Origin of the sequence: Jannaschia formosa (assembly GCF_003340555.1) — a bacterium.
Classification (GTDB): Bacteria; Pseudomonadota; Alphaproteobacteria; order Rhodobacterales; family Rhodobacteraceae; genus Jannaschia; species Jannaschia formosa.
In genome coordinates, this window is sequence record NZ_QPLJ01000009.1 from 110,564 (window position 1) to 157,793 (window position 47,230).

Genomic DNA, 47,230 nt, shown 5'->3' on the forward strand with positions numbered 1-47,230 from the left:
GATGGTGGCGCGGGCGCTGCAGGCGCTGGAATGGCTGGCCTGCCGGGCCGCGGACCGGGTGGTGATGGACACGCGCGCCCATGCCGCCTACGTGGCCGAGCTGTTCCGCCTGCCGCCCGGGCGGGTCGCTGCGGTGCCGGTCGGCGCCGAGACCGACGCCTTCCCGCGCCTGCCCCCGCCCCTGCCCCATGACGGCCCGGTCCGCATCCTGTTCTACGGCCAGCTGATCCCGCTGCACGGGGTCGGCACGATACTCGAAGCCGCGCTGTCGCCGCGCGGCCGGACCCATCGCTGGCACCTCGTCGGCACCGGCCAGATGCGCGGCGCGCTGGAGGCGGCGCTGGCGGGCGGCGGCGCCCCGCATGTCGTCTGGGACGAGTGGGTCCCCTACGCCGAGCTGGTCCGCGCGATCGAGGCCGCGGATCTCTGCCTCGGCATCTTCGGCAGCTCGCGCAAGGCGGCCTCGGTCGTGCCGAACAAGGTCTACCAGGCGCTCAACGCCGGGCGGTCCGTGATCACCCGCGCCTCGCCCGCCATCGCCGAGACCTTCGCCCCGTCGCCGGCCCTGGCGCTGGTCCCGCCCGAGGATGCCGAGGCGCTGCTCGACGCCATTGAGGCGCTGGCCGATGCGGGATTCCCGCAGATGCCGGACGCCGCGCTGGCGATCGCCCGGCCCGAGCAGATAGGCGACAGGCTGCTGCGAGAGGTGCTGCGCCCGCTCGCGACCGGACAGGAGGCCGCATGACGGACGCCGCCCCGACGCCTATTCCCCGCGTGGTCCTCCATCCCGACTACGGCCCGGCCTGCCCCGAGGCCCGCTGGGTGCCCGCGCCGCGCTACCTGCTCCGGCGGAGCGTGATCCTCGACGTGCTGGGCGACCTGCCGCCGGGACGCTACCTGGAGATGGGCTGCGGCCCCGGAGGGCTCCTGCACGACCTGACCCGGATGGGGTTCGAGACGGTGGGGGTCGACCGCTCGGCCTCGGCGCGCCGCATCGGCGGCCATTTGCTGGCGGACATCCCCGGCCTGCACGTCCTGGAGAGCGCGGAAGACCTCCCGGAAGCGTCCTTCGACTATCTCGCCGCCTTCGAGGTTCTCGAGCATATCGAGGACGACGCCGCCGCGCTGGCCGACTGGACCCGCTACCTCCGGCCCGGAGGCCATGTCCTGATCTCGGTCCCCGCGCATCCGGAACGCTGGAACCCGGCCGATGTCTGGGCCGGACACTGCCGCCGCTACCGGCGCGGGGACCTGGCCGCGCTGATCGCGGGCGCGGGCATCAAGCTCGACCGCATCCTGTGCTACGGCTTTCCGCTTGCCAACGTCATGGAACTGCTGAGCGCCCCGATCTACGCCGTCCAGACCCGCCGGCGCGGCGGCGCGCGGATGCAGCAGGAGGCCCGCACCGACGAGAGCGGGTCCGACCGGTCGCTGCTCACCCGGCTCTGGCCGATCTACAGCTCGGCGCCCGCGCGCCGCGTCATGCGCGGCCTCTGGCGGATCCAGCGCCGCCATCTGACGACCGAGCGGGGCGTGGGCTTCCTCGCGATCGGCCGGAAGCCATGATCCGGATGCTGCGCTACCTGGGCGCGGCCGCGGCGCTCGGGCTCGTCGCCTTTGTGGTCTGGCGCGGCGCGCCCGAGCTTCCGCCTGTCGACCTGCGCGCCCCGGCGACCTGGGGCTGGCTGGGCACGGCGCTCGGGCTCTATGCCGCGTCGCAGGCCCTGGGCGCCATCGCCTGGCGCGCGGTGCTGTCGGCGCATGGCAGCACGCTGCCTGCGGGCCGCGCCGAGAGCCAGTTCCTGCTGTCGCAGATCGGCAAGTACGTCCCCGGCAATGTCGGCCATCTCGTCGGACGCTACGCCCTGTGCCGCCAGGACGGCGTCCCGGGCGCCCGCATCGGATCGGCCCTGACGATGGAGATCGGCGTGCTGCTGGCGACCGCGGCGCTGGTCTCGGCCGAGCTCCTCCTCGCGCTGCCGGCCTTCAGGGGCGCCCTTGCGACGGGGCTCGGAGAGGCCGTCGCCGGTCCGGTGACGGGGCTGATGCCGGTGCTGCTGATCGCGGCGCTGGCCGCGCTGCAGGTCGTCCTCTGGCGGCGCGCGGGACGGCCCAGGATCGCGCCGGGAAAGCTTGTCGCGGCGGGCGCGCTCTACGCGATCACCCTCGTCCTGATGGGGCTGTCGGTCTGGTGCCTGGCCCGGCTTTTTCCGGCTGCGGCGGGGGTCGATCTGCTGACGGCGACGGCGGTCTTCTCGGTGGCCTGGACGGCCGGCTTCGTGATGCCGGGCGCTCCGGGCGGGATCGGCATCCGCGACGGGATCGTGGCCCTGGGGCTGGGGCTCTTCATGGGCGAGGGGGCGGCGCTGGCCGTGGCGGTGGCCCACCGGCTGGTGTCCGGAATCGGCGACGGCGTCACCTTCGCCGCGGGCCTGGGCCTTCGCGCGGTCACGCGCGCGCCGGAGGGGGGCGCCGGGGCCCGCGTCGAAGGAACCCCGCCGCAGCCCCCCGCGTTTCGGGACTAACCGAATGCAACGTGGAGAATGATGCCATGGCAAGCGAAGTGAAAGCCCTCGAAACCCTGACCGATACCGCCATCGACAGCGCCAAGGGATACGAAACCGCGGCCGAGACGGCCAAGTCCACCCACCTCAAGACCGTTCTCAAGGAGCAGGCGGCCAAGCGCCGGCAGCTCGTCGCCGATCTCAACGCCGAGATCCAGCGGCTCGGGGGATCGCCCCGGACCAGCGGCAGCACCGCCGGCGCTGCCCACCGCGTCTGGACGGCGATCACCGACGCCTTCTCGAGCGGGGACGAGGAAGCCGCCGAGCGCGTCGAGGAAGGCGAGGACTACATCGAGAAGAAGTTCCGCAAGGCGCTGGACGAGATGACCTTCGACCCCCGCACCCGCGAGGTGCTGGTGCGCGCCCATGCGCAGATTGCGGAAGGCGAGCGACTGACGGACCGGCTCGAAGACCAGTACGACTGACCCGGAGAGCCGGGCGCGCCCGGCCTTTCCACCACAGGACGCCGCCGGGCGCTGTCCGGCGGCGTTCGCGTGCGCCGGGCCTGGTCGCGGCGCCCCAGGACGTCCGCCCGGTCGGTCGGAGGGGTTAATCGAGCGTCTTCCAAGACTGACTTTCGCGCCTGAACCGACGGCCTCCCGGATGCAAGGATGCCCGGCACAAGGCCGGGAACCGGAAGAAACATCCGTTCGGGGGATCGTCAGCCCGTGAACTCGATCGTCTTGCTCGTGCTGCTGTAGCCGGTCCCGCTGGTCCTGTTGATCGCCTCGTCGGGATTGCCCCGCCGGGTCTCGCGCGAACCGCCGGGACCTTCGGAAAGTCCGAACGGCTCGTTCGCCTTCACCTGGCCATGCAGGACGGCGGTTCCGGCGTTCATCATCCCGGCGAAAGCCCGGCGGCTCGCCGGGACTGCGCCGTGGACGTGTCCCCGCTCTGGGGCCGTATTCCTTGACTGCTGCCAAGTCGGGCCGTCCCGGGCGAAGACGCGGAGACATGCCGCGTTGCACCAAACGAGGGCAATCCCGCTTGATGAGTGCTGCCCTGCCGGCGAGACAAGGGAGGGCTGGCCCCGACCCCGACCCGGGATCTCCTTGAACCTCCTCCGGAAGATCGGCGAGACCCATGGCACGCGGCCTTTCGGAACGGACATCCCGATCCTGCCCGTGCTACCGGTCGGCGACACGCCGGCCGACAGGGAAGGGGCCCCATGGACTTCACGACCAGACCCGAGATCCGCGGCACCTTCGGGGTGGTCGCCTCGACCCACTGGATCGCTTCGGCCGCCGGCATGGGCATGCTGGAACGCGGCGGCAACGCCTTCGACGCCGCCGTCGCAAGCGCGCTCGTCCTGCAGGTGGTCGAGCCCCATCTCAACGGGCCTGCGGGCGACGTGCCCGTCCTCTTCCAGAAACCGGGCGAGGCGCCGGTCGTGCTCTGCGGACAGGGACCGGCCCCCTCGGGTGCCACAATCGACCATTACCGCGCGCAGGGCCTGACGCTGATCCCCGGCTCGGGCCTTCTGGCGACCGTGATCCCGGGCGCCTTCGACGGCTGGATGACGCTGCTGCGCGACCACGGCACCGTCTCCCTGCGCGAGGCGCTGGCGCCGGCCCTGGGCTATGCGCGCGACGGCCATCCGGTGCTGCCGCGGGTGGCCGACACCATCGCCGGGCTGGCCGGCTACTTCGCCGAGGAATGGCCGAGTTCCGCCGCGGTCTGGACGCCCGGCGGAGCCGCGCCGAAACCGCATGCCCTGTTCCGCAACCCCGACCTCGCCCGAACCTGGGACCGCCTGATCGAAGCCGGGGAGGCGGCAAGGGCGGACCGGGTAGCCCAGATCGACGCCGCCCGCGCTGCGTGGCGCGAGGGCTTCGTGGCCGAGACCATCGGCGCCTGGGTCGACGAGGCGGAGGTCCACGACGTCTCCGGGTCGAAGCACCGCGCGGTCCTGACCCGCGCCGACCTCGCCGGCTGGCAGGCCAGCTACGAGGCGCCGCTGTCCTACGACTACCACGGCTGGACGGTCCACAAGACGCAGGCCTGGGGCCAGGGTCCGGTCCTGCTGCAGGCGCTGGCGATCCTGAAGCATCACGAGCTCGGGGGGATGGATCCGCGGGGCGCGGAGTTCGTCCACACGGTGATCGAGGCCATGAAACTCGCCTATGCCGACCGCGAGGCCTATTACGGCGACCCCGACCATTCCGAGGTGCCGATGGAGCACCTCCTGTCGGACGCCTACAACGCGGAGCGCGCCGCGCTGATCGGGCCCGAGGCCAGCCATGACCAGCGTCCGGGCCGCGTGCCGGGCTTCGAGGCGCAGGCCGAAGCCTATGTCGCCCGCGCCGCTCGCAATTTCGGCGTCGCTCCCGCCGCCCCGCAGGAGCCGACGATGGCCCACCTGAGCGAGAAGCGCGGCGACACCGTGCATCTCGACGTGATCGACCGCTGGGGCAACATGGTCACCGCGACGCCATCGGGCGGCTGGCTGCAATCCTCCCCGGTGGTCCCGGGGCTGGGCTTTCCGCTCAACACGCGGGCGCAGATGTTCTGGCTGGAGGAGGGGCTGCCGACCTCAGTCGCCCCGGGCCGCCGTCCGCGCACGACACTGACGCCCTCCCTGGCGGAACACACGGACGGCCGCCGCCTCGTCTTCGGCACGCCGGGCGGCGACCAGCAGGACCAGTGGCAGCTGATCTGGTTCCTGCGGCTGGTCCATCACGGGCTGGACCTGCAGCAGGGGATGGACCAGCCGCTGTTCCATTCGATGCATTTCCAGGGCTCGTTCTATCCGCGCGAGGCGCGGCCGGGCGAGATGATGCTGGAACCGGCCTTCGGCATGGACGTGATCGATGCGCTGCGCGCCCGCGGCCACATCGTCCACGTGGCGGAACCGTGGTCCGTCGGGCGCCTGACGTCGGCGATGCGCGACCCGGACGGCACCCTGCGAGCCGCCGCTACGCCGCGTCTGATGCAGGCCTATGCGGTGGGCCGTTAGCCCGGCGGCGCGACGCGGGCCGGCGATCGGGTTCAGGGGAGGCGGCGCCGGGCCGCCGCAAGGCTTTCTCAGAAGACTGGACGGTATGGTCGCGGGGATGGCCGGGGCCCATGTGGGTCAGGCCAGGGCCGGTTGGGCCGCAGACTCTCTGCTGATCGAGGTGATCCGCCTCCGGGACGCCTGGACGGGCCTGGCCGCCGTCGCGCGGATCGGCCCGGCATGGATGGCCTATCCGGACGCCGTGGACCTGACCGTCCGGCTCGTGGACGAAGACGGCCGCGGCCCGGTCCGGCTCCGCCAGCCGGATCCTGCCCGACCGGTCCCGGGGGCTTGCCGATTGAGGCTTCCGCGTCGTCGGATCCCGTTCCTCTGCCCAAGAGGTGTCGAAAGGGGGCCGCCGCGCGGGGCCCCGCGGGCCAACGACCGCCCGGTCCGACCGTCGCGCGCCGACCTCGTGGCGCATCACTCCTCCGGGCGGTCACGTGTGCGGGAGGCCAGTTCCAGTTCGCGGACGCGGGTCAGGACGCGCTCGATCAGGCGGCGGTTCGTGGCGATCGTGTCGCTGAGGAAGGCGATCACGACGGTCAGGTAGCCGGCCAGCAGGAACACGCCCCCCAGCACCAGCGACTGCACCCGTCCCGTCCCGTCGCCCATCGCGAAGTAGACGAGGAACCGCAGGATCGGGATCGCACCGATCACCATCATCACCAGCCCCACCGCCAGGAACGCGTTGAGCGGGCGATACATCATGTAGCTGCGCAGGATCGTCACGATCTGCTTTCGCAGGAACGCCCCCATCGATCTGAAGAGCCGCGAGGGCCGCGCCACCGGATTGACCTCGACCGGGACCGAGACGACCTTCAGCCCGTGCTGGCCGGCATGGATCAGCGTCTCGGTCGTGTAGCTGAAGGTGGTCATGACGTTGATGGTCAGCGCCGCCTCGCGCGAATAGGCGCGGAAGCCCGAGACCGCATCCGCCACCTCGACCCCCGACAGGCGCCGCACGACCGAGCTTCCGAAGCGCTGCAGGAAGCGCTTGAGCGGCGAGAACTCGCGGTTCAGGCCGGGCTTCCGGTCGCCGACGACGATATCGGCCTCGCCGCGCAGAATGGGCGCGACCAGATCGGGGATCGAGGCGCCGCAATACTGATTGTCGCCGTCGGTGTTGACGACGATGTCGGCACCGTTGCGCAGCGCGTTGTCGATCCCGGCCTGGAAGCTGCGCGCCAGCCCCTTGTTGCCGGAGTTGACGACGACATGGGCGACGCCATGGGCCCGGGCGACATCGGCGGTCCCGTCGGAGGAGCCGTCGTCGATGACCTGGATGTCCAGTTGCCCGATCCCGGGGATCGACCGGGGGATCCCGGCCAGGACCTGAGGCAGGGTCTCGGCCTCGTTGTAGCAGGGGATCTGGACGATCAGCTTGAGCCCGCCGCGCGCGACCGCGACGATCTCTTCCGCGCTGCTGTCAGGCATTTCGCTCCCTTCGCGTCCGGCGGCCGTTCGGATGACGCGACGGAACGCTAGCACCGGCCGTGACGCCTTCCAACCCGCAACCCCCGCCCCGGAACCGCCGCTGCGGCCCCTGCGAACTGGGGTGCCATGTGGTGAAAGGTCTCTCGCCCGGCAACCGCTCGGTCAGGCGGTGGCGGGCCTGAACGACGGGCGCGGGCCGGCCCGACCATGCGGAGGCGGAGCCCAGACAAGGCTTGACGCGCTCGGCTCGCCGGCCGCTTCGACAGCGCAGTGGCTCGGTCGCCGATGCTTCTCGGGGCGGCCGATCAGGCGGCCCGCGTCACCCGCACCGGAGCGGCTCCGCCGGGCGGCCAGAGCGCCGGGCCGTTCCCCTCGAAGGGCGCCCCGGTCAGCGAGACCTCGAGCACGACGCTGCCGCGCCGCGCCGCCAGCCGCCCTTCGGGCGCGTCCTGCGGCGCCCAGGCCGGGGTCGGCTCCGGCTCCTCGCGGCGCAGGCGCAGGAGCGTCCGGGTCAGGTCGAACTTGAGCCGGTCGAACGGCGTCAGCAGGGACTCGCCGGCGGCGAGCCGCGCCAGCGCCTCCCAGTCGGGGGGGACGCGGTTGTCGGGGTCGGTCAGGCGATGGCTGCCGATCTCGGTGCCCTGGTAGATGTCGGGGATGCCGGGGGCCATCAAGTGCAGCGCGCATTGCGCCAGCGCCAGCCCTGCCGCGCGCGCGGCCAGCGTCGCGAGCGCGGGATCCTCGGACGCCTGCTCGAAGCGCGCGGCGGTGCGGACGGCCTCCTCGCGGACCGGACGCTCGACGGAATCGTCCGGGTCGGTCCAGAACGTGTCGGTCTTGGCCTCGCGCATGGCCTTTTCCAGATGGTCGGGCAGGCGCTGCGCCAGATCGCCGTCGGGCGCGGCGGCCCAGGCGCTCTGGGCGAGATACCAGCGCCAGGGATCAGGGATCGGACGCACGCGGGACAGGAGCGTCTCCCGCGCCGCGGGCTGGTGGCTGATCGCCGCGATCCGCATCCGCGCGTCGCCGGACCGCTTGGTGTCGTGGCTCGACGTCAGGGTCAGGCCGCGCGGCTGTTCCTGCTGGCGGCGGATCATTGCGGCGTGGAAGCCCGCCGCGTCCAGCGCGGGCTCGTCCGGCTCGGCGCCGACCTCGTTGGCCGACAGCAGCGGTGTCCAGCGGTAGAAGGCCGTATCCTCCTGCGCCTTGGCGATGGCCGCGCCGGTGAGCTGCTGCAGCCGGGTGCGCAACTCGAAATTCGCGGGGTCGAGCAGCAGGCCGGCCAGGTCGCCGACCGCCGGGGCCGTGGGATGCGCCGCCGCCTCGGCAGTCGCGCGGATCAGCGCGGCATCGGCCTCGGGCGTGGTCTCGCGGGTGAGATAGGTGCGATAGCGCGGGAAGGCGCGGACATAGGCGAGCAGCGCCGCGCGCCAGGCGGCGCGGCCCCATTCGCTTCCGGGGGCGGCGGCGTCGGCGAGGTCGGTCAGACGCTCCAGCTCGGCGGGAAGCTCGGTCTCGACGACCTGCGTCTTGGCGTCGTCGCGCAGGGCGTGGAAGTCGGGCCAGCCCTCGGCCAGCGCGGCGGCGCCGCCCGCATCGGTCAGCACCCGGGCGATCGCGCGGCCTGCCTCGTAGCCGGTGGTGCCCTCGACGGGCCAGCCGGGCAGGGCCTCGTCCCCGGTCAGGATCTTCTCGACCCAGATCGGCGTCTCGGGCAGGCGGTCGCGCAGCCGGTCGAGGTAGCGCGCAGGATCGGCCAACCCGTCGACATGGTCGACGCGCAGGCCCTGCACCGTGCCGCTGTCGATCAGGTCGAAGGTCAGGCGGTGCACGTCCTCGAAGACCTTCCGGTCCTCGACCCGCAGCCCGATCAGCCCGGTCACGGTGAAGAACCGGCGGTGGGCGATGGCCGCCGCCTCGGTGCGCCAGTGGCGCAGGCGCCAGGGCTGCGCCTCGTGGGTCTCGGTCACGTCGCCCGTCGCGGGCACGGCCAGCGGGACGCGCAGCTCGCCCGCCACCATCTCATCGCCCTCGACCCGGATCTCGCCGGCCTCTGCCAGTTCGGCGAAGGGGGCGGGCAGCCACGGCAGGGGCAGCGGGCCCTGCGCCCAGTCGATGTCGAAATGGCGCGCGAAGCGGCTGTCCGCTCCTTGGCGCAGCACGTCCGCAAGCCAGACATTGTGCACCGTGAAGGCCATGTGGTTGGGTACGATGTCGAGGATCAGCCCCATCCCCCGCGCCTTCAGCGCGTCCGACAGCGCCTCCAGCCCCGCGCGGCCGCCGAGCGCGGGCTCGATCTCGTCCACGTCGGCCACGTCGTAGCCATGGGTCGAGCCGGGCGCGGCGGTGAAGACCGGCGACAGATACAGGTGCGAGACGCCGAGCGCGTCGAGATACGGGACGAGATCGGCGGCGCGGGCGAAGTCCATCCCCTCGCGCAGCTGCAGGCGGTAGGTGGCGGACGGAAGGTTCATGGCCGGGGCCGCGCCTTTCGCATCAGGCCCGTCACGCGGGCGAAGGTGGGGTGGTTGGCGATGGCCTCGACCGGGGTCGGGCCGCGCGGCCGCCAGTTGGGATAGCTCTCGACCGTGCCGGGCAGGTTCGTCGGGCGCTCCGGCCCGACGAGATCGGCAAGCCGCACGCCCGCCAGCAGGCAGGGCGTCGCGGCCATGAAGCGGTGCGCGGCATCGAGCAGGGTATCGGCATCCGCGTCCTCGGGCGCGCCGATGGCGCGGGCGAGGTGCCGCCGCTCCCATTCGCGGTGGGCGCGGTGCTGGCCGCTCGCCTCGGAGGAGACGAGCCCGTGTTCCTCGCGCAGGTCGATATCCTCGCCCCTCTGCCACGCGGCCAGCGTCGGCAGGTCGTGGGTCGACAGGCACGCCATCGCGACCTGCGGGTAGTCGCGCGCGGCGGTGAAGCCCTGCTCCGACTGTTCGAAATAGACGATCCGGTAGGACAGGACATTGGCCTCGCCCATGGTCTGGCGGAAGCCCTCGGGCACCCAGCCCAGATCCTCTCCGATGACGACGGCCTCGTTGCGGTTCGATTCCTCGGCCAGCACGCGCAGCATCTCCGCGAAGGGATAGCGCAGATGGGTGCCCTCGGAGGGGTGCCCGCCCTCGGGGATGAGGAACAGCTGCCAGAGCGCCATCGCGTGGTCGATCCGCAGCGCGCCGGCATGGGCCAGCTGCGCCCGGATCATCCGGCGGAAGGGCGCGAGCTCCGCCTCGCGCAGGGCCACCGGGGACGGGGCGGCGAGGTGCCAGTTCTGCCCGTCCTGCGAGAAGACGTCGGGCGGCGCGCCGACGGTCACGCCGGGCAGCGCGCCGTCCTCGCCGGTCCAGGTGGCCGAGCCGTCGAGGGCGGTGCCGACGGCGAGGTCGAGATAGAGGCCGAGGCGCATCCCCGCCTCCTTCGCGGCCGCCTGCGCGGCGTCGAGCTGCGTAGCCGCGACCCATTGCAGCCAGAGATGGAAGCGGACGTCGTCGGCGAACTGCCCTGCGAACTCGGCGACATGAGGCGAGGCCGGGTCGCGCAGCGCCTCGGGCCAGCCGTGCCAGCCGCCGGGATGGCGGGCCGAGATCGCCTCGAACAGGGCATGACCGCGCAGCGCCGCCCCGCCGCGGGCGACATAGGCGTCGAGATCCGGGTCCGGCCCGGCGGCGTCGAAGACGGACCGCAGGGCGCGTGTCTTGGCCTGCGTGACGGCGGCGTAATCGACCAGCTCTCCGTCCGGCAGATCGTCGGGACGGGGGCAGCCCAGCAGGTCCGGCGCGATGTAGATCGGGTTCAGGAACCGGCGGGACGAGGGCGAGAAGGGCGAGGTCCGGTCCGGGTCCGAAGCGAACAGCGCGTGGACCGGGTTGATCCCGAGAAAATCCGCCCCCGCCGCCCCGCAGATGCGGGCCAGTGCGGCAAGATCGGCGAAATCGCCGATGCCCCAGTTCCTGTCGGACCTAAGCTCGTAGAGCTGGCAGAAGATACCCCAGCCGGGCGCGTCGCGCAGGCTGTCGGGCAGGTAGCAGGCCACGCCCTCGGGCACGGCCATCTCGTTCGGGGCCGGGGGCGCGGAGGGCGGACCGTCCGGATCCTGCCCCAGCCCTTTCAGCAGCAGGCGCAGCGTCGCATCGGGGACGGGCCGGTCGCCGTAGCGCAGGGTCAGGCCGTGATGGCGGGCGAGGTCGTGCAGGGTCATGCGCCCCCCTCTGCCAGCGCGAAGAGCACGGAGTTCGGCGCGCCCGGCGCCGGGCCGGTCAGATGCAGCGTCTCGCCCAGAACCGGGGCCAGCTTCTCAGGGTGGTGGGCGAAGTTGGCGCGCATCTGCAGAAGGCCGCCATTCAGGTGCCAGTCCGTCGCGATGCAGTGCTTCGGCGCATGCAGGTGGCGCCCGGCATGGCCGCCGACCCCGTCCAGAAGCGGCACGATCCGGTCGCGGCGCAGCGCGATCAGCTCGCGCGTGCGGGCCAGCGCCTCCTGGTGGTCGCCCTGCGCGAGCCTGTCCCAGACGAGGCGGGAGCGGGCGAAGGTCTGTGGGTCGATCGGGTCGGGCACCGCGTCCGTGAAGCCGACGAAGGCCGAGAACTCGCGGCGGCGGCCCTCGGTGACAGCGGTCGCAAGCTCGCCCTCGAAATCGGCGAAGAACAGGAAGGGCTCGGTCGCGTTCCATTCCTCGCCCATGAAGAGAAGCGGGATCTGCGGGGAAAGCAGCAGCATCGCCTGCAGCGCCTCGAGCCGCGCCATCGGCGTCAGCTTCGTCAGCCGCTCGCCCACGGCACGGTTGCCGATCTGGTCGTGGTTCTGGAGGAAGTTCACCATTGCAACGGGCGGCAGGTGGCCCGAGGACACCCCGCGCCCGCCCTCGCCCTGATACGCGAAGCCGGTGGCGCAGGCGCGGGCCAGCCAGCCGGTCGGGTCGTCGGCGAATTCGGCGTAGTAACCTTCGGTCTCGTCCGTGGCGACGACATGGGCGGCGTTGTGCCAGTCGTCGTTCCACTCGCCGTCCATCAGGGGCGTCGTGCCGTCCTCGCCCCGCTCGTGCAGGTAGGTGACGTTGCGGTTGTCCTCGGTCATCAGCCAGGCGCCGGGCAGGACGCGGCGGATCTCGCGTGCCATTTCGGTCAGCAGATCCGGGTCGCTGTCGTCGGCGATGTGGTCGATGGCGTCGAAGCGCAGCCCGTCGATCCGGAAATTCTCGATCCAGTAGGTCGCGTTCTCGATGGCGAAGCGGCGCACCGGGTCGCGGTCGTAGTCGATGGTCGACCCCCAGGGCGTTTCGGCCTCCTGGTCGAAGAAGGCAGGGGCAAGGGCCGGCAGGTAGTTCCCGTCGGGCCCGAAATGGTTGTAGACCACGTCGAGCATCACCATGATCCCGCGCCCATGCGCCGCGTCGACCAGCGCACGCAGGTCGTCGGGGCTGCCATAGGCATTGTGCGGCGCATAGAGCAGCACGCCGTCATAGCCCCAGCCGCGCCGGCCCGCGAACTGCGCGACGGGCAGGATGTCGATGGCGGTCACGCCCAAGTCGCGCAGATGGTCGAGTTTGTCGATGGCCGCGCGGTAGGTGCCCTCGGGCGTGAAGGTGCCGAGATGCAGCTCGTAGATCACCGCCTCGTGCCAGGGGCGCTCCGGCCGCTCGTGCTGCCAGTCGTAGGCATCGCGCCCGGTCACGACCGAGCGGCCGTGCACGTCCCCCGCCTGCAGCCGCGAGGCGGGGTCCGGGATCTCCAGGCCGTCGGGCAAGCGGTAGCCGTATTCGGTGCCGGGCGGCGCGTCGGCGGTGAGGCTCCACCACCCGTCGCCTTCGGCCTCCATCGCGCGGGGGCCGTCGGGCAGCAGAAGCTCCAGCTCGTCGTGATCGGGCGCCCAGATGCGGAAGCGGGTGCCGGTGTCGGTCGGGACGGCGCCCCAGGCGGGAAGGGTCATGGCATCTCCTCCAGCAGGACGAGGGCGCGGTCGGGCAGGGTCAGCGTTCCCTCGACGGGCTCGCCCACGCCCTCGGGCGCGACCCGGCCCTCGGCAGTGTCGATGAGGGGCCGCCAGCGTCCCTCGGGCAGGGTGACCTCGCGCGGCTCGGGCCCGGCGTTCATCGCGAGGAACAGCGTCGCGTCCTCGCGCCCGTGGAAGCTGATGGCGACGGCGCGCCGCTCGGGGTCCTGCCACTGCTCCGGCGAGATCGGCCCGCCGGACAGCCGGTGCCAGGTGACGTAGCGGCCCTCGGGGTTGTCGTCGCTGTCGTGCAGGAACCTCTCCGAGGTCAGCACGGGCCGCGACCGGCGCACCTCGATCAGGCCGCGCACGAACTCCTCGAACGGATCCTCGGCATTCCAGTCGAACCAGTTCATCTCGCCGGGCTGGCAGTAGGCGTTGTTGTTGCCGTGCTGCGTGCGCCCGTTCTCGTCGCCCATCAGGACCATGGGCGTGCCCTGGCTCAGCAGCAGGGTCGCCATCAGGTTGCGGCGCTGGCGGTCGCGGAGCGCGAGGATGTCCGGATCCTCGGTCGGGCCTTCCTCGCCGTGGTTCCACGACAGGTTGTGGGAATGGCCGTCGCGGTTGCCCTCGCCATTGGCCTCGTTGTGCTTGTCGTTGTAGCTGACGAGGTCCATCAGCGTGAACCCGTCATGGGCGGTGATGAAGTTGACGGAGGTCCAGGACCGCCGCCCCTCGTGCTCGAAGGTGCCGGCCGAGCCGAGCAGCCGGTCGGCCAGCGCGGGGGCCTGCCCCGGATCGCCCTTCCAGAAGGCGCGGACGGTGTCGCGGTAGGTGTCGTTCCACTCGGCCCAGCCCGGGGGGAAGTTGCCGACCTGATAGCCGCCCGCGCCGGTGTCCCAGGGCTCGGCGATCAGCTTGACGTGCTGCAGCACCGGGTCCTGGTGGACGGCGGTCAGGAAGGGCGCCTGCCGGTCGAAGTAGTCGCGCCGCCGCCCGAGGGTCGAGGCGAGGTCGAAGCGGAACCCGTCGACATGAAGCTCCTCCACCCAGTAGCGGAGCGAGTCCATGACCATCTGCATGACATGGGTATTCTCGAGGTTCAGGGTATTCCCCGTCCCGGTCGTGTCGAAGCAGTAGCGCGGATCGTCGCCCAGAAGGTAGTAGCTGGCGTTGTCGATGCCCCGGAAGGACAGGGTCGGGCCCATCTGGTTGCCCTCGGCGGTGTGGTTGTAGACCACGTCGAGGATCACCTCGATCCCGGCGTCATGCAGGCGCCGGACCATGACCCGCAGCTCCTGCAGGGCGGCGGGCTGCACGAGGTAGCGCGCGGCGGGCGCAAAGAAGCCCAGCGTGTTGTAGCCCCACCAGTTCACCAGCCCCTTTTCCAGGAGGTGCCGGTCGTCGCGGAAGTCATGGATCGGCAGAAGCTCCACCGCGGTCACGCCCAGCCGTTGCAGATGCGCGATGGTCGAGGGATCGGCCAGCCCCTCGAAGGTACCGCGGATCGGCTCTTCCAGGTGTTCGGCCCCGGCGGTCATTCCGCCGACATGCGCCTCGTAGATCACGGTCTTCGACCACGGCACGCGGGGCCGGATGTCGCCGCCCCATGTGGCCGAGCCCGACATGACGGCGCATTTCGGCATCAGCCTCGCGCTGTCGCGGCGGTCGAAGCTCAGATCCTCGCGCCGGTGGCCGACGCGGTAGCCGAACAGCGCGTCATGCCATTTCAGGTCGCCGACATGGGCCCGGGCGTAGGGGTCGAGCAGCAGCTTGTTGGGGTTGAAGCGGTGCCCCGCCTCGGGCGCGTAGGGCCCGTGGACGCGGTAGCCGTAAAGATCGCCGGGCCGCACCTCGGGCAGGTAGCCGTGCCACACCTGATGGGTGTGCTCGGGCAGGGGGATGCGCGCGATCTCGCGGGTGCCGTTGGCGTTGAACAGGCACAACTCGACCTTCTCGGCATGGGCCGAGAACAGCGCGAAGTTCACGCCCTTCCCGTCCCAGGTCGCGCCGAGCGGGGCGGGATCCCCGGCTTCCACCACGTAATTGGATGACATCTGGTCTCGATTCAGGTCTGAGGTGTAAGCACGATGGTCGCCAGCGGCGGCAGCGTCAGCGAGGCCGAGACCGGCTGGCCGTGCCAGCCTTCCCCGGCCGCCTCAACCGAACCCCCGTTGCCCGTTCCGGTTCCGCCGTAGTCGGTGGCGTCGCTGTTGAAGACCTCGCGCCATTCGCCGCCCGAGGGCAGGCCGACGCGGAAGTCGCTGCGCGGGACGGGCGCGAAGTTGCAGATCACCGCGACCGGCGGCGCGCCGTCGTCGCTGAGGCGCAGGAAGCTGAACACGTTGTTGTCGGCATTGCCGCCGTCGATCCAGCGGAAGCCCTCGGGCGCGCAGTCCAGACGATGAAGCGCCGGATACGCGCGGTAGAGCGCGTTGAGGTCGCGCACCAGCCGCTGCACGCCCGCATGGTTCGGATGGTCCAGCAGGTGCCAGTCGAGCGAGCGGTCGTGGGACCATTCCCGCTCCTGCCCGAACTCGCAGCCCATGAAGAGCAGCTTCTTGCCCGGATGGGTCCACATCCAGGACAGGTAGGCGCGCAGGTTGGCCATGCGCTGCCACTGGTCGCCGGGCATCTTGCCCAGCAGGCTGCCCTTGCCGTGGACCACCTCGTCATGGCTGATCGGCAGCACGAAGTTCTCGCTGAACGCGTAGTGCAGGCCGAAGGTCATCTTGTCGTGGTGCCAGCGCCGGTTGATCGGATCCTCGGCGATGTAGGACAGGGTGTCGTGCATCCAGCCCATGTTCCACTTGAAGTCGAAGCCGAGGCCGCCCTGATCGGCGGGGCGGGACACGCCGGGGAAGGCGGTCGATTCCTCGGCGATGGTGATGCCGTGGGTGCGGCTGGCGACCTGCGAATTGACGTCACGCAGGAAGTCGATGGCGTCGAGGTTCTCACGCCCGCCATAGCGGTTCGGGATCCATTCGCCCTCGTTGCGCGAGTAGTCGAGATAGAGCATCGAGGCGACCGCATCGACGCGCAGCGCGTCGACGTGAAGCTCGGACATCCAGTAGAGCGCCGAGGCCCGCAGGAAGTTCGACACCTCCGAGCGGCCGTAGTTGTAGATCAGCGTGTTCCAGTCCTTGTGGAACCCGAGGCGCGGGTCCTCGTGCTCGTAGAGGGCGGTGCCGTCGAAGCGCGCCAGCCCGTGCGAGTCCGAGGGGAAGTGGGCGGGCACCCAGTCCATGATGACGCCGATGCCGCGCCCGTGCAGGTGGTCGACCATCTCGGCGAAGTCGTCCGGCCCGCCGAAGCGCGAGGTCGGCGCGAAGAGGCCGATCGGCTGGTAGCCCCAGGAGGGGGTATAGGGATGCTCCGACAGGGGCAGGAACTCGACATGGGTGAAGCCCATCTCGTCCACGTAGTCGGCCAGCATCGGCCCGACCTCGGCATAGGACAGCACGCGGTCGCCGTCGCCGCGCCGCCAGGACCCGAGATGCACCTCGTAGATCGAGACCGGCTCTCCGCGCAGGTCGCGGCGGCCCTTCGCCATCCATTCGTCGTCGCGCCAGTCGTGGCGCTGCTGCGTCACGATCGACGCGGTGCCGGGTGCGGGCTCCATCCTCCGGGCCAGCGGGTCGGCCTTGAGCGGAAGCACCTCGCCATGCACGCCGACGATCTCGTACTTGTAGATATCGCCCTCAGTCACGTCGGGAACGAAGATCTCCCACAGGCCCCCGCCCAGGCGGCGGCGCATCGGGTGGCGGCGGCCGTCCCAGGCGTTGAAATGCCCGACGACCGAGACCCGGCGCGCATTCGGGGCCCAGACGGCGAAGGCGGTGCCCGCGATGCCCTCATGGGTCATCGGACGGCTGCCCAGCCGGGTCCAGAGCTCCTCGTGGCGGCCTTCGGCCAGCAGGTATTCGTCCATCTCGCCCAGGATCGGGCCCAGGCGGTAGGGGTCCTCCCGCTCCCAGACGTGGTCGCCCGCGCGGCAGCGCAGGCGGTAGGCGAAAGGCCCCTTCTTGCGCGGGAAGGCGGCGTGGAAGACGCCTTCGGGATGGATGCGGTCCATCTTCGCGAGGGTCTTGCCCTTGTCGTCGATCACCTCGACCTCGCCCGCGTCGGGCGCGAAGACGGTGATGGTCGGCGGCTTGCCGTGCATCCCCAGCACGGCGAACGGATCGGTGAGACGGCCACGGACGATCGCCTCCAGGATGCGGTCGTCGTGAGCCCGGTCGGTCTGGTCCAGCATCAGCTTTCCCCCATCACATGCAGAAGGCCTTTCAGCGGCACGCCGATCCAGGCGGGCCGGAAGGCGCGTTCGTATTCGATCTCGTAGGCGCATTTGCGGATGAGCCAGAGATCCAGCAGCGCGGCCTCGAACTCCGGCTCTCCGCGCAGGTCGGTGCCGACGACGGTGCGCCATTCGTCGAGGAACGCCCCGGCGGTCGAGGCGCGCCATTCATCGACCTGCGCCGCCGCCCGCTCGGGATCGGCGCCGCCCTCGATACGGCGGTCCAGCGCAGTCCAGAGCGCGTAGTCGAAGCTGCGCAGCATGCCGGCAACGTCGCGCAGCGGCGAGGATTTCGCCTGCCGCTCGGCCAGGCCGCGCGACGGCTCGCCCTCGAAGTCGATGATGGCGAGGTCGTTATGCGCGACCAGCACTTGGCCCAGGTGGTAGTCGCCATGCACGCGGGTCATCGCGCCCGACGGGGTCTTCGACCCCACCGCGTCGATGCGCGCCAGCACCGCGTCCCTGATGTCGCGCACCCGCGCCGCCGTCTCGGCCGCCTCGCCCGATAGCTTGGCGGGATCGAGCCGGTCGAGCGTCGCGCCGACCTCCTCCCGCGTCTCGGCGATCAGCGTGGCGAGCGCGTCGGCCGTGATCGGCTCGGACCCGAAGCCGTCGCCGGGCTGGGCGAGCGCGACATGCATCTCGCCGGTGCGCCGCCCGAGCAGCGTGCCGAGATCGAGCGCCCCGATGGAAAGCGGCCGTTCGTCGCCCTCGTGCCCCGCCTCGCGCGCCTCCATCTCGCGGTCGAGCCCGGCGGTGACGAAGGCCCAGGCATCGCCCTGGTTGGGAACGTAGGCGCTGGCGGCGGCCAGCACCGTCTCGGTCCCGTCCTCGGCGACCCAGGCGATGGTGCCCAGAAGGCGCGGGGTCGCGGTGAACTCGGTCTCTTCGGTCAGGAAGCGCGGCACCTCGATGTCGGGCTGCACGCCCTCGCGGATGCGGCGGTAGAGCTTCAGCACCAGCACGTCCGAGAAGGCGACCGAGGCGTTCGACTGCTCCGCCCCCATCAGGCGCGGTTCGCCCGCCTCCTCGACGCTGGGCAGGTCCTTGCCCCGGAAGACGAGCCTGCCGCCCTCGCCCGCGATCTCGCGGTTCTCGCGCATCGCCTGAAGCAGCGCATGGGCCATTTCCTCGTCCGAGGCGCCGTCGCGCAGGGCGCCGACCCGGTTGGTGCGGCGCAGCTTGGCGAGCGTGGCGGGCAGCTTCGGCGACAGGCTCAGCGCCGCCTCGTCCCAGACCGCCGAGAGCGGCAGGAAGTAGCACTGCGTCTCGCCGCGAACCTCAACCTCCATCGTGGCCAGCATGTGCCGCCCGTCGCTGAGCTCGCCCAGCTGCGTCAGCTCGACCGAGCCGGTCCGTGCGTCCTTGCCCGCGAACCAGCGCTGCATCGAGATGTATTGCGGCAGCGAGGCCTCGCGGAACTGCCTCGCCTCGCGCGATTTCAGCGCGCTGGACAGGGTCCCGTCGCGGGTCGTCAGCGTCACGAAGTCCGGCAGGACCGGCGGGATCGGCGTATGCCAGTCCGGCGCCTCCTCCTCGCTGGCCAGCACGAACCAGAAGAAACCGTAGGCCGGCAGCGTCAGCATGTAGGGCAGCTCGCCCACCGGCGGGAAGGGGGACTGGCCGACAAGCTCGACCGGGACCCGGCCCTTGTAGCGGCTCAGGTCGATCTCGACCGCCTGCGGCGCACGGCTCAGGTTCGCGACGCAGAGCACGGCGCCATCGCCCTCGGCCCCCGGCTCCACGCCCTTGGCGCGTCGGATATAGGCGAGGATCTTGCGGTTGGCCGGGTAGAGCAGGTCGATCTCGCCGCGCCCGAAGACGTCGTGCTTCTTGCGCACGGCGACCATGCGGCGGATCCAGTTGAGATAGGACGACGGCGAGGCGGTCTGCGCCTCGACGTTCACGGCGTCGTAGCCGTAGATCGCGTCCTGGATCGTCGGCAGATACAGCCGCTGCGGGTCGGCGCGGCTGAAGCCCGCATTGCGGTCGGCGGTCCACTGCATCGGGGTGCGGACCCCGTCGCGGTCGCCGAGATAGATGTTGTCGCCCATCATGATCTCGTCGCCGTAATACATGATCGGCGTGCCCGGCATCGACAGCAGCATCGAGTTCAGAAGCTCGATCTTGCGCCGGTCGTTCTGCATCAGCGGCGCCAGGCGGCGGCGGATGCCCATGTTGATCCGCGCCCGCTTGTCGGAGGCATAGGTCTCCCACAGGTAGTCGCGCTCGCGGTCCGTCACCATTTCCAGCGTCAGCTCGTCATGGTTGCGCAGGAAGATGCCCCACTGGCACTCCTCCGGGATCTCGGGCGTCTGGCGGATGATGTCGCTGATCGCGTGGCGGTCTTCCTGTGCCACGGCCATGTACATGCGCGGCATCAGCGGGAAGTGGAATCCCATGTGGCACTCGTCGCCCTCGCCGAAATAGGGGCGGGTGTCCTCGGGCCACTGGTTGGCCTCGGCCAGCAGCATCCGGCCCTTGTAATGGGCGTCCAGGTCCTTGCGGATCGCCTTCAGCACCTCATGCGTCTCTGGCAGGTTCTCGTTGTTGGTGCCGTCGCGTTCGACCAGGTAGGGGATCGCGTCGAGCCGCAGCCCGTCCACGCCCTTGTCGAGCCAGAAGTGCATGACATCCAGCACCTCCTGCATGACGGCGGGGTTGTCGAAGTTCAGGTCCGGCTGGTGGTCGAAGAAGCGGTGCCAGTAGAACTGCTCGGCGACCGGGTCCCAGGTCCAGTTGCTGTCATGGGTGTCGTTGAAGATCACCCGCGTCGTGTCCATCCATTTCGACGGATCGTCCGACCAGACGTAATAGTCCCGCTCGGGCGAGCCCTTGGGCGCGCGGCGGGCGCGCTGGAACCATTCGTGCTGGTCCGAGGTATGGTTGATGACCAGCTCGGTAATGACCTTCAGGCCGCGCCGATGGGCCTCGTCCACGAAGGCCTGGAAATCGTCCATGTCGCCGTATTGCGGGTTCACCGCCTTGAACTCGGCGATGTCGTAGCCGTCGTCGCGCAGCGGCGAGGGATAGAAGGGCAGCAGCCAGACGGCGGTCGCCCCCAGCGACTGGATGTGGTCGAGCCGCTGCATCAGGCCCTTGAAGTCCCCGATGCCGTCGGCGTTCGAATCCTGGTAGGCCTTGACGTGGCACTGGTAGATCAGGGCGTCCTTGAACCAGTCCTCCCGGTCGGTATCGGCGAGGATGGTGGCGGCGGTATCCTGGACGTTCATCGTGCGGCTCCGGGGGGGGTCAGCTTCCAGATGGCATAGGGGCGGCTTTGGGGGTCGAGCTCCAGCCGGTGCGTCATCCCGTGCCAGGTGAAGGAATTGCCGTGGATCAGGTCCTGCACCTCGACCGAGGCGTCGTCGGGCAGGCCGAACTCCCACAGGGGCACCTCGAACTCGAACTCGGCCCCGTGATGCGGGTCGAGAAGGACGTGGAACAGCACCGCGTCGCCGGTGTCGCGGTCATGGCGCAGATAGCACAGCACGCGGTCGTCGAAGGCCGGGGCGAAGCGCAGGTTCATCTGGTCGCGCAGGGCGGGCCGCTCCCGCCGCAGGCGGTTGATGAGCCGCACGTCGTCCTTGATGTTGCCCGGCGCGTCCAGGTCGCGGTGGCGCAGCTCGTACTTCTCGCTGTCGAGATACTCCTCCTTGCCGGGCATCGGCGTGCCCTCGCAGAACTCGAACCCGGAATAGAGGCCCCAGTTGCCCGCGAGCGAGGCCGCGAGGATCGCCCGCGTGCGGAAACCGGGCCGCCCGGAAGTCTGTAGCGGCACCGGGTTGATGTCCGGCGTGTTGACGAAGAAGTTGACGCGCATGTGGTCGCGGCACTCCTCGGTCGTCAGCTCCGTCAGGTATTCCGTCAGCTCGTGCTTGGTGTTGCGCCAGGTGTAGTAGCTGTAGCTCTGGTTGTAGCCCAGCTTCGCCAGCCGCTTCATCACCTTGGGCCGGGTGAAGGCCTCGGCCAGGAAGATCGCGCCGGGGTAGTCCAGCCGCATCTCGGCGATCAGCCATTCCCAGAACGGGAAGGGCTTGGTGTGCGGGTTGTCGACGCGGAAGTTCAGCACGCCATGCCTGGCCCAGAACCGGAACATGTCCAGCACGGCCTGCCAGAACGGCCAGTTCGGTTCTCCGTCGTCGAGGTAGTAGCGGAAGTTGACGATGTCCTCGTATTTCTTCGGCGGGTTCTCGGCATACTTGATCGACCCGTCGGGCCGCCACTCGAACCAATCCGGATGCTCCTTCATCCAGGGATGGTCGGGCGAGGCGTTCAGCGCGATGTCGAGCGCGATCTCCAACCCCTTGGCGCGGGCGGCGGCGACGAGATGGTCGAAATCCTCGATCGTGCCGAGCTCCGGATGGACCTCCATGTGCCCGCCCTCGGGCGAGCCGATGGCATAGGGGGAGCCGACATCACCCGGCCCGGCCTTCAGCGAGTTGTTCTTGCCCTTGCGGTTGGTCTTCCCGATCGGGTGGATCGGCGGGAAGTAGAGCACGTCGAAGCCGAGGTCGGTGACGTAGTCGAGATGCCTCTCGACATCGGCGAAGGTGCCGTGGCGGCCCGGCTCGCCCATCGAGCGGGGGAACAGCTCGTACCAGGCGGAGAAGGCGGCCTTCTCGCGATCGACCCAGACCGGCAGGGGCGGCGTCTCGGTGACGTTGGCGCGGGGGCCGATGCGGGACATGAGCTCCGAGGCCTCGGCCGACAGCAGCACGGACTGCGCCTCGGCGCCCTTGGCCGCGTCGCGCAGGCGCTTCAGCTGGTCGGCATCGGCGCCCTTTGCCCGCAGGCCCTTGAGCAGGGTGCGGGCCTCCAGGATCTCGACATCGACCGATTGTCCGGCGGCCACCTTCTTGGCCGTGTCGCGCGACCAGGTGCCCCAGAGATCGCGCCAGGCCCGCACGACATAGGAGGCGGGGCCCGGCCCCTCGAAGGTGACGCGGCCGCGCCAGCGGTCGTTGATGTCGTGGGTCATGGGCTCGGCCGGCGCCTCCACACCGGCGGAGATGGCCACGACCTCGGCGCCCAGCACCTCGTGCCCGTCCGAGAAGATGTCGGCGGCGATCTCGACCGGCCATCCGGCGACGGCCTTGGCGGCGAAGCGGCCCGCATCGACGGTGGGCGACAGGCCCTCGATGGCGATGCGCGCCATGGGTACGGCGACTGCGGCGCGGCGCTTGCCCCGACCGCGCTTGGTGGCGTCGTCCTTCATGAACATGGTCCCCCCGTTCGATTCACCTCGGTGGTTCAATAACGGAGCGGCCAGAAGGTTCCATCCGGCCTGCCCCAGCGCGGCCCAGGCGGACCGCCGCCCGGCCCTGTCGCCCCGCAAGAGGCAGCGCGCGAGGCCGCGTGAGAGCGTCCAGTCTACCCGAGGGGAGACGGAAGTCCAACCTTCCCCGGCCGCGCGGGCGCGGCGGGCACCGTCGCACCCCGCCGTTTGACGCCCATCCCGAGGAGTTGCATAGCTTTCCCTCCTGCAATGCACCTTCCGGTTGTCGCCATGTCCACCCCCGCTCCCTCCTCCGATCCGACGCCGGGCCAACCTGCCCCGGCCGATTCCGGCCAGCCGCACGCGCCCGATCCCGTCCTGCGGCGCCGGGTGATCGGCGCCGTCTGGGCGGCGTTTCTGGGGCTGGCGGTCGCGGCGCTGTGGCTGGAGCGTTACCAACTCGCCGGTGTGGCGGCACTCTCGGCGGTGCTCTCGGCGGCGCCCGTGGTGTTCGCGGCCCGGTTCCGGATCGTTCTGCCGCTGCCGATGGTGCTGGCGCTGGCGGTCTTCCTCGCCGCCTCGCTGGTCGCCGGAGAGGCGTTCGGCGCCTACGAAAAGCTCTGGTGGTGGGACCTCGCGCTCCACGGCGCCTCGGCCACTGGCTTCGCGATGGCCGGCATGCTGTTCGTGCTGATGCTGTTCGAAGGCGACCGCTTCGCGGCCCCGCCCTGGGCCCTGACCGCCATCGCGATCTGCCTCGCCATCGCCGCGGGCACGGTCTGGGAGCTGTTCGAATTCGCGATGGACCAGACCTTCGGCCTGTCGATGCAGAAGTCCGGCCTGCCCGACACGATGGGCGACCTCGCGGTCAACGCACTCGGCGCGACGCTCGGCGGGGCGTTCGGGGCGCTCTATCTCGCGGGACAGAAGCACAGCCTCGGCGCCAGGGTCATCGCCCAGTTCATGCGGCTGAACCCGCGCCATTTCCGCCGCCGATAATCGCGGCGGACGCGCTGCAGCGGGCGGCGGACGCCGTCAGGGCCAAGGGTCAGGACCCACGCAGCCGAAAGCGGCAGCAGGTCCAGCCCGACCGGCATAGCGGCCTTGGCCGGGGGGCCGATACCGCGCGACGCGGCCGCGCGCCAAGCCCGCCGAGGCGCGCGCCCCCGCCTCAGTCGGAGTGGTGATGGCCCTCGCGGCTGCCCCCGCGTGGCTCGACGGCGAAGTCGACCTCAACTTCCCCGGCCCGCTCGAAGACGAGCGTGGCGGGGATCGTCGCGCCCTCCTCGAAGCCCGCGGGAAGCTGCATGAACATGAGGTGCAGGCCGCCCTGCTCCAGCGTGACGGTCTCGCCTGCGGGGAGGGGCAAGCCGCCCTCGGTCTCGGACATGCGCATGACCTCCCCGTCCATCCGCATCTCGTGAATCTGGATCATGCCCGCGACCTCGGGGGCGGCGCGCACGGCGACCAGCCGGTCGTCGGCCGTGCCCGCGTTGGTGATCGTCAGGTAGCCGCCCGCCACCGGAGCGTTCGGCGGCGTGGCGAAGGCGAAGGGATGGCCGATGGTCAGATCGCCCAGGGTGTAGTCGTGGGCGACCGCTGCAAGGCTCGTCGCCGCGAGCAGGAGAGCGGTCAGGATCGTGGTCTTCATGTCGTGGTTCCTCGGTCGGATAGGGATACGGCGCCACCCGCGTGCTGTCTGCACGAACGGTGCGCCGGGCGGCGGGGGTTCCGTCGCGTCGCGGTCGTCTTCCGGTCGGGCTCTGCCCGGGATCACGCGCAGGGCGCGCAGCGGTCAGGCGAGGAGCGGCGGCGCACGGTCCGGAGGCGGGCCGGACCAGGGCCGCGCCCGCGGCGCGGATTGCGGGTCCGGCAGGCGCAGCTTGTAATCCGCCGCAAGCGCGCTCCAGGTCGCTGCCGGCAGGGCGAGCGGCGCGGGCGTCGCGGCGGCCAGACAGGGACCGTGGCCCTCGATCTCGACCTCGACCGGCGTGCCGTCGGGCGCGATGGTGACCGTGGCGAGATCGGCGCCCCGGCAGATCACGACGCTCTCGAACCCGGCAAGCTCCGCCAGAACCGCACCCGTGCGCGGCAGCAGCAGGCCCAGGGCCACGAGAAGGACGAGCAGCAGGCGCATCGCGCGCAACTTATGCCCTGACGCGCGCCGCGGGAACAGGCAATTGCGCCGTCGCCGCGCAGCCCTGCCCCGAGCGTCTTGACCCCTTCACTCTCGCCCCGCCTTTCGTCATGCCGCTGCCATCGGCCCAGCCAGCACGCCGAGGATCGTGCCCTCCTGCGCGCGGAAGCCCCGACTCGACGCGCAGCGCCTTGTCGGCGATCGGCACGTCGCGCATTCTGACGTGGAAGATCTCGGTGCAGTCGGCGACCAGTTGGTCAGTGACGGCCTTGACCCGTGCCGCCTCCAGCAGGGCCTCGGCGCCCGGATCGGGCAGGTCGGCGAAGGGCGTGCCAGGATCGAACTGCCGGGAGTCGCAGCCCTCGGCGGGTCGCAGGGCGCCCAGAAGATCTTGCATTCCATCATCGCGAGGGGGCTCATGCGGTCATTCGTGCCGAGAAAGCCGGGCTCGAACCCGCCGCGAGTGGCGGGCGCGGTCATCGCATCGCCTCCAGCACGTCGCGCAGGCGGGCGGCGCTGTCCTCCAGCTTCTCCGGCCCGGCCATCGCGACCTCGGGCATTTCGGTGACGTCCCAGCTGTCGGCGGCGAGGACGTCGGTCCAGGCCTCGTCTGGCAGGACGGAGCGCGGCACGCCGCCAGACCCTTCAACCCCAACAACCCCGTCAGAACCGCGCGCGGCCGAAGGCCCGGGCGCGCGGGGGTTCGATGCCCCCGCGCGCCCGTCCCCTCATCGCAGCAGGCCGATCTCGTCATAGAACCGCTCCGCCCCGGGGTGCAGGTCTATGCCGATCCCGTCCAGCGCGGTCTCGAGCCGTACCTGCGCGCCCTTCGCATGGCCTCCGTCCAGCAGGCGCCGGGTGGTCCGGTTCCACAGCGCTGCGGTGATCGCGTGGATCAGCTCCTCGGGCTGGTCGCGACGCGTCACCCACTGGGCGGTCACGCCGACGGTGGGCACATCCTTGTCCTGCCCCGGATAGGTCCCGGCGGGGATGACGTCCGGGGCGAAGAACTCGTATTCGGTCAGGATGCGGTCGGCGAGCGGCCCGGCGATGGGCACGATGCGCACCGGCATCGTCGCGGCCAAGTCAGCCACGACGCGGGCCGGGTATCCGCCGGCGAAGAAGAAGGCGTCCAGCTCGCCCGCAGCCAGGGCCGAAGCCGCGTCCGCCGCCCGCATGTAGAAGACCTCGACCCTGCTCTCGCGCAGCCCCGCCGCGCGCAGTACGAAGCGCGCCTCCACCAGCGTGCCGGAGCCCGGCTCGTCCAGCGACACGCGCTTGCCGGCGAGGTCGGCGACCGTCTCGATCCCGGCGGATGCGGCGGCGACGAGATGGATCTATTCGGGATAGAGATTGGCGATCGCCACCAGCTCCTCGACCGGCGGCCGCCCGACCCATATGCCGGTCCCGGTCGCGGCCCAGGTCGCGACGTCGGCCTGGACGAAGCCGCTGTCGAAGGTCCCGTCGGCGATGGCCTCGACATTCGCGACCGAGCCTCGCGTCGAGATCGCCGTCGCCCGCAGCCCCGGCACCCCGCAGGCGCCGCCCTCGGCGCAGGGCCGCGACCCGGGCGGCGCCGAGATCGCCGAGGCGATCAGCGAGCCGATGGGGAAATAGGTGCCCGCCGTCCCGCCCGTGGCGATGGTGAAGTCGAAGACCTCCTGCGCGCGCGCCGCGACGGGCAACGCGAGCGCGAGCGCCGCGATCAGGGCCGTGAGCCGCCTCATCCGAACGATCCCCCACTGGTGAACCGGCCGATGACACCACGGCGGCGGAGCCTCGTCCAGCGTCAGCCCGGCCCCGCCTCGGGCAGCACCGCCGACCAGCCCGCATGACCCTCCGGCGCGACCGGACGGTCCGGCATCAGATCATCCGGATGACCTTGGGGTCGAGCGCCAGCACATAGCCCTGCCGCGTGATGTTGCGGATCAGCAGGTGGGTCACGATCTGGTTGCCCAGCGAATCGCGCAGCCGCTTGATCCGCGTGGCCCCCGCCGCCTCGTCGCAATCGGCCTCGGGCTTGCCCGAGATCATGCTCTCGATCTGGGCGCCGGTCAGCATGTCGCCGTCGAGACGCGCCTCGGCCAGCACGGCCAGCGTCTCCATCGCGGCATCCGTCAGCTTCAGCTCGATGTCGTTCAGCATCACCGCGTTCTCGGCCCGTGCCAGCACCAGCGAGGTGACCTGGATGCCCGACCGCTCGATCTCCCCCATGCGGCGGTTCAGCGTGACGATGGCGACCAGCAGGACCACGCAGGCGATCAGAAGCGCCGTGGCGAAGACCAGCAGCACGAAGATCACCGTGCGGTAGCTGGCCAGCACCTCGCCGAAGGCGGTGCCCGACTGCGCCAACACCTCCAGCAGGCCGATCTCGGCCGGGCTGGTCAGGTTCGTCTCGACGAAGATGCGCTCGACCCGGGCGTTGAAGGCGTTGCCGTCGGGCAGGGTCGCGAACAGGAACACCGCCGTCGCCAGAAGGACGACGACGATGGCGGCGATGCCGGTCAGAAGGATGCGGGCGGAGGCCGCGCGGGTCTCAGTAACGGAGGAAGTAGGCGCCTGCACTGGCTCTCCTTTGATCCAGACCCTCGGGGCCGAACACGGACACGACATCGAGTAGCTGCCAGCCGTCGCGCAGTCGACCCGCGATCACCGAGGCGGCGGCATCGCGCGAACAGGCGCCCTCGGGCACCTCCATCACGCCGTAATGCAGGCGCAGCGGGTCGTCCTGCTTGGCCTTGTAGTCGGCGTAGCAGGCTGCCTGGGCCGAGGCGGCGGCGAGGCTGAGGATCAGCACGAGGGGGGCGATGCGTGTCATGGTTGCAGCGTGGGGCCTTGCAGGCGCGCAGGCAATATCCCCTTTGGCGTTATCGCATGACGCGGCGCCGTTATTGTCGTGCCGGGACGGGGGCGGGCAGGCTGGGGGCATCCGCCGCCCGCGAACCGGAGCCCCGCCATGTTTCGCCTCACCGCCGCCATCCTGCTTTCCGCCGCGCTCGCGCTGCCGGGCGCCGCCGCCCGGGCCGAGGTGGCGGGCACCGGGGCCGCCCGGATCCTGGGCGGGTCGGTCACCATCCTCGTCCTGCCGGACAGGGTCCACCGCCGCGAGGCGCCGCGCCATGCCTGGCCCGACGGGTTCGAGCGCCACCCGGTCCATCGCCCCGACTGGCGCCCGGGTTGGCAACGCCACCCGGTCCACCCCCCGCACGGGCACAGGGACCACCGCGCGCAGCGCGACTGGCCGCATGGCGAGGCCCGGATCGTGCCCGCCCGGTGCGAAAGCTGGTTCCACGGCGTCCGCGGGGCCGGGATCGGCTATGACGGGCGCTGCATGCGGAACAACGTGCCGCGCCCGGGACTTCTTCCAACGGCCTGCCTGCGGCAGGTGCAGACCTCCTATGGCTGGCGCGAGGTCTATCCCCGCGACTGCCTCTACCGTGCGGGCTGGCAGCTTCCGCCCCGCCGCCACTGACGCGCCGGCCGCGCGCGCCGCGGCCCCCATGGCCCCGTTTCCTCTGCCAGGAGAGAGATCATGAGACCCTTCGCCCCCGCTGCCACGCTGCTCACCGCGCTGTCGCTCGCGCTCGCCCCGCTTCCGGCGCGGGCCGATCTGGACGGCCGGGACGCGGCCAAGATCCTCGGCGGCCTCGCCGCGATCTACCTGCTGAACGAGGCGATCCGGCGCGAGGACCGGCGCGCGCCCGCGCCCCAGCCGCAACGCACCGCCCGCACGCCGCAGCCCGGCCAGCCCGGCGAGACCTACAGCCATATCCACGCCGACGGCACCGGCGGCGGCTGGCACGAGCATGTCGTGGGCATCCCCCATGCGCAGCAGCGACACGACACCGCGCCTGCGGTCGCGCGGGCCGATCCGGCCCCACTCCCGGCCCCGCTGCCCCTGCCCGAGGTGACGCGCAGCCCGCTGCCCGACGACCCGCTGCCCGAGCTGCCGCGCATGCCCGTCGAGCGTCCGGTCGAGGTAAAGCTGCTGCCCGACCAGTGCCGCGCCGACGTCTCCAACGCGATCGAGGTGATCGAGGGCTACGAGGCGCAATGCCTGCAGAACGCCGTCGTCCTGCCCGGCTCGCTGCCGCCGCATTGCATCGTCCGCCACCCGGACCGGACCATCTACGAGGCCGCCTGCCTGCGCCGCGACGGCTGGTCGACGCGGCTCGCCCGGAATTGACGCCCTGACGGGTCGCGGGCAGACGAGGGCGATGGACCTCTTCGCCCTGCCCGACCTGGCCTACGAGAAGCGCGCCCTGGCCCGGGGCGCGCGCCTCGTCGCCGGGCTCGACGAGGTCGGGCGCGGCCCCTGGGCCGGGCCGGTCACGGCCTGCGCCGTCGTCCTGCTGGGCGAGACGCCGCCGGGCCTGACCGACAGCAAGAAGCTCACTCCCCGGCGCCGCGCAGCGATGGTGCCCGCCCTGCGCGCCTGCGCCCATGTCGGCATCGGCCACGCCTCCGTCCCGGAGATCGACCGCCTCAACATCCGCCAGGCCACCCATCTCGCCATGCGCCGCGCCCTCGCCGCCCTGCCGGTGGAGCCCGACCACCTGCTGATCGACGGCACCGACCGCCCGGCCTGGCTGGACCGTCCCCACGATCTCGTCAAACGCGGGGACGCGCGGTCATTGTCGATCTCGGCCGCCTCGGTTCTGGCAAAAACATGTCGAGACGAAGGCATGAAGGCGCTGGCGCAACACTTCCCCGGCTACGGCTGGGAGACGAATATGGGCTACGGCACGCAGGCCCATCGCGATGGGCTAAAATGTCACGGCGTCACACAACATCATCGGCGTTCCTTCGCTCCGATACGCAAGATGTTGTGCCTGTAGGCTCCGCCCCAATCCCGCCACACTCGCCTTGTGGATTGTCAATCCACAGCCCGTCATGGTGCTCTCACAACAACGAGACACCCGGAAAACCGGGGTCCAGATGAGGCAGAGACATGGCGAGAGACCTGACGGGAGCCACCGCGCTTCCGCTCGATACGATATTGTCCGGCGACTGCGCGGCGGCGATGGACGAGCTTCCCGAGAACTCCGTGGACCTGGTCTTCGCCGATCCCCCCTACAACCTGCAGCTCAAGCGCGAGCTGCATCGCCCGAACAACTCCGTGGTCGACGCGGTCGACGACGACTGGGACCGGTTCGACAGCTTCGCCGCCTACGATGCCTTCACCCGCGACTGGCTGCGCGCCGCGCGGCGGGTGCTGAAGCCCGACGGCGCGATCTGGGTGATCGGCAGCTATCACAACGTCTTCCGCGTCGGCGCGGCGATGCAGGACGCGGGCTTCTGGATCCTGAACGACGTGGTCTGGCGCAAGACCAACCCGATGCCGAACTTCCGCGGCAAGCGCCTGACCAATGCCCACGAGACGCTGATCTGGGCGTCGAAGTCCGAAGGCTCCAGGTACACCTTCAACTATGAGGCGATGAAGGCGCTGAACGAGGGCGTGCAGATGCGGTCGGACTGGACCTTCCCGATCTGCACCGGGCACGAGCGGCTGAAGAACGCGCGCGGCGAGAAGGCGCATCCGACGCAGAAGCCCGAAGCGCTGCTGCACCGCGTCCTGCTGGCGACCACCAAGCCGGGCGACGTCGTGCTCGACCCCTTCTTCGGCACCGGCACCACCGGCGCCGTCGCCAGGATGATGGGACGCCGCTGGATCGGGATCGAGCGCGAGGCGGAATACCGCGACCTCGCCGCCGCCCGCATCGCCGACGTCAGACCCTACGAGAAAACGGCGCTCGAGGTCACGACCTCCAAACGCGCCGAGCCCCGCGTTCCGTTCGGCCAGCTGGTGGAACGCGGGATGATTCGCCCCGGGGAAGAGCTCCTGTCAGGCAACGGCCGCTTCCGCGCGAAGGTGCGCGCGGACGGCACGCTGACCGGCGACGGGGTGAAGGGGTCGATCCACCAGGTCGGCGCCGCCTACGAGGGCGCGCCGTCCTGCAACGGCTGGACCTACTGGCATTTCAAGCGCGAGGGGCGCGCCGTGCCCATCGACACGCTGCGCCAGCAGATCCGCGACGAGATGGCGGGCAAGCGCCTCAGCTAGACCCACCCACCAGGTACCGCCTGCGCCCGTTGTCAATGTCCGGCGGGCGCACCTTGACCCCCGTGGCCGCGTGCCATGGGGGTTCTTTTTTGCGCGGTGGGGCCAAGCCGCCCCGCAACCCCGGGGCGAAGGACCCGGGCCAAAGCCCTCCGGAAACCCGACAGGCGCGCCGGTAGACGCAGGCTCGGCGGCAGCCACCTCCAGGGCCGGCCCCCTGGCCTTCGGCGCGACCGCCTTAACCCGTCCGACAGGCGCAGCCGGATCCGCCAAAGAAAAAGGACGCCCCCTTTCGGAGACGCCCTTTTCCCGTGCGGTGAAACCGCGAGAGTCGATCAGTCGTTCGCGGCCACGGCGGCGGCGAGCAGCACCAGCGCGATGATCGGGACGATGATGCCGCCAGCGGACGAGGAGGTGTCCTCGACGATGACGACGGGCTCGACCGGAGCCGGCGCGATGTTGCCCGCGAAGGCGGAAGTGGCAGCCAGCGACAGCGCGGCGGCGAGAGCGATTTTCTTCATAGTCAGCTATCCTTCCAAGATACGCCATCGGTGAGGCGACAGTTGCCACACCATATGGCACCCAAGACTGTACCTCGTGCGACTCGTTAAACAGCCTTGGCAGGGCTTTGCAACGCCCCAGCAGGGCATGCTGTGGGCCCTGGGCCACCCCTCGTCAAATTAGCAACACCTGCGTTCCGACTTTGGCCATGGCGAAGACTTCGGCGATGTCCTCGTTGAAAAGTCCGATGCAGCCCGACGAGGATCGCCGCCCGATCTTGCGCGGATCGTGGGTGCCGTGGATGCGGTAGTAGGTCCAGCTCAGATACAGCGCATGCGTCCCCAGCGGGTTGTTCGGCCCCGGCGGGACGACGCGGGGCCAGTCCGGATTGCGGCGCAGCATGTTCGCGGTCGGCCGCCAGGTGGGGCCCACGACCTTGCGCACGACGCGAGTACGGCCCCTCCGGGTCAGCGCCTCCGAGGCGGGAACAGAGGACGGATAAAGGTGATGCGTGCCATTTTCCTGCCACATATGCAGGGCGCGGCTGTCGATATCGACCAGAATCGCCCCGTTGCGCAGCGAATCGAAATACGCGTTCCAGTTGCGCATGCGGAAGCTGGCGACGTTGTGCCGGACGTCCTGCGAGAGCGCCGCGCGCTCCTGCACGGTGTCGGGGATGGTCTGGGCGAGGGCGGGCGCGGCCAGCGCGGCGGCGCCGCTGCCCAGCATCATCGCGCGGCGGGTCAGCCGGTTCGGCGGTGGGGACATGGCGGGCTCCTTTTCCGGAGGCAACATCCGGATCCCGGCTCGGGTTCCCCGCTCCGCGTAGGCGCGGTCGATATGTGACGCCGGCGCGATGCCTTTCGCCAAAAGGGCGCGCGGAGATTTGCACCGCCGCACGCTCCGCGATAACCCGGACGGATCGACAGATCGCACCGGGACCGCCTGCATGAACCGCCGCTTCGCTCTGACCCTGCTTGCCGGGTCCGCCCTTGCCGCCTGTGGCGCCCCTCCTCCGCCGACGCTCGGCCCCGACGGGCGACCGCTTCCCAAGCTCTACCGGATCTCTGGGGCCGATGCCCGCCGGATCCCGTTCCGCGCGCTCGACGCGGTCAACGCGCTGCGCCAGGGGGCGGGGGTGCCTGCGCTGGTGCTGGACGACCGGCTGACGGCGGCCGCCGAGACCCATTCGCGCGACATGTCGCTGCAGAACCGGCCCTGGCATTTCGGCTCCGACGGGTCCTCGCCCATCGACCGCGCCCGCCGGGCGGGCTTCGACGGCGTCTTCCTCGGCGAGGCGATCTCCGAGACCTTCGAATCCGAGCTCGAGACCATCGCCGCCTGGATGCAGGAGCCGGGACCCCGCGCCGTCATCCTCGACCGCCAGGCCCGCCGCATGGGCTTCGGCTTCTACCAGGAAGACAACGGCAAGATCTGGTGGACGCTGAACGTCGGCACCTGACCGGGCCGCAGGGGCGTCAGGCGTAGATGTCGACCGGCGTCCCGTCCTGCACCATGGCATAGACCAGCTTCATCTCGCGGTTGGTGACCGCGATGCAGCCGGCGGTCCAGTCCTCGGACCGCTTGCGCCGCTTGTCGCCCCAGCCGTGGATGAAGATGTCGCCGCCCGGCTTCCTGCCCTGCGCCTCGGCGAAGGCGCGGTCGGCAGCGTTCGGATAGTCGATCCCGATCGACAGGTAGAAGGACGACTCCGGGTTGCGCCGGTCGATGTGATAGCGCCCCTCGGGCGTCTTGCCGTCGCCCTCGAACTGCTTCGGCCCCAGCGCCGTGAAGCCCAGCTGCACGTCGTAGGTTTCCAGCACCGCGTTGTGGTGGAACAGATACATCCGCCGGTCCGACTTCTGCACGTGAACCCGAGTCACCTCGGGCCCGTGATAGGTGATGAACTTGCTGCAGGATGCCAGCGAGAAAAGCCCGCCCGCGAGGACGGTCCGTCGTGAGATCGTGATCATGGAACCTGCCTGCCCTGTCCGAAAGCGTCACACTGTCCGACCCCGAGGATAGCCGAATCAGGAGCCGGCGAAAATGCCCGACGGCGCGTCTCCGGTCTCCTGTCGCAGAAGCGCCGCAAGTCCGGCACGATAATCGGGATGGATCAGCCGGACCCCAAGTTCGTCCTTGATCCGGTCGTTCCGCACCTTCTTCGATTCGGCATAGAAGCTGCGCGCTATGGGCGTCATCTCGGCTGTCTCGAAGTCCTCGGCCTCGGGCACGGGCAGGCCCAGCAGCCGCGCGGCCTCGGCGATCACGTCCTCCGGCGGGGCCGGGTCGTCGTCGCACAGGTTGTAGACCGCGCCCGCCCGGGGCCGGTCGATCGAGGCCGCCAGCACCTGCGCGATGTCGTCGACATGGATGCGGCTGAACAGCTGCCCCGGCTTCACGATCCGCCGCGCCGTCCCGACCCGCACCTTGGCGAAGGGCCCCCGCCCCGGCCCGTAGATGCCCGCCAGCCGGAAGACATGCAGCGCCGCCCCCGTCTCGTCGCAGATCTCGTGCCAGGCCGCCTCGGCCTCGACCCGCGCCCGGCCCCGCGCGGTCGAGGGGGTCAGCGGCGTCGCCTCGTCGACCCAGCCGCCCCCGTGGTCGCCATAGACCCCGGTCGTCGACAGGTAGCCGACCCATTCCCCGCGCCGCAGCATCTGCCGCAGCCGCTCGCCATAGCGCCGCAGCACCGGATCGCCCTCGCCATCGGGCGCGGCCGAGACCAGCACATGGGTCGCACGGCCCAGCGCCGCCTCCATCTTCTCGCCGAAGATCACCGGCTCGACCCCTTCGGCGCGCAGCGCCTCGGCCTTCTCGGGCGTGCGGGTGGTGCCGATCACCTCCCACCCCCGGTCGATCAGGATCGGCGTCAGCGCCCGCGCCGAGTAGCCGTGTCCAAAGCTCAGGAGGACCGCCATAGCCGCCCCACCGCCCAGCGCGCCGCATCCGCGACCGCAGAATCCTCGTCCTCGCAAAGCGATTGCGCCACCGGCCTCAGCTCCTCCCTCCCGGAATTGCCGATAGCGTAGCACACGTTGCGGACCATCCGATCCCGCCCGATCCGCTTGATCGGAGAGCCAGCGAATCGTTGCCGGAACGCCGCATCGTCCAGAACCGCCAGCCCGGCCAGGTCCGGCGCCCTATGCGGCCCGTGATAGCGCAGGTCGCTGGCCGCGACCGCGAACTTGTTCCAGGGGCAGACGGCCAGGCAGTCGTCGCAGCCGTAGATGCGGTTGCCCAGCCCTTCGCGCAGCCCCTCCTCCACCGGTCCGCGATGCTCGATCGTCAGGTAGGAGATGCAGCGCCGCGCATCGAGCTGGAACGGCGCCGGGAAGGCATCGGTCGGGCAGACATCGAGGCAGCGCCTGCAGGACCCGCAATGCTCCGCCTCCGGCGCGTCCGGCTCCAGCTCCAGCGTGGTGAAGATCGCGCCGAGGAACACCCAGTTGCCGAACTCCCGGCTCAACAGGTTCGTGTGCTTCCCCTGCCAGCCGATCCCGGCGGCCTGCGCCAGCGGCTTCTCCATCACCGGGGCGGTGTCGGTGAAGACCTTCACCTCGCACTCGGCCTCGGCCACCAGCCACCGCGCGACCCGCTTCAGCGCCTTCTTGACGACGTCATGGTAGTCGCGCCCCTGCGCGTAGACGCTGACGGCCCCGCGCGAGGGGTCCTCCAGATCGGCCAGCGGATCATGCTCCGGCGCGTAGCTGTGGGCCAGCATCACGACCGACCGCGCCTCGGGCCAGAGCGCCGCCGCATTCCCGCGCCAGCCGGTCCGCTCGGCCATCCAGCCCATCTGCCCGTGCCGCCCCTCGGCGAGGAAGGCGTCAAGCCGGCCGGCCGTCTCGGGCACCGCATCGGGCCGGCACACGCCCATCGAGACGAAGCCAGCGGCCCGCGCCTCCTGCTCCAGCCGTGCCTTCAGCTCGTTCATCGCGCCCCCGGCCCCGTCGTTGCGTCCCGCGTGCCCCGCGCACGGGGCGCGAGATAGTCACGTGGCCCCGCATCGCAAGTCGGCCCGCCTCAGAAGTCGAGATCGGCGTAATGGGAGCTCGGCCGGAACCCCGGCACAACGTCGGCCAGGATCGACCGGAAGGCGGGGCGCGACTTGATCTTGGCATACCAGTCGCGCACGCCCTCGTTCCGGCCCCAGTCCACGTCGCCCGAATAGTCGAGGCAGGACAGATGCGCCGCGGCGGCGAAGTCGGCCAGCGTCAGGTCCGGCCCGGCCAGCCAGCGCCGCTGGTCCAGCAGCCAGCCCATGTAGTCGATATGGAACTTGATCGCCTTGACCCCGGCCTTGATCGCCGCCCCGTCCGGATAGCCTTGGCGCGAGACCTTCTTGTGGATGCGCTCGTAGACCAGGTTCCGCGTCACCTCATGGTGGAACTTGTCGTCGAACCAGCCGGTCAGCCGCAGCACCTCGGCCCGGGCGGCAGGCTCCTTCGGCATCAGCGGCGGCGTGGGCACCGTCTCCTCCAGATAGCCGCAGATCGCCGCGCTTTCGGCCAGGGTCAGCCCGTCGATGCGCAGCACCGGGACCTTCCCGGCGGCGTTGCGGCGCAGGAACTCCGAGGAATGCTCCCAGTAGGGCTCCTCGATCAGCTCGACCTCCAGCCTCTTCTCGGCCAGCACCAGCCGGACCTTCCGGCAGAAGGGGGAGAGCGGGAAATGCCACATCTGGATCATCCCCGTCAGATGCCCCGGCAGCGGCGGCGATTCAACTCTCGAAACAGGCCGCCCGCCCATCGGCGGCGATCGTGGCCGCCCCGTCGCGCACCTGCGCGGCCTTCCGCTGCAGCGCCGGGGTCAGCGCCGCCGCGTCCCGCTGCTTCGGCGCAGGCAGGATCGAAGCCAATGCCGCGGCCTGCGCCTCCGACAGATCGGCCGCCGAGACGCCGAAATAGTGCCGCGCCGCCGCTTCCACACCGAACACGCCCTCGCCGAACTCGGCCACGTTGAGATAGACCTCCAGGATCCGCCGCTTCGGCCAGAATGCCTCCATGGCGGGCGTCAGCATCGCCTCCAGCGCCTTGCGCGCCCAGGACCGCGACTGCCACAGAAAGGCGTTCTTCACGACCTGCTGGCTGATCGTCGAGGCCCCGCGCCCCGAGCCCTCCTCGATGGCGTCCTTGATCGCGTCGACGTCGAACCCCCAGTGCAGGCAGAAATTCGCGTCCTCGGCCGCGACGGCCGCGCGCGCCATGGCCGGCGCGATGGCCTCCAAGTCCCGCCACTCCCGCGCGACCGAGCCAAGCCGCCCGGCCTCGGACCAGACATAGGGCGTGCCCGGCGGATCGACGAAGCGATAGGCCGCCACCCAGAGCAGCAGCAGCACCGCCGCCGCCCCGGCCAGCCGCAGCAGCCAGCGCCGCAGCCACCGGACGGCGTCGGCCACCCGGTCCATCAGCCCCCGCCGCTTCGCCTTCGCCGCGGGCTTCTTGCTCTTCGAATTCGCCATTGCGCGGAAGGACCAGCCAGCCCGTCATAGGTCAAGCCCTTCCTGTGGCCCCAAATACTCCGGGGGGCCCGAAGGGCGGGGGCAGAGCCCCCTCGACGCCCGACGGCGGGCACTTCCGGGGCGGGTCAGACGGCGCGGCAGCGCGCGGCCGGCGGGGGCTCGATGCCCCCGCCGGCCGCTTCCCCCTCACTCCGCCGGGATCGCGCCCGCCTCGTCGGACAGGGGCGCGGGCAGGTGCCGCAGCATCTCGGTCGGGCAGACCTGCACGAAGTTGCGCAGCTCCGCCTCCCAGTCCGCCAGCAGGGCGGCGGCCTTCTTCGACCCCGTCTCCTGCGCATGGCGCGCGACCAGCCCGCGCAGCTGCGTCTCCCAATGGGCGACCCCGACGGAGCAGGTGACCAGCGTCTCCATGTTCATCAGCGGCGCCGCACGGCCCTCGGGGTCGTAGAGATAGGCCATCCCCCCGGTCATGCCCGCGCCGAAATTGGCGCCGATCTCGCCCAGGATGACGGCCACCCCGCCGGTCATGTACTCGCAGCCGTTCGACCCGCAGCCCTCGACCACGACCGACGCGCCCGAGTTGCGGACCGCGAACCGCTCCCCGGCGCGGCCCGCCGCGAAGAGGAACCCGTCCGTCGCGCCATAGAGGACCGTGTTGCCGATGATGACGTTGTCGTCGGCCTTGAGCGGCGAGGCCATGGGCGGGCGCACCACGATGGTGCCGCCCGACAGGCCCTTGCCGACATAGTCGTTGGCATCGCCCGAGACCTCGATCTTCAGCCCCGGCGCCGCGAAGGCCCCCAGCGACTGCCCGGCCGAGCCCTGAAGCTTGACATGCAGGTGATCGGGCTGAAGCCCGTTCCGCATCCCGAACTTCGACACGATATGCGACGAGACGCGGGTGCCGACCGTCCGGTGCACGTTCTGCACGGCATAGCTCAGCTGCATCTTCTCGCCGTCGTTCAGGAAGCGCGCGGCGTCCTTGACGATCTGCGCGTCCAGCGTCTCGGGGACCGGGTTGCGCGGCTTGTCGCGGTCGAACTTGATCCGGTCGGCCCCGTCCACCGTGATCAGCAGCGGGTTCAGGTCCAGGTCGTCCAGATGCGCCGACCCGCGGCTGACCTGCGTCAGCAGGTCCGCCCGCCCGATCACCTCGTCCAGCGACCGCGCCCCGATCTCGGCCAGGATCTCCCGCACCTCGGTGGCGTAGAAGCCGATCAGGTTCACGACCTTGTCGGCGGTGCCGGTGAACTTGGCGCGCAGCGCCGGGTCCTGGGTGCAGACGCCCACCGGACAGGTGTTCGACTGGCACTGGCGGACCATGATGCAGCCCATCGCGATCAGGGCGGCGGTGCCGATGCCGTATTCCTCGGCCCCCATCATCGCCGCCATGACGATGTCGCGGCCCGTGCGCAGGCCGCCATCCGTGCGCAGCGTAACGCGGCTGCGCAGGTTGTTCATCGCCAGCACCTGATGCGCCTCGGTCAGGCCCATCTCCCAGGGCAGGCCCGCATACTTGATGGAGGTCGCCGGCGAGGCCCCGGTGCCGCCATTGTGGCCCGAGATCAGGATGACGTCGGCCTTGGCCTTCGCCACCCCCGCCGCGATGGTGCCGACACCCGAGGAGGCGACCAGCTTCACCGTCACCTTGGCCCGCGGGTTGATCTGCTTGAGGTCGTAGATCAGCTGCGCGAGGTCCTCGATCGAATAGATGTCGTGATGCGGCGGCGGCGAGATCAGCGTCACGCCCGGCGTCGAATGGCGCAGCCGCGCGATCAGCGCGGTGACCTTCATGCCGGGCAGCTGGCCGCCCTCGCCGGGTTTCGCGCCCTGCGCGACCTTGATCTCCAGCTCCTCGCAATGGTTCAGGTATTCGGCGGTCACGCCGAAGCGGCCCGACGCCACCTGCTTGATCTTGGCCGAGGGGTTGTCGCCATTGGGCTCCGGCACGAAATGCGCCGGGTCCTCGCCGCCCTCGCCGCTGTCCGACTTCGCCCCGATCCGGTTCATCGCCACGTTCAGCAGCTTGTGCGCCTCGGGCGACAGCGCGCCCAGCGACATGCCCGGCGTGACGAAGCGCTTGCGGATCGCGGTGATCGACTCGACCTCCTCCAGCGGGATCGGCTTGCCCAGCGGCTTGATCGCCAGCAGGTCGCGCAGATGGATCGGCGGGTTCGACTGCATCGCCGTCGAGAACTGCTTCCAGATCTCGTAGCTGCCCCGGTCGCAGGCCGCCTGCAGCATGTGCATGGTCTGCGCTTCCCAGGCGTGCTTTTCGCCCGTGCGCCTGGCCTTGTAGAAGCCGCCGATGGGCAGGACGTTGGTCGCCCGCGACCGCCACCCGGCGGCGTGGACCTGCTCGACCTTGCGCTGCAACCCGTTGACGCCGATGCCCGAGATCCGGCTCAGCATGCCGGGGAAGTATTCCGCGACCATGGCGCGGCTCAGGCCGACCGCCTCGAAGTTGAGACCCCCGCGATAGGAGGAGATGACCGAGATCCCCATCTTCGCCATGATCTTCAGAAGACCTGCGTCGATGGCCTGCCGGTAGCGGGCGACCGCCTCGGTCAGGGTGCAGTCCAGCAGGCCCTTCTCGATCCGGTCTGCCAGGCTGTCCTGTGCCAGATAGGCGTTCACCGTGGTCGCGCCGCAGCCGACCAGCACCGCGAAGTAATGCGGGTCGATGCATTCGGCCGAGCGCACGTTGAGCGAGCAGAAGGTCCGAAGCCCCTTGCGCGTCAGCCAGCTATGCACCGCGCTGGTGGCGAGGATCATCGGCATCGGCACCTTGTCGGGGTCCTGGAAGCGGTCCGTCAGCACGATATGCCCCGCGCCCGAACGGACGGCATCCTCCGCCTCCGCCCGGATGCGCTCCAGGTTGTCGCGCAGCATGCCCAGGGCCCCGCCCGCCGGGAAGGTGCAGTCGATCGTGGTGACCGAATCCTCGAAATGCTCGAACATCGCCTGGAACTGGGCATTGCCGACGAAGGGGCTGTCGAGCACCAGGATCTCGGTCTGCGACCCGTCCTCGTCGAGCACGTTCTTGAGGTTCCCGAACCGGGTCTTCAGGCTCATCACCCGGAACTCCCGCAGGGAGTCGATGGGCGGGTTCGTCACCTGGCTGAAGCTCTGCCGGAAGAAATGGCTGAGCGGCCGGTACTTCTCCGACAGCACGGCCGAGGGCGTGTCGTCGCCCATCGAGGCCAGGACCTCCTTGCCGTCCTCGGCCATGGGGGCAAGGATCTGCTCCAGCTCCTCGACGGAGTAGCCCGCCGCGATCTGGCGCTTGCGCAGCTCGGCCCCGGAATGGACCGCATGCTCGCTGACGCCCTGCGTGACCTCCTCCAGGTCGGTGATCCGCTCGACCCATTCGCCGAAGGGCCGCTCGGCCGCCAGCTGGTCCTTGAGTTCGGAATCGTGCAGCAGCCGCCCCTTCTCCATGTCGACGGCGATCATCTGCCCCGGGCCCAGCGCGCCCTTCTCGACCACGCTGGCCTCGTCCACCGGCACCATTCCGGACTCGCTGCCCGCGATCAGCAGCCCGTCGCCGGTCACGATATAGCGCATCGGCCGCAGCCCGTTGCGGTCGAGCCCGGCGCAGACCCAGCGCCCGTCGGTCATCGCCAGCGCGGCCGGCCCGTCCCAGGGCTCCATCACCGCGTTGCAATAGGCATACATGTCGCGCCAGGCGTCCGGCAGTTCGACCGCCTGTTGCGACCAGCTTTCCGGCACCAGCATCGTCTTCGCCATCGGCGCGGACCGGCCCGCCCGCACCAGCACCTCGAACACCGAATCCAGCGCCGCGGAATCGCTCGCGCCCTGCGGGATGATCGGCTTGATGTCCGACGCCTGCTCCCCGAACGTCGCCGAGGCCATCCGGATCTCGTGCGACTTCATCCAGTTGATGTTGCCCTTCAGCGTGTTGATCTCGCCGTTATGGGCCAGCATCCGGAACGGCTGGGCCAGCCACCATTGCGGAAAGGTGTTGGTGGAATAGCGCTGGTGGTAGATCGCGAAGGCGCTCTGGAAGCGCTCGTCCTTCAGGTCGGGATAGAACTCCGCCACCTGTTCGGCCAGCATCATGCCCTTGTAGATGATCGACCGGCACGACAGCGAGGCGAGGTACAGCCCCTGCACCTGCGCCGCGATGGCGGCCTTCTCGATCCGGCGGCGGATGACGTAGAGGTCGCGCTCGAAGGCCTCCTCGCCCTTGCCGTGAGTGTCGGAGATCAGGATCTGCTCGATCTCGGGCCGCGTCGCGTTGGCCTTCTCGCCCAGCACGTCGATGTTCACCGGGACGTGGCGCCAGCCGTAGATGTAGTAGCCCATCCGCAGGACCTCGGTCTCGACGATGGTCCGGCAGGCCTCCTGCTTGCTGAAGTCGTTCCTCGGCAGGAAGATCTGGCCCACGGCCAGCAACTGCCCCTTGTGCGGCTCGTGCCCGGTGCGGCGGACCTGGTCGGCGAAGAAGTCGACGGGGATCTGGACGTGGATGCCGGCGCCGTCGCCGGTCTTGCCGTCGGCATCGACGGCGCCCCGGTGCCAGATCGCCTTCAGCGCGTCGATCCCGGCCTGCACCACCCGGCGCGACCGCGTGCCGTCGATCGAGACGACCAGCCCCACCCCGCAGGAGGAATGCTCCGCTTCCTCCCGGTAGAGGCTGGTCTCGGACATCCGCGCGCGCAGCTCGACCTGCTCGCGTTCCCAGTCGGTGAAGTAATGCGTCATGTCTCAGCCCTCCAGATGGTCGAGCGCGGCGCGATAGGCGCCGGCAGGGTCGGTTTCGGCGATGGTGGCCTCGCCCGTGCGGACGGCCTCCATGAAGGCCTCGAGGCCCGTGTCGAAGGCGATCCGGTCGAACGGCCCGTCCGTCATGTCGCGGGTGCATTCCGCCAGCGCGGCCTCGGTCATCGCAAGGTGACCGAGCGTCGCGGCCCCCTCCTCCATCGCGACCATCTGGACATGCATGATCATCAAGTCATGCGGGTCCATGTCGCGGCCGGCCAGCTCGCTCAGCAGGTCGGTGCGCCCGACGACCGCCAGCACGTCCGGGCCATCGGCGGCAGGGCAGCGATAGGTCTCGCCGATCTGCTGGGCGATGGCGGGGGTGGCGGCCAGCGCCGTCAGCAGCGCGCAGATCGACAGGGATCGCGTCATGGCTTGTCTCCTTCGACGAACTTGTTTCCGGCCTCGTATTCGGAGGCGGTGGACCGCCGGTGGTCCCCCGCAAGCCGCGCATAGGCCGGGGCCCGGTCGGCATAGATCTCGGACACGAGCGGGAAGGACGCGGCCTCCGGGAACAGCCCGGGGACAAGCTCGTAGGGCTCGTCCTCGCCGTCGTCCCGGAACCACAGATGGCTGCCGCAGGTGGGGCAGAAGGCCCGCGTCGCGAAATCCGAGGACCGGTATTCCGCGACCGCGCCCGTCACCGTGACCGATGCCGCCGGGGCCTTGAAGCAGCCGAACATCATGCCCGACCAGATCTGGCACATGCGGCAATGGCAGGCGCCGACCGTCTCCTTGTGGGGGCCTTCCACGGTGATCGTCACCGCGCGGCAGAGGCAGCGCCCGATCATGCCGCCGCCGCCCCGAAACGGGCATAGACCTTCTCGGCCCGCGCCTTGCGTCCCCGGATCAGCGCCGCGACCGCCTCGCCCAGCAGCCCCGCCTCCTTCAGCGCGCGCGCCACGTTGTGACGGGCCGCGGGCAGGACGTAGGGATGCACCCGCTTGTGCTCCGGCAGCAGCGACAGATGCGCGACGTCCATCGCGCAGCCGCCGCCCGCCGTGACGTAGTATTGCGCGCCCGTGGCTTCCATCGTCGCGCCCAGGTCACGCACCGGGGGCCGGGCCACGCGCGGCCAGCGGTCGTCGTCCAGCACCTCGCGGTCCAGCGTCACCTGCGGCGCGAAGGCGATGGCCCGCTTGCAGCGCACGTCGCGCGGCAGCAGCAGCGCGCCGAAGCCCCCCATCGAGGTGCCCAGACTGACCGTCTCCCGCACTGCCCGCTCCCGCACCAGTGACTTGACCGCCCCGACGATCCGCGCCCAGAGGCCGGGCGCCGAGTACCAGCTGCCGCGCCGGTCGGTGACGAACAGCACGTTGTTCTCGCCCCGCTCGCCCGCGCTGCCGGCGAATTCATCGAGCGGCGTGCCGCCGAAGCCCGCGCGCAGGCCGGTGAAGACGACGACCAGCCGCGGCGCCCGGCCGGGCAGCCACCGCAGCGTCAGCTCCTCGTCGCGGAGCAGGGTCTCGACCCGGATCGTCATGGGACCGCTCAGCCCGCCACCGGGTCAGCAGGGCTGACCCGTTGCGCGCCGCGCAGGGCGGCGACGTCCGACGCCGGTCCGACGCGGATCACCCGTGGATCACCCGCGCGGCGCAGGCAGGCCGCAGGGCGGGGCTCCCCGTGCCATCCGCCCCGTGCATGGCTGAAGGACCGCATCGGACCTATTCCGCCGCGACGGAGGCCGAGGCCGCCGCGAAACGGTCGAGGATGGCGTCCGCCGCCTCGCGCCCATCGCGGATCGCCCAGACCACCAGCGAGGCGCCCCGCACGATGTCGCCCACCGCATAGACTCCGTCCAGCGCGGTCTCGTGGGTGCGGAAATCGGCCTTGATCGTGCCCCAGCGCGTCACCTCCAGCTCGGGCTTCGCCCAGAGCGTCGGCAGCTCCTCCGGCTCGAAGCCCAGTGCCTTGATGACGAGGTCGGCGCGCTCGACATAATCGGCGCCCGCGATCACCTCGGGCTTCTGCCGGCCTGTCGCGTCCGGCGCGCCCAGCTTCATGCGGCGCACCTTCACGCCATTGACGGCGACGGAATGGCTATGCGCGGTGGACCCCTGGGCGATGTCGACCACCGGCCCGCCCGCCTGGTGCGCCGCCGCACCGGCCTCGAAACCGGCAGGGGCGGTCAGCCAGATGAACTCGACGCCCTCCTCCTCGGCATTCTCGACCTCCCGCTGGGACCCGGGCATGTTGGCCCGGTCGCGGCGGTAGAGGCACTTCACGCTGGTCGCGCCCTGCCGGATCGCCGTGCGCACGCAGTCCATCGCGGTGTCGCCGCCGCCGATGACGACGACGCGCTTGCCCTCGGCCGACAGCGCGCCCGAGTCGAACTCCGGCACGACATCGCCGAAGCTCTTGCGATTCGAGGCGGTCAGGTAGTCGATGGCGCGCACGATGCCGTCCGCGTCATGGTTGTCCCCGTCCAGCTCGCGCGACTTGTAGACGCCGGTCGCGACGATGACGGCATCGTGCTTGGCGCGGATCTCGTCGAAGGTGATGTCGCGGCCGACCTCGCAGTTGAGCACGAACTCGACGCCGCCCTCCTCCAGCTGCGCGTTGCGGCGCATGACCACGTCCTTCTCCAGCTTGAAGCCGGGGATGCCGTAGACCATCAACCCGCCGCCGCGGTCGTAGCGGTCGTAGACCGTGACCTGGACGCCCTCGCGGCGCAGCCGGTCCGCGGCAGCCAGCCCGCCCGGCCCCGCGCCGATGATGCCGACGCTTTCGGGGCTTTCCGCATAGGGGCGGATCGGCTCGACCCAGCCGTTGTCGAAGGCGGTGTCGACGATGTATTTCTCGACCGCGCCGATGGTGACGGTGCCGTGGCCCGACTTCTCGATGACGCAGTTGCCTTCGCACAGCCGGTCCTGCGGGCAGATGCGGCCGCAGATCTCGGGGAAGGTGTTGGTCAGCTGCGCGACCTCGTAGGCTTCCTGCAACCGGCCCTCGGCGGTCAGGCGCAGCCAGTCGGGGATGTTGTTGTGCAGCGGGCAATGGCTCTGGCAATAGGGCACGCCGCACTGGGAGCAGCGTCCCGCTTGCTCGGCGGCGCGCTCTGCGGCGAACTCGCGATAGATCTCGCCGAAATCCTCGGTCCGATCGTCGGCGTCCCGCTTCTCCGGCGTCTGCCGGCCGAGCGTCACGAAACGAAGCATCTTGTTCGAGGCCATGAGAAAGACTCCTGCGAAGCGGGCGAGCCCTTCCGTTACACAAGGCGGAAAGGAAATGAAAGTCAGCAGTGCTGACCTATTTGCGGATTTTTCCGCCCGGATGGGTCGGGTCGCCGTGACACTTCCATGAATAAAGGTCCGATCCGGTCCTTTGCCGCGCCTTCCCCTCGCCACAGCCTGAAAGCACAGTACCGCAAACAGGCGAATCGAGCAAACCATGCCCCTCTGGCACCTCCTTGTCCTGGCCGCGCTGCAGGGCGTGACCGAGTTCCTGCCCGTGTCCTCCTCCGGGCACCTGATCCTTCTGCCCGCGCTAACGGGGCTCGCGGACCAGGGCACCTTCCTCGACGTGGCCGTGCATGTCGGCACGCTGGGCGCGGTCGTTCTCTATTTCCGCGCGGACGTGGCCGCCGCCCTCCGCGGGACCGTCGGATTGTTTCGCATGCGAAGCGGCCCGGACGAGCGGCTGGCCCTCGGCCTCGCCATCGCGACCGTGCCGGTGATCATCGCGGGCCTCGTCATCAGCCTGACCATCGGGACCGAGGCGCTGCGCTCGGTCGCCCTGATCGGCTGGACGACGCTCCTCTTCGGGCTGCTGCTGTGGTGGTGCGACCAGAAGGGCGCGCAGGTGAAGACCGTCGCGGACTGGACGCCGATGCAGGCGGTCAAGTTCGGCCTCTGGCAGGCCATCGCCCTGATCCCGGGCACCTCGCGCTCGGGCATCGTCATCACCGGCGCCCGCGCGATGGGCTACGAAAGGCGCGAGGCCGCGCGCCTGTCGATGCTGATGTCGATCCCGACGATCCTCGCCTCGGGCGCGCTGCTGTCGCTCGAGGCGATGGAGGATGCCTCGGGCGCGCTCGCCCGCGACGGCGCCATCGCCGCCCTGTTTGCCTTCGGCGCGGCGTTCGCGGCGCTCCACCTGATGATGAAGCTGCTGAACTCGGTCGATTTCACGCCTTACGTCTGGTACCGCATGGTGCTGGGCATCGGCCTGCTGGTCTATGCCTACGGCTACGCGGGAACGTGACGCGGGGCCATGCGATGCGCGCGGCCGCAAGGCCGAGCATCATCGGCGCCGACACCGCGAAGAGGGCCTTCCAGACCGGCCCTTCCGTCAGATCGCCCCCGTGTCCCGCCATGCCGCTCCCCCGCCTCGGTCGGCAGGCAACCCAGCGCGGGGACGGGCGGTTTTTACGTGCGCAGGTTGCGGGCGGATTCCTTGATCTCCGCATACTGGCCGGAGGGGCGGAAGCGCCAGAGATAGTCCTCCAGCACCAGCTCCATCGCCACCGGCTCCAGCCCCAGCGCCTCGAAGCCGGGATGGTTCCCGGTGACGACGTTGTCGCGGGCGAGGTTGCGGACCTGGTCCAGCGTCAGGACGCTGTTGTGGAACAGCCCGAAGCTGACCTTCTGGAGAAGGTCGAAGCCCCAGCCCATCACCTTGGCGGCGAAGAACGGCACCGGCACGATCAGCGCGCGGCGCCGGATCTCGCGCAGCATGACCTGCATCAGCTCCCGGAAACTGGCGGTCTCGGGGCCGCCCAGCTCGTAGATGCCGGGCGCCGCACGGCCCTTCAGCGCGACCTCGGCGGCGGCGGCGACGTCGTCGACATAGACCGGCTGGAACCGGGTGTTCGGCCCGACCACCGGCAGCATCGGCGCAAGTCGCGCCATCCCGGCGAAGCGGTTGAAGAACTCGTCCTCGGGCCCGAACACGATCGAGGGCCGCAGGATCACCGCCTCGGGCATGTGACGCAGCACGGCGGCCTCGCCCTCGGCCTTGGTGCGGGCATAGTCGCTCGCGCTGCCGGCATCGGCGCCGATGGCGCTGATCTGGACCATACGGCCGATCCCGCGCGCGGCGGCGATGCGGGCGATCCGCTCCGCCCCCTCGGCCTGAATGGTGTCGAAGCGGTTCTTCCCCGCCTCGGCGAGGATGCCGACGCAGTTGACGACGGCATCGGCGCCCATCAGCGCGGCCTCGACCGAGGCATCGTCGCGGATGTTGGCGAAAAGCGGCTCCACCTGGCCCACCGAGCCGTACATGCGGACGAAATGCGCCTCGTTCGGGCGCCGCACGGCGACCCGCACGCGCCATCCGGCCTTGGCCATGCGCCGCGCGATATAGCGCCCGACGAAGCCTGAACCGCCGAAGATCGTGACGAGTTGCTGCATGGATAGCCTCCTGTCGGTCGGGTCTTGCGATACTCCTCCCAAGCCTCTGTCACAAGGGGACGCTTTTTCGCATCCGGGGGGATTGACGCCGCCCGGGGCCGGATATACCCACCGCGCACCGTGGATGCCCAGGTGGCGGAATTGGTAGACGCGCTGGCTTCAGGTGCCAGTTCTCGCAAGGGAGTGGAAGTTCGAGTCTTCTCCTGGGCACCACGGGTTGACGTCTACTGCCCTGTTTTCTCGTGATACCCGAGCATTACGCCCCCCTGCCGACACACATATCGGCACGCATGGGGGACATTTCGGATGGCAGTCATGGTCAAGCTAAAGCATGTCGATCAGCTCGCGAGCGGGCGCAGGCGGTTTCGACGCCGTGAGCTACTCCCCAGAAATCGGACAGTGACGGAAGCTGCGATGTGACGTTTGCTGGTCTCCAAGAACGAGGAGATCAGGAATGCGGAAACGCAGGAATCATGACGCGGGCTTCAAGGCGCG

The 47,230-nt window shown here is 70.3% G+C and carries 40 protein-coding genes, 1 tRNA gene and 1 pseudogene (1 of these 42 only partly in view); 13 read left to right on the plus strand and 29 right to left on the minus strand.

Annotated elements, in window-relative coordinates; all coding sequences use genetic code 11:
• The 4 genes in view from DR046_RS11650 to DR046_RS11665 are tightly spaced (at most 26 nt apart) and all read left to right on the plus strand, a layout consistent with a single transcriptional unit that may run on beyond the window.
• Positions 1–745, plus strand: partial view of a glycosyltransferase gene (locus DR046_RS11650; RefSeq protein ID WP_115382554.1) — the 3' portion only. It extends 398 nt beyond the left edge of the window; 745 of the gene's 1,143 nt are visible here — the last part of the coding sequence; its start codon lies off the left edge, out of view; its stop codon occupies positions 743–745.
• Positions 742–1,566 carry a class I SAM-dependent methyltransferase gene (locus DR046_RS11655; protein ID WP_115382555.1) on the plus strand — a complete coding sequence of 275 codons (825 nt, stop codon included), beginning with the start codon at positions 742–744 and terminating at the stop codon, positions 1,564–1,566. The genes DR046_RS11650 and DR046_RS11655 overlap by 4 nt, the downstream gene beginning before the upstream one ends.
• Positions 1,563–2,525 (plus strand): lysylphosphatidylglycerol synthase domain-containing protein, encoded by a 963-nt coding sequence (locus DR046_RS11660; RefSeq protein ID WP_115382556.1) that lies wholly within the window; start codon positions 1,563–1,565, stop codon positions 2,523–2,525. Before DR046_RS11655 ends, DR046_RS11660 begins: the two co-directional genes overlap by 4 nt.
• Positions 2,526–2,551: 26 nt before the next feature.
• On the plus strand, positions 2,552–2,989 hold the full coding sequence (locus DR046_RS11665) for a ferritin-like domain-containing protein (protein ID WP_115382557.1): 438 nt from the start codon (positions 2,552–2,554) through the stop codon (positions 2,987–2,989).
• A gap of 236 nt (positions 2,990–3,225) precedes the next feature.
• Here DR046_RS11665 and DR046_RS23635 read toward each other — a convergent pair whose 3' ends face one another.
• Entirely contained in the window at positions 3,226–3,402 is a 177-nt protein-coding gene (locus tag DR046_RS23635; RefSeq protein WP_167767083.1) for a hypothetical protein, read from the minus strand.
• Between the two features lie 330 nt (positions 3,403–3,732).
• Between DR046_RS23635 and DR046_RS11675 the strand changes: the two genes are divergently transcribed.
• On the plus strand, positions 3,733–5,520 hold the full coding sequence (locus tag DR046_RS11675) for a gamma-glutamyltransferase family protein (RefSeq protein WP_115382559.1): 1,788 nt from the start codon (positions 3,733–3,735) through the stop codon (positions 5,518–5,520).
• 462 nt (positions 5,521–5,982) lie between these two features.
• Here DR046_RS11675 and DR046_RS11680 read toward each other — a convergent pair whose 3' ends face one another.
• The 8 genes from DR046_RS11680 to DR046_RS11715 all read right to left on the minus strand — a co-directional run bounded on the left by DR046_RS11680 (position 5,983) and on the right by DR046_RS11715 (position 22,376).
• Entirely contained in the window at positions 5,983–6,996 is a 1,014-nt protein-coding gene (locus DR046_RS11680) for a glycosyltransferase family 2 protein (RefSeq protein ID WP_115382560.1), read from the minus strand.
• Positions 6,997–7,301: 305 nt separating this feature from the next.
• Positions 7,302–9,470: a malto-oligosyltrehalose synthase gene (treY, locus tag DR046_RS11685; protein ID WP_115382561.1), complete on the minus strand. Its 2,169-nt coding sequence runs from the start codon at positions 9,468–9,470 to the stop codon at positions 7,302–7,304.
• Positions 9,467–11,191, minus strand: coding sequence for a 4-alpha-glucanotransferase (gene malQ / locus DR046_RS11690; RefSeq protein WP_115382562.1), 1,725 nt, complete (start codon positions 11,189–11,191; stop codon positions 9,467–9,469). The genes treY and malQ overlap by 4 nt, the downstream gene beginning before the upstream one ends.
• Positions 11,188–12,918 carry a malto-oligosyltrehalose trehalohydrolase gene (gene treZ / locus DR046_RS11695; protein WP_115382563.1) on the minus strand — a complete coding sequence of 577 codons (1,731 nt, stop codon included), beginning with the start codon at positions 12,916–12,918 and terminating at the stop codon, positions 11,188–11,190. The genes malQ and treZ overlap by 4 nt, the downstream gene beginning before the upstream one ends.
• Entirely contained in the window at positions 12,915–14,978 is a 2,064-nt protein-coding gene (gene glgX, locus DR046_RS11700; protein WP_115382564.1) for a glycogen debranching protein GlgX, read from the minus strand. The genes treZ and glgX overlap by 4 nt, the downstream gene beginning before the upstream one ends.
• A gap of 11 nt (positions 14,979–14,989) precedes the next feature.
• Positions 14,990–17,176 (minus strand): 1,4-alpha-glucan branching protein GlgB, encoded by a 2,187-nt coding sequence (gene glgB, locus DR046_RS11705; RefSeq protein ID WP_115382565.1) that lies wholly within the window; start codon positions 17,174–17,176, stop codon positions 14,990–14,992.
• A complete protein-coding gene (gene treS / locus DR046_RS11710) occupies positions 17,176–20,451 on the minus strand; it encodes a maltose alpha-D-glucosyltransferase (RefSeq protein WP_115382566.1) in 3,276 nt (1,091 codons plus the stop codon). The genes glgB and treS overlap by 1 nt, the downstream gene beginning before the upstream one ends.
• Positions 20,448–22,376 carry an alpha-1,4-glucan--maltose-1-phosphate maltosyltransferase gene (locus DR046_RS11715; protein WP_245190921.1) on the minus strand — a complete coding sequence of 643 codons (1,929 nt, stop codon included), beginning with the start codon at positions 22,374–22,376 and terminating at the stop codon, positions 20,448–20,450. The genes treS and DR046_RS11715 overlap by 4 nt, the downstream gene beginning before the upstream one ends.
• A 351-nt stretch (positions 22,377–22,727) precedes the next feature.
• On the opposite strand from DR046_RS11715, the gene DR046_RS11720 reads away from it, so the two are divergent.
• Complete coding sequence (locus tag DR046_RS11720) at positions 22,728–23,435, plus strand: DUF2238 domain-containing protein (RefSeq protein WP_135227294.1); 708 nt, start codon at positions 22,728–22,730, stop codon at positions 23,433–23,435.
• 172 nt (positions 23,436–23,607) lie between these two features.
• On the opposite strand, the gene DR046_RS11725 is transcribed toward DR046_RS11720, so the two are convergent.
• From DR046_RS11725 to DR046_RS11755, 7 genes and pseudogenes are all read right to left on the minus strand, one after another.
• The gene (locus tag DR046_RS11725) at positions 23,608–24,087 is read right to left on the minus strand and encodes a copper chaperone PCu(A)C (protein WP_115382569.1); all 480 of its coding nucleotides are present in this window, start codon (positions 24,085–24,087) and stop codon (positions 23,608–23,610) included.
• Positions 24,088–24,231: 144 nt separating this feature from the next.
• Entirely contained in the window at positions 24,232–24,573 is a 342-nt protein-coding gene (locus DR046_RS11730) for a hypothetical protein (protein ID WP_135227295.1), read from the minus strand.
• Positions 24,574–24,583: 10 nt separating this feature from the next.
• Entirely contained in the window at positions 24,584–24,970 is a 387-nt protein-coding gene (locus tag DR046_RS11735; protein WP_115382571.1) for a hypothetical protein, read from the minus strand.
• Between the two features lie 79 nt (positions 24,971–25,049).
• A complete protein-coding gene (locus DR046_RS11740) occupies positions 25,050–25,205 on the minus strand; it encodes a hydrogenase expression/formation C-terminal domain-containing protein (RefSeq protein ID WP_370816190.1) in 156 nt (51 codons plus the stop codon).
• Positions 25,206–25,301: 96 nt separating this feature from the next.
• A pseudogene (locus tag DR046_RS11745) lies at positions 25,302–26,300 on the minus strand (TAXI family TRAP transporter solute-binding subunit).
• Positions 26,301–26,436: 136 nt separating this feature from the next.
• Entirely contained in the window at positions 26,437–27,138 is a 702-nt protein-coding gene (locus DR046_RS11750; protein ID WP_115382572.1) for a winged helix-turn-helix domain-containing protein, read from the minus strand.
• A complete protein-coding gene (locus tag DR046_RS11755; RefSeq protein WP_115382573.1) occupies positions 27,110–27,391 on the minus strand; it encodes a hypothetical protein in 282 nt (93 codons plus the stop codon). The genes DR046_RS11750 and DR046_RS11755 overlap by 29 nt, the downstream gene beginning before the upstream one ends.
• Before the next feature lie 138 nt (positions 27,392–27,529).
• On the opposite strand from DR046_RS11755, the gene DR046_RS24635 reads away from it, so the two are divergent.
• The 4 genes from DR046_RS24635 (at position 27,530) to DR046_RS11775 (ending at position 30,637) form a co-directional block, all read left to right on the plus strand.
• Positions 27,530–28,045: a hypothetical protein gene (locus DR046_RS24635; RefSeq protein ID WP_115382574.1), complete on the plus strand. Its 516-nt coding sequence runs from the start codon at positions 27,530–27,532 to the stop codon at positions 28,043–28,045.
• Between the two features lie 60 nt (positions 28,046–28,105).
• Positions 28,106–28,759 carry a hypothetical protein gene (locus DR046_RS11765; RefSeq protein WP_115382575.1) on the plus strand — a complete coding sequence of 218 codons (654 nt, stop codon included), beginning with the start codon at positions 28,106–28,108 and terminating at the stop codon, positions 28,757–28,759.
• A gap of 31 nt (positions 28,760–28,790) precedes the next feature.
• Entirely contained in the window at positions 28,791–29,411 is a 621-nt protein-coding gene (rnhB, locus tag DR046_RS11770) for a ribonuclease HII (RefSeq protein WP_115382576.1), read from the plus strand.
• Between the two features lie 113 nt (positions 29,412–29,524).
• Positions 29,525–30,637 (plus strand): site-specific DNA-methyltransferase, encoded by a 1,113-nt coding sequence (locus tag DR046_RS11775; protein WP_115382577.1) that lies wholly within the window; start codon positions 29,525–29,527, stop codon positions 30,635–30,637.
• A gap of 332 nt (positions 30,638–30,969) precedes the next feature.
• On the opposite strand, the gene DR046_RS11780 is transcribed toward DR046_RS11775, so the two are convergent.
• Complete coding sequence (locus tag DR046_RS11780; protein WP_115382578.1) at positions 30,970–31,155, minus strand: hypothetical protein; 186 nt, start codon at positions 31,153–31,155, stop codon at positions 30,970–30,972.
• Between the two features lie 154 nt (positions 31,156–31,309).
• The gene (locus DR046_RS11785) at positions 31,310–31,903 is read right to left on the minus strand and encodes a L,D-transpeptidase (RefSeq protein ID WP_115382579.1); all 594 of its coding nucleotides are present in this window, start codon (positions 31,901–31,903) and stop codon (positions 31,310–31,312) included.
• Positions 31,904–32,084: 181 nt separating this feature from the next.
• Here DR046_RS11785 and dalA point away from each other — a divergent pair, with 181 nt between their 5' ends.
• The gene (gene dalA, locus DR046_RS11790) at positions 32,085–32,597 is read left to right on the plus strand and encodes a divisome-associated lipoprotein DalA (RefSeq protein WP_115382580.1); all 513 of its coding nucleotides are present in this window, start codon (positions 32,085–32,087) and stop codon (positions 32,595–32,597) included.
• Positions 32,598–32,613: 16 nt separating this feature from the next.
• Here dalA and DR046_RS11795 read toward each other — a convergent pair whose 3' ends face one another.
• The 10 genes from DR046_RS11795 to DR046_RS11840 all read right to left on the minus strand — a co-directional run bounded on the left by DR046_RS11795 (position 32,614) and on the right by DR046_RS11840 (position 44,557).
• Entirely contained in the window at positions 32,614–33,108 is a 495-nt protein-coding gene (locus DR046_RS11795; RefSeq protein ID WP_115382581.1) for a L,D-transpeptidase family protein, read from the minus strand.
• A gap of 57 nt (positions 33,109–33,165) precedes the next feature.
• Positions 33,166–34,056 (minus strand): SDR family oxidoreductase, encoded by an 891-nt coding sequence (locus DR046_RS11800; RefSeq protein WP_115382582.1) that lies wholly within the window; start codon positions 34,054–34,056, stop codon positions 33,166–33,168.
• Complete coding sequence (gene queG, locus DR046_RS11805; RefSeq protein ID WP_115382583.1) at positions 34,041–35,072, minus strand: tRNA epoxyqueuosine(34) reductase QueG; 1,032 nt, start codon at positions 35,070–35,072, stop codon at positions 34,041–34,043. The genes DR046_RS11800 and queG overlap by 16 nt, the downstream gene beginning before the upstream one ends.
• Before the next feature lie 89 nt (positions 35,073–35,161).
• Positions 35,162–35,827 carry an FtsZ-binding protein FzlA gene (gene fzlA, locus DR046_RS11810; RefSeq protein WP_115382584.1) on the minus strand — a complete coding sequence of 222 codons (666 nt, stop codon included), beginning with the start codon at positions 35,825–35,827 and terminating at the stop codon, positions 35,162–35,164.
• Between the two features lie 31 nt (positions 35,828–35,858).
• The gene (mtgA, locus tag DR046_RS11815; RefSeq protein ID WP_115382585.1) at positions 35,859–36,599 is read right to left on the minus strand and encodes a monofunctional biosynthetic peptidoglycan transglycosylase; all 741 of its coding nucleotides are present in this window, start codon (positions 36,597–36,599) and stop codon (positions 35,859–35,861) included.
• 186 nt (positions 36,600–36,785) lie between these two features.
• A complete protein-coding gene (gene gltB / locus DR046_RS11820) occupies positions 36,786–41,327 on the minus strand; it encodes a glutamate synthase large subunit (RefSeq protein WP_115382586.1) in 4,542 nt (1,513 codons plus the stop codon).
• A 3-nt stretch (positions 41,328–41,330) separates the two neighbouring features.
• Positions 41,331–41,756: a hypothetical protein gene (locus tag DR046_RS11825; RefSeq protein ID WP_115382587.1), complete on the minus strand. Its 426-nt coding sequence runs from the start codon at positions 41,754–41,756 to the stop codon at positions 41,331–41,333.
• Positions 41,753–42,175, minus strand: a complete 423-nt coding sequence (locus DR046_RS11830; protein WP_115382588.1) for a GFA family protein — start codon at positions 42,173–42,175, stop codon at positions 41,753–41,755. Before DR046_RS11830 ends, DR046_RS11825 begins: the two co-directional genes overlap by 4 nt.
• Complete coding sequence (locus DR046_RS11835; RefSeq protein ID WP_115382589.1) at positions 42,172–42,867, minus strand: hypothetical protein; 696 nt, start codon at positions 42,865–42,867, stop codon at positions 42,172–42,174. The genes DR046_RS11830 and DR046_RS11835 overlap by 4 nt, the downstream gene beginning before the upstream one ends.
• Before the next feature lie 181 nt (positions 42,868–43,048).
• Positions 43,049–44,557 carry an NAD(P)-dependent oxidoreductase gene (locus DR046_RS11840; RefSeq protein ID WP_115382590.1) on the minus strand — a complete coding sequence of 503 codons (1,509 nt, stop codon included), beginning with the start codon at positions 44,555–44,557 and terminating at the stop codon, positions 43,049–43,051.
• Positions 44,558–44,774: 217 nt separating this feature from the next.
• Here DR046_RS11840 and DR046_RS11845 point away from each other — a divergent pair, with 217 nt between their 5' ends.
• Positions 44,775–45,587, plus strand: a complete 813-nt coding sequence (locus tag DR046_RS11845) for an undecaprenyl-diphosphate phosphatase (protein WP_115382591.1) — start codon at positions 44,775–44,777, stop codon at positions 45,585–45,587.
• A gap of 164 nt (positions 45,588–45,751) precedes the next feature.
• Here DR046_RS11845 and DR046_RS11850 read toward each other — a convergent pair whose 3' ends face one another.
• Complete coding sequence (locus DR046_RS11850; protein ID WP_115382592.1) at positions 45,752–46,735, minus strand: complex I NDUFA9 subunit family protein; 984 nt, start codon at positions 46,733–46,735, stop codon at positions 45,752–45,754.
• A 126-nt stretch (positions 46,736–46,861) separates the two neighbouring features.
• On the opposite strand from DR046_RS11850, the gene DR046_RS11855 reads away from it, so the two are divergent.
• Positions 46,862–46,948 (plus strand) — tRNA-Leu (locus DR046_RS11855).
• The last annotated feature ends 282 nt before the right edge of the window (positions 46,949–47,230 follow it).

Coding starts and splice junctions, on each gene's coding strand:
- gltB (WP_115382586.1), bottom strand. CDS start 41,327: ATGACGCATTACTTCACCGACTGGGAACGCGAGCAGGTCGAGCTGCGC.
- treY (WP_115382561.1), bottom strand. CDS start 9,470: ATGAACCTTCCGTCCGCCACCTACCGCCTGCAGCTGCGCGAGGGGATG.
- rnhB (WP_115382576.1), top strand. CDS start 28,791: ATGGACCTCTTCGCCCTGCCCGACCTGGCCTACGAGAAGCGCGCCCTG.
- glgX (WP_115382564.1), bottom strand. CDS start 14,978: ATGTCATCCAATTACGTGGTGGAAGCCGGGGATCCCGCCCCGCTCGGC.
- DR046_RS11735 (WP_115382571.1), bottom strand. CDS start 24,970: ATGCAAGATCTTCTGGGCGCCCTGCGACCCGCCGAGGGCTGCGACTCC.
- DR046_RS11780 (WP_115382578.1), bottom strand. CDS start 31,155: ATGAAGAAAATCGCTCTCGCCGCCGCGCTGTCGCTGGCTGCCACTTCC.
- DR046_RS11825 (WP_115382587.1), bottom strand. CDS start 41,756: ATGACGCGATCCCTGTCGATCTGCGCGCTGCTGACGGCGCTGGCCGCC.
- malQ (WP_115382562.1), bottom strand. CDS start 11,191: ATGACCCTGCACGACCTCGCCCGCCATCACGGCCTGACCCTGCGCTAC.
- DR046_RS23635 (WP_167767083.1), bottom strand. CDS start 3,402: ATGAACGCCGGAACCGCCGTCCTGCATGGCCAGGTGAAGGCGAACGAG.
- DR046_RS11725 (WP_115382569.1), bottom strand. CDS start 24,087: ATGAAGACCACGATCCTGACCGCTCTCCTGCTCGCGGCGACGAGCCTT.
- DR046_RS11835 (WP_115382589.1), bottom strand. CDS start 42,867: ATGACGATCCGGGTCGAGACCCTGCTCCGCGACGAGGAGCTGACGCTG.
- DR046_RS11665 (WP_115382557.1), top strand. CDS start 2,552: ATGGCAAGCGAAGTGAAAGCCCTCGAAACCCTGACCGATACCGCCATC.
- DR046_RS11720 (WP_135227294.1), top strand. CDS start 22,728: ATGTCCACCCCCGCTCCCTCCTCCGATCCGACGCCGGGCCAACCTGCC.
- DR046_RS11795 (WP_115382581.1), bottom strand. CDS start 33,108: ATGATCACGATCTCACGACGGACCGTCCTCGCGGGCGGGCTTTTCTCG.
- DR046_RS11655 (WP_115382555.1), top strand. CDS start 742: ATGACGGACGCCGCCCCGACGCCTATTCCCCGCGTGGTCCTCCATCCC.
- treZ (WP_115382563.1), bottom strand. CDS start 12,918: ATGACCCTTCCCGCCTGGGGCGCCGTCCCGACCGACACCGGCACCCGC.
- DR046_RS11660 (WP_115382556.1), top strand. CDS start 1,563: ATGATCCGGATGCTGCGCTACCTGGGCGCGGCCGCGGCGCTCGGGCTC.
- fzlA (WP_115382584.1), bottom strand. CDS start 35,827: ATGATCCAGATGTGGCATTTCCCGCTCTCCCCCTTCTGCCGGAAGGTC.
- DR046_RS24635 (WP_115382574.1), top strand. CDS start 27,530: ATGTTTCGCCTCACCGCCGCCATCCTGCTTTCCGCCGCGCTCGCGCTG.
- DR046_RS11775 (WP_115382577.1), top strand. CDS start 29,525: ATGGCGAGAGACCTGACGGGAGCCACCGCGCTTCCGCTCGATACGATA.
- treS (WP_115382566.1), bottom strand. CDS start 20,451: ATGAACGTCCAGGATACCGCCGCCACCATCCTCGCCGATACCGACCGG.
- dalA (WP_115382580.1), top strand. CDS start 32,085: ATGAACCGCCGCTTCGCTCTGACCCTGCTTGCCGGGTCCGCCCTTGCC.
- glgB (WP_115382565.1), bottom strand. CDS start 17,176: ATGCTGGACCAGACCGACCGGGCTCACGACGACCGCATCCTGGAGGCG.
- DR046_RS11715 (WP_245190921.1), bottom strand. CDS start 22,376: ATGGCGCGCATCGCCATCGAGGGCCTGTCGCCCACCGTCGATGCGGGC.
- DR046_RS11680 (WP_115382560.1), bottom strand. CDS start 6,996: ATGCCTGACAGCAGCGCGGAAGAGATCGTCGCGGTCGCGCGCGGCGGG.
- DR046_RS11785 (WP_115382579.1), bottom strand. CDS start 31,903: ATGTCCCCACCGCCGAACCGGCTGACCCGCCGCGCGATGATGCTGGGC.
- queG (WP_115382583.1), bottom strand. CDS start 35,072: ATGAACGAGCTGAAGGCACGGCTGGAGCAGGAGGCGCGGGCCGCTGGC.
- DR046_RS11765 (WP_115382575.1), top strand. CDS start 28,106: ATGAGACCCTTCGCCCCCGCTGCCACGCTGCTCACCGCGCTGTCGCTC.
- DR046_RS11755 (WP_115382573.1), bottom strand. CDS start 27,391: ATGACACGCATCGCCCCCCTCGTGCTGATCCTCAGCCTCGCCGCCGCC.
- DR046_RS11675 (WP_115382559.1), top strand. CDS start 3,733: ATGGACTTCACGACCAGACCCGAGATCCGCGGCACCTTCGGGGTGGTC.
- mtgA (WP_115382585.1), bottom strand. CDS start 36,599: ATGGCGAATTCGAAGAGCAAGAAGCCCGCGGCGAAGGCGAAGCGGCGG.
- DR046_RS11830 (WP_115382588.1), bottom strand. CDS start 42,175: ATGATCGGGCGCTGCCTCTGCCGCGCGGTGACGATCACCGTGGAAGGC.
- DR046_RS11845 (WP_115382591.1), top strand. CDS start 44,775: ATGCCCCTCTGGCACCTCCTTGTCCTGGCCGCGCTGCAGGGCGTGACC.
- DR046_RS11800 (WP_115382582.1), bottom strand. CDS start 34,056: ATGGCGGTCCTCCTGAGCTTTGGACACGGCTACTCGGCGCGGGCGCTG.
- DR046_RS11850 (WP_115382592.1), bottom strand. CDS start 46,735: ATGCAGCAACTCGTCACGATCTTCGGCGGTTCAGGCTTCGTCGGGCGC.
- DR046_RS11730 (WP_135227295.1), bottom strand. CDS start 24,573: ATGCGCCTGCTGCTCGTCCTTCTCGTGGCCCTGGGCCTGCTGCTGCCG.
- DR046_RS11840 (WP_115382590.1), bottom strand. CDS start 44,557: ATGGCCTCGAACAAGATGCTTCGTTTCGTGACGCTCGGCCGGCAGACG.